Annotated in this window: 51 protein-coding genes, 1 tRNA gene and 2 pseudogenes (1 of these 54 running past the window's edge); 29 read left to right on the forward strand and 25 right to left on the reverse strand. The window is 63.8% G+C overall.

From position 1 onward, the window contains the following. Nucleotides 1-157: pseudogene (locus DH10_RS36705) on the forward strand (DUF459 domain-containing protein); the annotation flags it as partial. Here the strand turns inward: DH10_RS36705 and DH10_RS07105 are convergent. Together DH10_RS07105 and gltB are read right to left on the reverse strand one after the other, a co-directional pair. After that, the gene (locus tag DH10_RS07105) at nucleotides 154-1608 is read right to left on the reverse strand and encodes a glutamate synthase subunit beta (RefSeq protein WP_192384560.1); all 1455 of its coding nucleotides are present in this window, start codon (nucleotides 1606-1608) and stop codon (nucleotides 154-156) included. The pseudogene DH10_RS36705 and the gene DH10_RS07105 overlap by 4 nt on opposite strands. 156 nt (nucleotides 1609-1764) lie before the next feature. Beyond that, nucleotides 1765-6498 carry a glutamate synthase large subunit gene (gene gltB, locus DH10_RS07110; protein ID WP_192384561.1) on the reverse strand — a complete coding sequence of 1578 codons (4734 nt, stop codon included), beginning with the start codon at nucleotides 6496-6498 and terminating at the stop codon, nucleotides 1765-1767. Between the two features lie 496 nt (nucleotides 6499-6994). On the opposite strand from gltB, the gene DH10_RS07115 reads away from it, so the two are divergent. After that, nucleotides 6995-8047, forward strand: coding sequence for a threonine aldolase family protein (locus tag DH10_RS07115; protein WP_192252371.1), 1053 nt, complete (start codon nucleotides 6995-6997; stop codon nucleotides 8045-8047). Here DH10_RS07115 and DH10_RS07120 read toward each other — a convergent pair whose 3' ends face one another. Together DH10_RS07120 and DH10_RS07125 are read right to left on the reverse strand one after the other, a co-directional pair. Further along, a complete protein-coding gene (locus DH10_RS07120) occupies nucleotides 8048-8800 on the reverse strand; it encodes a sulfite exporter TauE/SafE family protein (protein ID WP_192384562.1) in 753 nt (250 codons plus the stop codon). Between the two features lie 133 nt (nucleotides 8801-8933). Then, the gene (locus DH10_RS07125) at nucleotides 8934-9401 is read right to left on the reverse strand and encodes an Hsp20 family protein (RefSeq protein WP_192252367.1); all 468 of its coding nucleotides are present in this window, start codon (nucleotides 9399-9401) and stop codon (nucleotides 8934-8936) included. Between the two features lie 480 nt (nucleotides 9402-9881). On the opposite strand from DH10_RS07125, the gene DH10_RS07130 reads away from it, so the two are divergent. After that, nucleotides 9882-10838: an alpha/beta fold hydrolase gene (locus DH10_RS07130; protein WP_192252364.1), complete on the forward strand. Its 957-nt coding sequence runs from the start codon at nucleotides 9882-9884 to the stop codon at nucleotides 10836-10838. 160 nt (nucleotides 10839-10998) lie between these two features. Next, on the forward strand, nucleotides 10999-11457 hold the full coding sequence (locus tag DH10_RS07135; RefSeq protein ID WP_192252361.1) for a hypothetical protein: 459 nt from the start codon (nucleotides 10999-11001) through the stop codon (nucleotides 11455-11457). A gap of 109 nt (nucleotides 11458-11566) precedes the next feature. Here DH10_RS07135 and hisN read toward each other — a convergent pair whose 3' ends face one another. Both hisN and DH10_RS07145 read right to left on the reverse strand, forming a co-directional pair. After that, on the reverse strand, nucleotides 11567-12340 hold the full coding sequence (hisN, locus tag DH10_RS07140; RefSeq protein WP_192252358.1) for a histidinol-phosphatase: 774 nt from the start codon (nucleotides 12338-12340) through the stop codon (nucleotides 11567-11569). A gap of 304 nt (nucleotides 12341-12644) precedes the next feature. Then, nucleotides 12645-13586, reverse strand: coding sequence for an N-formylglutamate amidohydrolase (locus tag DH10_RS07145; RefSeq protein ID WP_192252355.1), 942 nt, complete (start codon nucleotides 13584-13586; stop codon nucleotides 12645-12647). A 164-nt stretch (nucleotides 13587-13750) separates the two neighbouring features. Here DH10_RS07145 and cpdR point away from each other — a divergent pair, with 164 nt between their 5' ends. The 4 genes from cpdR to DH10_RS07165 all read left to right on the forward strand — a co-directional run bounded on the left by cpdR (nucleotide 13751) and on the right by DH10_RS07165 (nucleotide 15852). Beyond that, nucleotides 13751-14113, forward strand: a complete 363-nt coding sequence (gene cpdR, locus DH10_RS07150) for a cell cycle two-component system response regulator CpdR (RefSeq protein ID WP_006199474.1) — start codon at nucleotides 13751-13753, stop codon at nucleotides 14111-14113. A 111-nt stretch (nucleotides 14114-14224) separates the two neighbouring features. Beyond that, a tRNA-Val gene (locus DH10_RS07155) sits at nucleotides 14225-14299 on the forward strand. Between the two features lie 401 nt (nucleotides 14300-14700). After that, on the forward strand, nucleotides 14701-15492 hold the full coding sequence (locus DH10_RS07160; protein WP_343221487.1) for a cysteine hydrolase family protein: 792 nt from the start codon (nucleotides 14701-14703) through the stop codon (nucleotides 15490-15492). A 222-nt stretch (nucleotides 15493-15714) separates the two neighbouring features. Further along, on the forward strand, nucleotides 15715-15852 hold the full coding sequence (locus DH10_RS07165; RefSeq protein ID WP_192384563.1) for a hypothetical protein: 138 nt from the start codon (nucleotides 15715-15717) through the stop codon (nucleotides 15850-15852). Here DH10_RS07165 and DH10_RS37815 read toward each other — a convergent pair. Further along, nucleotides 15846-15932 (reverse strand): annotated as a pseudogene (locus tag DH10_RS37815) (GDP-mannose 4,6-dehydratase); the annotation flags it as partial. The gene DH10_RS07165 and the pseudogene DH10_RS37815 sit on opposite strands and share 7 nt — an antisense overlap. Nucleotides 15933-16033: 101 nt before the next feature. Further along, the gene (locus DH10_RS07170) at nucleotides 16034-17188 is read right to left on the reverse strand and encodes a dihydrodipicolinate synthase family protein (RefSeq protein WP_192384564.1); all 1155 of its coding nucleotides are present in this window, start codon (nucleotides 17186-17188) and stop codon (nucleotides 16034-16036) included. Nucleotides 17189-17419: 231 nt separating this feature from the next. Between DH10_RS07170 and DH10_RS07175 the strand changes: the two genes are divergently transcribed. The 14 genes from DH10_RS07175 (at nucleotide 17420) to DH10_RS07240 (ending at nucleotide 33412) form a co-directional block, all read left to right on the forward strand. Then, nucleotides 17420-18472 carry a LacI family DNA-binding transcriptional regulator gene (locus DH10_RS07175; RefSeq protein WP_192255431.1) on the forward strand — a complete coding sequence of 351 codons (1053 nt, stop codon included), beginning with the start codon at nucleotides 17420-17422 and terminating at the stop codon, nucleotides 18470-18472. Next, nucleotides 18469-19485 carry a Gfo/Idh/MocA family protein gene (locus DH10_RS07180; RefSeq protein ID WP_192384565.1) on the forward strand — a complete coding sequence of 339 codons (1017 nt, stop codon included), beginning with the start codon at nucleotides 18469-18471 and terminating at the stop codon, nucleotides 19483-19485. Before DH10_RS07175 ends, DH10_RS07180 begins: the two co-directional genes overlap by 4 nt. Further along, nucleotides 19482-21083, forward strand: a complete 1602-nt coding sequence (locus tag DH10_RS07185; RefSeq protein WP_192384566.1) for a malonate decarboxylase subunit alpha — start codon at nucleotides 19482-19484, stop codon at nucleotides 21081-21083. The genes DH10_RS07180 and DH10_RS07185 overlap by 4 nt, the downstream gene beginning before the upstream one ends. Next, on the forward strand, nucleotides 21076-21852 hold the full coding sequence (locus DH10_RS07190; RefSeq protein ID WP_192255436.1) for an enoyl-CoA hydratase/isomerase family protein: 777 nt from the start codon (nucleotides 21076-21078) through the stop codon (nucleotides 21850-21852). Before DH10_RS07185 ends, DH10_RS07190 begins: the two co-directional genes overlap by 8 nt. 10 nt (nucleotides 21853-21862) lie before the next feature. Beyond that, nucleotides 21863-23374, forward strand: a complete 1512-nt coding sequence (locus DH10_RS07195) for an aldehyde dehydrogenase family protein (protein WP_192255438.1) — start codon at nucleotides 21863-21865, stop codon at nucleotides 23372-23374. 57 nt (nucleotides 23375-23431) lie between these two features. Then, a complete protein-coding gene (locus DH10_RS07200; RefSeq protein ID WP_192255440.1) occupies nucleotides 23432-24685 on the forward strand; it encodes an ABC transporter substrate-binding protein in 1254 nt (417 codons plus the stop codon). Nucleotides 24686-24813: 128 nt separating this feature from the next. Beyond that, on the forward strand, nucleotides 24814-25773 hold the full coding sequence (locus DH10_RS07205) for a carbohydrate ABC transporter permease (RefSeq protein WP_192255442.1): 960 nt from the start codon (nucleotides 24814-24816) through the stop codon (nucleotides 25771-25773). Beyond that, nucleotides 25770-26714 carry a carbohydrate ABC transporter permease gene (locus DH10_RS07210; RefSeq protein ID WP_192255444.1) on the forward strand — a complete coding sequence of 315 codons (945 nt, stop codon included), beginning with the start codon at nucleotides 25770-25772 and terminating at the stop codon, nucleotides 26712-26714. Before DH10_RS07205 ends, DH10_RS07210 begins: the two co-directional genes overlap by 4 nt. Before the next feature lie 22 nt (nucleotides 26715-26736). Further along, complete coding sequence (locus DH10_RS07215) at nucleotides 26737-27852, forward strand: ABC transporter ATP-binding protein (RefSeq protein WP_192255446.1); 1116 nt, start codon at nucleotides 26737-26739, stop codon at nucleotides 27850-27852. A gap of 5 nt (nucleotides 27853-27857) precedes the next feature. After that, entirely contained in the window at nucleotides 27858-29375 is a 1518-nt protein-coding gene (locus DH10_RS07220) for a GMC oxidoreductase (protein ID WP_192255448.1), read from the forward strand. Next, nucleotides 29372-30133, forward strand: coding sequence for a 3-ketoacyl-ACP reductase (locus DH10_RS07225; protein ID WP_192255450.1), 762 nt, complete (start codon nucleotides 29372-29374; stop codon nucleotides 30131-30133). Before DH10_RS07220 ends, DH10_RS07225 begins: the two co-directional genes overlap by 4 nt. A gap of 12 nt (nucleotides 30134-30145) precedes the next feature. Further along, nucleotides 30146-31774: a GMC family oxidoreductase gene (locus tag DH10_RS07230; protein WP_192255452.1), complete on the forward strand. Its 1629-nt coding sequence runs from the start codon at nucleotides 30146-30148 to the stop codon at nucleotides 31772-31774. Nucleotides 31775-31784: 10 nt separating this feature from the next. Then, nucleotides 31785-32102, forward strand: coding sequence for a Dabb family protein (locus DH10_RS07235; protein ID WP_192255454.1), 318 nt, complete (start codon nucleotides 31785-31787; stop codon nucleotides 32100-32102). 92 nt (nucleotides 32103-32194) lie between these two features. Beyond that, a complete protein-coding gene (locus tag DH10_RS07240) occupies nucleotides 32195-33412 on the forward strand; it encodes an MFS transporter (RefSeq protein WP_192255456.1) in 1218 nt (405 codons plus the stop codon). 55 nt (nucleotides 33413-33467) lie between these two features. On the opposite strand, the gene DH10_RS07245 is transcribed toward DH10_RS07240, so the two are convergent. The 12 genes from DH10_RS07245 to DH10_RS07300 form a co-directional block, all read right to left on the reverse strand. Next, nucleotides 33468-34313 carry an EamA family transporter gene (locus tag DH10_RS07245; protein WP_192255458.1) on the reverse strand — a complete coding sequence of 282 codons (846 nt, stop codon included), beginning with the start codon at nucleotides 34311-34313 and terminating at the stop codon, nucleotides 33468-33470. A gap of 7 nt (nucleotides 34314-34320) precedes the next feature. Continuing rightward, nucleotides 34321-35238, reverse strand: a complete 918-nt coding sequence (locus DH10_RS07250; protein ID WP_192255460.1) for an endonuclease/exonuclease/phosphatase family protein — start codon at nucleotides 35236-35238, stop codon at nucleotides 34321-34323. Between the two features lie 245 nt (nucleotides 35239-35483). Further along, a complete protein-coding gene (locus DH10_RS07255) occupies nucleotides 35484-37034 on the reverse strand; it encodes a cation:proton antiporter (RefSeq protein WP_192255462.1) in 1551 nt (516 codons plus the stop codon). A gap of 399 nt (nucleotides 37035-37433) precedes the next feature. Continuing rightward, a complete protein-coding gene (locus DH10_RS07260) occupies nucleotides 37434-38498 on the reverse strand; it encodes an ABC transporter ATP-binding protein (RefSeq protein ID WP_192255464.1) in 1065 nt (354 codons plus the stop codon). A gap of 14 nt (nucleotides 38499-38512) precedes the next feature. Further along, nucleotides 38513-39304 (reverse strand): ABC transporter permease, encoded by a 792-nt coding sequence (locus tag DH10_RS07265; protein ID WP_192255466.1) that lies wholly within the window; start codon nucleotides 39302-39304, stop codon nucleotides 38513-38515. Next, entirely contained in the window at nucleotides 39301-40215 is a 915-nt protein-coding gene (locus DH10_RS07270) for an ABC transporter permease (RefSeq protein ID WP_192255468.1), read from the reverse strand. The genes DH10_RS07265 and DH10_RS07270 overlap by 4 nt, the downstream gene beginning before the upstream one ends. Nucleotides 40216-40276: 61 nt before the next feature. After that, nucleotides 40277-41383, reverse strand: coding sequence for an ABC transporter substrate-binding protein (locus tag DH10_RS07275; RefSeq protein WP_192255470.1), 1107 nt, complete (start codon nucleotides 41381-41383; stop codon nucleotides 40277-40279). A gap of 244 nt (nucleotides 41384-41627) precedes the next feature. After that, complete coding sequence (locus tag DH10_RS07280) at nucleotides 41628-42800, reverse strand: iron-containing alcohol dehydrogenase (RefSeq protein ID WP_192255472.1); 1173 nt, start codon at nucleotides 42798-42800, stop codon at nucleotides 41628-41630. A gap of 18 nt (nucleotides 42801-42818) precedes the next feature. Beyond that, entirely contained in the window at nucleotides 42819-44207 is a 1389-nt protein-coding gene (locus DH10_RS07285; RefSeq protein WP_192255474.1) for an aldehyde dehydrogenase family protein, read from the reverse strand. A gap of 156 nt (nucleotides 44208-44363) precedes the next feature. Beyond that, nucleotides 44364-45764, reverse strand: a complete 1401-nt coding sequence (locus tag DH10_RS07290) for a glutamine synthetase family protein (RefSeq protein ID WP_192384567.1) — start codon at nucleotides 45762-45764, stop codon at nucleotides 44364-44366. Nucleotides 45765-45851: 87 nt separating this feature from the next. Beyond that, entirely contained in the window at nucleotides 45852-47414 is a 1563-nt protein-coding gene (locus DH10_RS07295; RefSeq protein ID WP_192255478.1) for an amino acid permease, read from the reverse strand. 19 nt (nucleotides 47415-47433) lie between these two features. Continuing rightward, complete coding sequence (locus DH10_RS07300; RefSeq protein ID WP_192255480.1) at nucleotides 47434-48252, reverse strand: N-formylglutamate amidohydrolase; 819 nt, start codon at nucleotides 48250-48252, stop codon at nucleotides 47434-47436. Nucleotides 48253-48398: 146 nt separating this feature from the next. Between DH10_RS07300 and DH10_RS07305 the strand changes: the two genes are divergently transcribed. Continuing rightward, the gene (locus DH10_RS07305) at nucleotides 48399-49229 is read left to right on the forward strand and encodes a MurR/RpiR family transcriptional regulator (RefSeq protein ID WP_192255482.1); all 831 of its coding nucleotides are present in this window, start codon (nucleotides 48399-48401) and stop codon (nucleotides 49227-49229) included. 23 nt (nucleotides 49230-49252) lie between these two features. Here DH10_RS07305 and DH10_RS07310 read toward each other — a convergent pair whose 3' ends face one another. Both DH10_RS07310 and DH10_RS07315 read right to left on the reverse strand, forming a co-directional pair. Further along, nucleotides 49253-50290: a zinc-binding dehydrogenase gene (locus DH10_RS07310; RefSeq protein ID WP_192255484.1), complete on the reverse strand. Its 1038-nt coding sequence runs from the start codon at nucleotides 50288-50290 to the stop codon at nucleotides 49253-49255. A gap of 5 nt (nucleotides 50291-50295) precedes the next feature. Then, nucleotides 50296-51537 carry an acyl-CoA dehydrogenase family protein gene (locus DH10_RS07315; protein ID WP_192255486.1) on the reverse strand — a complete coding sequence of 414 codons (1242 nt, stop codon included), beginning with the start codon at nucleotides 51535-51537 and terminating at the stop codon, nucleotides 50296-50298. A gap of 120 nt (nucleotides 51538-51657) precedes the next feature. On the opposite strand from DH10_RS07315, the gene DH10_RS07320 reads away from it, so the two are divergent. The 6 genes from DH10_RS07320 (at nucleotide 51658) to DH10_RS07345 (ending at nucleotide 56007) form a co-directional block, all read left to right on the forward strand. Next, on the forward strand, nucleotides 51658-52473 hold the full coding sequence (locus DH10_RS07320) for an SDR family oxidoreductase (protein WP_192255488.1): 816 nt from the start codon (nucleotides 51658-51660) through the stop codon (nucleotides 52471-52473). Between the two features lie 34 nt (nucleotides 52474-52507). Next, on the forward strand, nucleotides 52508-52993 hold the full coding sequence (locus tag DH10_RS07325; protein ID WP_312891328.1) for a MaoC family dehydratase: 486 nt from the start codon (nucleotides 52508-52510) through the stop codon (nucleotides 52991-52993). Further along, on the forward strand, nucleotides 52990-54027 hold the full coding sequence (locus tag DH10_RS07330; RefSeq protein WP_192255491.1) for a phosphotransferase family protein: 1038 nt from the start codon (nucleotides 52990-52992) through the stop codon (nucleotides 54025-54027). Before DH10_RS07325 ends, DH10_RS07330 begins: the two co-directional genes overlap by 4 nt. Before the next feature lie 17 nt (nucleotides 54028-54044). After that, nucleotides 54045-54821, forward strand: a complete 777-nt coding sequence (locus DH10_RS07335; protein WP_192255493.1) for an SDR family NAD(P)-dependent oxidoreductase — start codon at nucleotides 54045-54047, stop codon at nucleotides 54819-54821. 135 nt (nucleotides 54822-54956) lie between these two features. Then, nucleotides 54957-55601 (forward strand): TetR/AcrR family transcriptional regulator, encoded by a 645-nt coding sequence (locus DH10_RS07340; protein ID WP_192255495.1) that lies wholly within the window; start codon nucleotides 54957-54959, stop codon nucleotides 55599-55601. Between the two features lie 169 nt (nucleotides 55602-55770). Beyond that, entirely contained in the window at nucleotides 55771-56007 is a 237-nt protein-coding gene (locus DH10_RS07345) for a DUF680 domain-containing protein (protein WP_192255497.1), read from the forward strand. Nucleotides 56008-56111: 104 nt separating this feature from the next. Here the strand turns inward: DH10_RS07345 and DH10_RS07350 are convergent, their stop codons facing one another. The 3 genes from DH10_RS07350 to DH10_RS07360 all read right to left on the reverse strand — a co-directional run. Beyond that, nucleotides 56112-56336, reverse strand: coding sequence for a hypothetical protein (locus tag DH10_RS07350; protein WP_192255499.1), 225 nt, complete (start codon nucleotides 56334-56336; stop codon nucleotides 56112-56114). 84 nt (nucleotides 56337-56420) lie between these two features. Continuing rightward, nucleotides 56421-56999: a sarcosine oxidase subunit gamma gene (locus tag DH10_RS07355; protein WP_192255501.1), complete on the reverse strand. Its 579-nt coding sequence runs from the start codon at nucleotides 56997-56999 to the stop codon at nucleotides 56421-56423. Beyond that, nucleotides 56992-57527, reverse strand: the final stretch of a protein-coding gene (locus DH10_RS07360; RefSeq protein WP_192384568.1) for a sarcosine oxidase subunit alpha. Its footprint extends 2458 nt past the window's final position; only the last 536 of its 2994 coding nucleotides appear in the window; its start codon lies beyond the right edge, outside the window; it ends in the stop codon at nucleotides 56992-56994. The genes DH10_RS07355 and DH10_RS07360 overlap by 8 nt, the downstream gene beginning before the upstream one ends.

The following is a 57527-nucleotide window of genomic DNA, read 5'->3' on the forward strand; positions in this document are numbered from 1 at the left end:
CGCGCCGCCCGCCAAGGCCGATCCGAACCTGCCGGGTGAAAAGCTGACCGTCGAAGGCAAGGCGCCCGCCGCCTCGCCCGGCCGCGCCGACGATTTCTCCTGGCCGCCGAAGACGCCCACCGCATCGTCGGACACGACCACGGCAATCAATCGCTAACGAGGCAGTACCGTCGACCCCATCAGCGCTTCGTCGATCGCGCGCGCCGCCTGGCGGCCTTCGCGGATCGCCCACACCACCAGCGACTGGCCGCGGCGCACGTCGCCCGCCGTGTAGAGCTTGTCGACGCTGGTCTTGTAGTCGCGGTCGTTGGCCTCGACGTTCCTCGAGCGGCGACTGTCGGTGACGACCTTTATCTGCCCGTCGAGTTCCTTCATCACGCTGTCGTTCACCGGACCGGCAAAGCCGATGGCGATGAAGGCGAGATCGGCACGTATGACGAATTCGGTGCCGGGAACAGGCTTGCGCTTCTCGTCGACCTCGCAGCAGCGGACGCCGGTCAGCTGGCCGTCCTCGCCGATGAATTCGAGCGTCGCCACCTGGAATTCGCGCTCGGCGCCTTCGGCCTGCGAGGAGGATGTGCGCATCTTGGTCGCCCAGTAAGGCCAGACAGCGAGCTTGTCTTCCTTCTCCGGCGGCTGCGGACGGATGTCGAGTTGTGTCACGCGGACCGCGCCTTGCCGGAAGGCGGTGCCGATGCAGTCGGACGCGGTGTCGCCGCCGCCGACGACCACCACATGCTGCCCGCCGGCGATGATTGGATGCGAGGGCCAGGCCACCGACTGGATCGGCTCGCCGCCGACGCGGCGGTTCTGCTGGACCAGATAGGGCATCGCATCGTAGACGCCGCTGAGATCGTCGCCCGGAATGTTGGCGGGGCGCGGCGTTTCCGAGCCGCCGCAATAGAGCACGGCGTCGTACTCGGCGAGGAGCTCCGCAACAGGCTTGTCGACACCGACATTGACGCCGCAATGGAAAGTCACGCCCTCGCCCTGCATCTGCTCGATGCGGCGGTCGATGTAATGCTTCTCGATCTTGAAGTCGGGAATGCCGTAGCGCATCAGTCCGCCCGGCCGGCTCTCGCGCTCATAGACATGCACGTCGTGACCGGCGCGGCCGAGCTGCTGGGCGGCGGCCATTCCTGCCGGCCCGGAGCCGATGACGGCGACGCGCTTGCCGGTCTTCTTCTCCGGCGGATAGGGCCGGATGTGGCCGGTCTCGTAAGCCTTGTCGGCGATCGCCTGCTCGATCGTCTTGATGGCGACCGGAATGTCCTCGAGGTTCAGCGTGCAGGCTTCCTCGCACGGCGCCGGGCAGATGCGGCCGGTGAACTCCGGGAAATTGTTGGTCGAATGCAGGTTGCGGATCGCGCTGTCCCAGTCGCCGTTGTAGACGAGGTCGTTCCAGTCCGGGATCTGGTTGTGGATCGGGCAGCCGGTCGGCCCATGGCAGTACGGAATGCCGCAATCCATGCAGCGCGCCGCCTGTTTCTCGACCTCCTTGTCCGACATCGGCAGCGTGAATTCACGGAAGTGCCGGATGCGATCCGAGGCAGGCTGGTACTTGTGCACCTGCCGGTCGATTTCGAGAAACCCTGTTACCTTGCCCATAGTCCAGTCCCTGCTGTCCGAAGGCACGCTCGAATGCCTAGCTTGTCGGCGCACCCGTTAACCTCATAAGGCCGCCGTGGCAACCTTGGTTCCGAGGTCAGGATTGTTGGTGAGGATGCCGGCCGGGGCATTATCTCCCCCGGCCATGCCCGAAGCCTATTCCGCCGCCACGCTCATGCGCATGCGTTCCATCTCGATCAGCGCGCGGCGATACTCGACCGGCATGATTTTCCGGAATTTCGGCCGGAAGCTTGCCCAGTTGTCGAGGATCTCGCGGCCGCGCACCGAGCCCGTGTAATGGACGTGGTTCGAGATCAGCTGATAGAGCCGCTCCTCGTCGTGGCTGGTCATGTCGCCGGAGACGTCGACGCGTCCCTTGTGGTCGAGGTCGCCGCCGTGATGGAGCAGCTTCTCCATCAGGTCGTCCTCTTCCGGAACCGGCTCCAGCTCGACCATCGCCATGTTGCAGCGCTCGGCGAAATCGCCCCTCTCGTCCAGCACATAGGCGACGCCGCCCGACATGCCGGCGGCGAAGTTGCGCCCCGTTTTGCCGATGACGACGACGATGCCGCCGGTCATGTATTCGCAGCCATGGTCGCCGACGCCTTCGACGACGGTGACGACGCCGGAATTTCGCACCGCGAAGCGCTCGCCGGCGACACCGGCGAAATAGGCCTCGCCCTCGGTCGCGCCGTAGAGCACCGTGTTGCCGACGATGATAGATTCGGCAGCTATGATCTTGGCCTCTTCCGGCGGCCGGATGACGATGCGGCCGCCCGACAGGCCCTTGCCGACATAGTCGTTGCCGGCGCCGACCAGTTCGAAGGAAACGCCGCGCGCGAGAAACGCGCCGAAGGACTGGCCAGCCGTGCCGGTGAGCTTGACGCTGATCGTGTCCTCGCGCAGCCCCTTGTGCTTGAAGCGCTTGGCCACTTCGCCCGACAGCATCGCGCCGGCGGAGCGGTCGACATTGCGGATCGGCAGCTCGATGGTCACCGGCTGCTTGGCTTCGAGCGCCGGCTTCGCCAGCTCGATCAGCTTGCGGTCGAGCACGTCGTCGATCGGATGCTTCTGCCGTTCGGTCCAGTGCAGCGCCTCGTGCGGCGCATCGGGCTTGAAGAACATCTTCGAGAAGTCGAGTCCGCGCGCCTTCCAATGCTGGATCACGTCGCGCTTCTCCAGAAGGTCGGTGTCGCCGATGATCTGGTCGAGATGGGTGAAGCCCATTTCGGCGAGCAGCGCACGCACCTCTTCCGCAACGTAGAAGAAGAAGTTGATGACGTGTTCCGGCGTGCCCTTGAAGCGCTTGCGCAGCACCGGGTCCTGCGTCGCCACGCCCACCGGGCAGGTGTTCAGGTGGCACTTGCGCATCATGATGCAGCCGGCCGCGATCAGCGGCGCGGTCGAGAAGCCGAACTCGTCGGCGCCGAGCAGCGCACCGATGATGACGTCGCGGCCGGTGCGCAGGCCGCCGTCGACCTGCAGCGCCACGCGGGAGCGCAAGCCGTTGAGCACCAGCGTCTGATGCGTTTCGGCAAGGCCCATTTCCCACGGGCTGCCGGCATGCTTGAGCGAGGTCAGCGGCGAAGCGCCGGTGCCGCCGTCATAGCCGGAGATGGTGATGTGGTCGGCGCGCGCCTTGGCGACGCCCGCCGCGACCGTGCCGACGCCGACCTCCGACACCAGCTTGACCGAGACGTCGGCCGCCGGATTGACGTTCTTCAGGTCATAAATCAGCTGCGCCAGATCCTCGATCGAATAGATGTCGTGATGCGGCGGCGGCGAGATCAGGCCGACGCCGGGCGTCGAATGCCTGACCTTGGCGATGGTGGCGTCGACCTTGTGGCCGGGCAACTGGCCACCCTCGCCGGGCTTGGCGCCTTGGGCCACCTTGATCTGCATGACGTCGGAATTGACCAGATACTCCGCCGTCACGCCGAACCGCCCCGACGCCACCTGCTTGATCGCCGAGCGTTCCGGGTTCTTGCCGCCGCCGGGCAGCGGCAGATAGCGGTCGGCCTCCTCGCCGCCCTCGCCGGTGTTCGACTTGCCGCCGATGGTGTTCATGGCGCGCGCCAGCGTGGTGTGCGCTTCCCTGGAGATCGAGCCGAAGGACATCGCTCCGGTCGAGAAGCGCTTGACGATCTCGGCCGCCGGCATGACGTCGTCGAGCGCGACCGTCTTGCGGCCGGTCTCTTCCGCCAACTTGATCTTGAACAGGCCGCGTATGGTCTGCGCGCGCGCGGTCGCGCTGTCGATCTGCGCCGAATATTCCTTGAACGTGTCCCAGGAGCCCTGGCGCACGGCATGCTGCAAGGTCGCAACCGCGTCCGGCGACCACATATGCGCCTCGCCACGCATGCGGAACATGTACTCGCCGCCGACCTCGAGATTGTTGCGCAGCACAGGGTCGTTGCCGAAGGCGTCTGTGTGACGGCTGAGCGTCTCGGTCGCGATCTCGTCCAGCCCGACGCCTTCGATCAGCGTCGCGGTGCCGGTGAAGTATTTCTCGACGAAATCCGACTTGAGCCCGATGGCGTCGAAGATCTGCGCGCCGCAATAGGACTGATAGGTCGAGATGCCCATCTTGGACATCACCTTGAGGATGCCCTTGCCGATCGACTTGATGTAGCGGGAGACGACTTCATATTCGTCGACCTCTTCCGGCAGCTCGCCGCGCTTGTGCATGTCGAGCAGCGTGTCGAAGGCGAGATAAGGGTTGATCGCCTCGGCGCCGTAGCCGGCCAGGCAGCAGAAATGATGCACTTCCCGCGGCTCGCCGGATTCCACGACCAGCCCGACCGCAGTGCGCAGGCCCTTGCGGATCAGGTGGTGGTGCACCGCCGCGGTGGCGAGAAGCACGGGAATGGCGATCCGGTCCGGCCCGACCTGGCGGTCGGACAGGATGATGATGTTGTAGCCGCCGGCGACCGCCGCCTCGGCCCGCTCGCAGAGCCGGTCGATGGCGCCCTGCATGCCGGCCGCGCCCTCGTTCGAGCCATAGGTGATATCGATCGTCTTGGTGTCGAAACGGTCCTCGGTGTGGCCGATGGAGCGGATCTTTTCGAGATCGCCATTGGTCAGGATCGGCTGGCGCACTTCCAGCCGCTTGCGGCGCGACGTGCCGACCAGATCGAAGATGTTCGGCCGCGGCCCGATGAAGGACACCAGGCTCATCACCAGCTCCTCGCGGATCGGGTCGATCGGCGGGGTGGGGACCTGGGCGAAGTTCTGCTTGAAATAGGTGTAGAGCAGCTTCGACTTGTCCGACATCGCCGAGATCGGCGTGTCGGTGCCCATCGAGCCGACCGCTTCCTGGCCGGTGGTGGCCATCGGCGCCATCAGAAGCTTGGTGTCTTCCTGCGTGTAGCCGAAGGCCTGCTGGCGATCGAGCAGGCTGACGTCCTTGCGCAGCGCCCGCGGCTCGACCGGCTTCAGGTCTTCGAGGATGAGCTGCGTGTTGGCGAGCCAGGTCTTGTAGGGGTGCCTGGTCGCGATCTCCGACTTGATCTCCTCGTCGGAAATGATGCGGCCCTTGGCAAGATCGATCAGCAGCATGCGGCCGGGCTGCAGTCGCCACTTCTGCACGATCTTTTCCTCCGGCACTGGCAGCACGCCGGCTTCCGAAGCCATGATGACGCGGTCGTCGTCGGTGACGATGTAGCGCGCCGGCCGCAGACCGTTGCGGTCGAGCGTCGCGCCGATCTGGCGTCCGTCGGTGAAGACGACTGCCGCCGGCCCGTCCCACGGCTCCATCAGAGCTGCATGGTATTCGTAGAAGGCCTTGCGGTCCTGATCCATGAGCTTGTTGCCGGCCCAGGCTTCCGGGATCAGCATCATCATGGCGTGGCTTAAGCTGTAGCCACCCTGGAACAGGAACTCGAGCGCATTGTCGAAGCACGCCGTGTCCGACTGGCCTTCATAGGAGATCGGCCACAGCTTCGAGATATTGTTGCCGAACAGCTCGGAATCGACCGAGGCCTGGCGCGCCGCCATCCAGTTGTTGTTGCCGCGCACCGTGTTGATCTCGCCGTTATGCGCGACCATGCGGTAGGGATGCGCCAGCTTCCATGACGGGAACGTGTTGGTCGAAAAGCGCTGGTGGACGAGGATCAGCGCCGTCTCGAAACGCGGGTCGTTGAGGTCCTTGTAATAGGCCCCGACCTGGTAGGCGAGGAACATACCCTTGTAGACGATGGTGCGCGCCGACAGCGACACGCAGTAGGAACCGATGTCCTTGTTGTCATTCTCGGCATAGATGCGGCCCGAGATAACCTTGCGCAGGAGATAGAGCCTCGCTTCATACTCCTCGTCGTCCGGAATGTCGGCAGTACGGCCGATGAACACCTGACGATGGAACGGCTCGGACGCGACGATCTCCGGCGCCTTCGACAATGACGAATTGTCGACCGGCACGTCGCGGAAGCCGATGAGCGGCAGCCCTTCCGACTGCGCCGATTCGGCTATGATGTCCTCGATATGGGCGCGAAGGGCCGCGTCCTGCGGCATGAACCAGTGGCCGACGCCGTACTGGCCGGCGGGGGGCAGTTCGACGCCCTTGGCCGCCATCTCCTCACGGAAGAAGTGGTCCGGAATCTGCACCAACACGCCGGCGCCGTCGCCGACCAGCGGATCGGCACCGACGGCGCCGCGATGGGTGAGGTTTTCCAGCATCGCCAGGCCGTCCTCGACGATCTGGTGCGACTTCACGCCCTTCATGTTGGCGATGAAGCCGACGCCGCAGGCGTCATGCTCGTTGCGCGGATCATAGAGCCCTTGCGCGGTCAAGCCGGTAGTCGGGCCGTTGGTCGCGCGAGTCGGATTTTTGACAACTGCCGCTTTCGTCTGCGCGGCCTGGCCGTTGATCGCAGATCGCGTCAGTTCCGTCATCGTCCTGTCCTCCGTTCCGCACCCTTTGGCGGTGATTTCCCTTAGGGCGCTGGTTTGCCTTGGGAAGCACAATGCTTCCCCTTCATCCTTGCTGCACGTCTCGCGAAATTCTTGCCGAACCATGCGGCCATACGCCCGGTTCGCATCCGGTATCGTACAGGCCAGAGCGGAGCCGTCTACCCGCCGCTCGCGACAATGGCCGGAATGGCATCGATGATACGCCAGTCCAGCCTGTTTTGTGCGACAAAATAAGACAGCACTACTGTCCTAAATTTTTTATGGCAGAATTCGGGGGCCTGCACAAGACCGATTCACAAAAATCTTGGCCTCGCCGCGACACAAAATTTCGTGACGGGATCGAGAAATGTAAGCTTTGGTCGCAACCATGTGCGGCCGCCGGCTGGCTTCACAGCTTTGCCAATGATTGGCTCTTGCGCATCGGACGCCAAAGCAGTCAAGTCGCGCCGCTTTTGCCAATCACGATACGGACCTCTCGATGTTCTTTGCATCCGACAACTGGGCGGGCGTCCATCCCGACATTTCGGCCAATCTTTCCCGCCACGCGGCCGGCATCGCGAGCGCCTATGGTGACGGCGAGTTGGACCGCGCCGTCTATCGTCGCTTCAGCGAGGTCTTCGAGCGTGAAGTTCAGGTGTTCTTCGTCGCCACCGGCACCGCGGCCAACGCGCTGTCGATGGCGGCGTTGAACCGTATCGGGGGCATCGCCCTTTGCCATTCCGAAGCGCATATGAATGTCGACGAATTCGGCGCGATGGGCTTCTACACCGGCGGCGCGCGCATGGCGCCGGTCCCGGGACCTCTGGGACGCATGAACCCGGAGGCTCTCGATCGGGCTATAAAGCGCTATTCGCAGGATCTTGCGCCCGCCGGCCAGCCAATGGCGGTGACGATCACCCAGGCGACCGAGGTCGGCACAGTCTATACCGTCGACGACGTCAACGCGATCGCCGAGGTCAGCCGCAGGCATAAGCTGCCACTGCATATGGACGGCGCGCGCTTTGCAAATGCGATCGCGGCGACTGGCGTGACTCCTGCTGAAATGACCTGGAAAAGCGGCGTCGATCTCATCTCCTTCGGCGCCACCAAGAACGGCTGCTGGATGGCCGATGCCGTGGTGATTCTGAACCCCGATGTCGGCGGCGACCTGCGCCTGCTGCGCCAGCGCGCCGGTCAGACTTTTTCCAAGGCGCGCTTCATCTCGGCCCAGTTCGAAGCCTATCTCAGCGACGACCTGTGGCTGAGGATGGCGCACCACGCCAATGCGATGGCCGCACATCTGGCCGAGACCATCGAGGACTCGCCGGCAGGCAAGCTCGCCTGGCTGCCGCAGGCCAACGAAGTGTTCGCCATCCTTGACCGCGCGGTTGCCGAAAAGCTGCAGGCCGCCGGCGCCAAATTCTATGAATGGGGCGTGCCGCAGGGTTTTGACGGCCATCTCGGCGACGGTGAAGCGATCTACCGCTTCGTCGCAAGCTTCGCGACCACGACGCGAGAGATCGATCGTCTCGGTCAACTGCTCTCCGAATGATCAGGCGAGGCAGGGCCTCAGCAACAGTTCGGAGCCAAGCAGGATCAGAAAAATCAGGAACCAGCGGCGGAATGCCGCCGGGCTGATCCGCTGCCGCAGGACCTGCCCGAGCCACATGCCAAGCAAGGCCGGCAGCACGACAAGCGAGGACATCGCCAGATGTCCAGGCTCGAAGGCGCCATGCGATGCGAGCCCTATCGCCAGCGCGATGGTAGAGACGGTGAAGGAAAGGCCGAGCGCCTGGATGAGATCGTCCCGGCTCAATCCGAGCGCCTGGATATAGGGCACGGCGGGCACCACGAAGACGCCCGTGCCCCCGGTGACCAGCCCCGTGAGGAAGCCCACGACCGGCGAAGACCAGCGCTCGGCTCCCGCCGGAACTGCGGGCTGTCGTGCCAGCAGGCTGTAGGCGGCATAGGCGATCAATGCCGCGCCGAGGCCGGCGGTCGTCCATTTGACATTGTCGCTGGCCAGCAGCCGCGAGCCTATAACGGTGCCGATCACGATGCCCGCCATCATCAGCCAGAGTCGCCGCAGGATCGATGCAAAGCTCGGGCCGGCGAAGAGCTGCCAGACATTGGTGACGAAAGACGGCACGATGAGCAGCGACGCGGCAGCGACCGGCGGCATTACCGTGCCCAGCAATCCCATCGCCAGCGTCGGCAGGCCCATGCCGGTCACGCCCTTGACGATCCCCGCCAGCAGGAAGGTGATTGCAACCGTGCAGGTGAGGGCCAGGGAAAAATCAGACATTGCCCTTCATGGAAGGACAATACTGGCTCCAAAAGAGCCAGAACGATCCGTTGCCCATGGCACAAAAAAGCGGCGCCTTTCGACGCCGCTTTCGTCTCGGGAGGGAGACGTATTTCCAGATGGAGCTCGCGGGTTACGCGGCAGCCTTGGCCTCGATCTGCTTGGCCTTGTCCGAAGACGAGGTGATCGCAATCTTGCGCGGCTTGAGCTCGTCGGGGATGTTGCGCTTGAGGTCGACGAAGAGCAGGCCGTTCTTCAGCGTGGCGCCCTCGACCTCGACGTGGTCGGCGAGCTGGAAGCGGCGCTCGAAGGCCCTCGAGGCAATGCCGCGATAGAGCAACTCGGAACCCTCGCCGTTGTTCTCTTCCTTGCGCTCGCCCTTGACGGTCAGCACATTGCGGTGCGCCTCGATCGAGATCTCGTCTTCCGAGAAGCCGGCAACCGCCATCGAGATACGATAGGCGTTCTCGCCGGTGCGCTCGATGTTATAGGGCGGATAGGTCTGCGCGCTCTCGGGCTGGCCGAGCGTATCGAGCATGGTGAACAGCCGGTCGAAGCCGACGGTCGAACGATAAAGCGGGGAAAAATCAACGTGACGCATGGTGTGTTCTCCTGTTGAGCAACATGGTTTGCGTATGACCCGGTGCGAAACCCTCGAAAGGCGTTCCGGATAGGCCAGCGGCCCCGACATCGGCGGCCACAATCTCCATTTGGGAAGCGCAAAAGCCCATTTCAAGAACTTCGCGCGATCAACTTCCCTTCGATCTTTCCGCCCGATGAACGCCAGATGAACCGCGGCTTCGGCATCCGTTCAGCCTGGCCTGGCTAGGCTGCGCCCAAGAATACGGACATGCGGCGCCTCGATCGGGGCGCCGCGACGAGGCCGAACCGGGTGCAACGTCCCTTCCTCCCGGATCGACAGAGGCCGGAAGCGCGCCGCAGGCGCTTCCGGCCTTCCCCGTTTCGAGCTCGGTGAAAGCCGCGCGCAAATCCCGCAACGCCTTTGCTTTTGGCGCATGGCCGTCTATCACCATGGCAACGCCTGGCCCGTTCGGGCAAAGAACAATCTACGAAGCGCCGAATGACGGACCTTTTCCACCACACCGAGGGCAATCCGCCGCCTGAGCATGCCGCCGGTGGCTTTTTCCCAACCCGCGACGGCAGGAAGATCCGCTATGGCGTCTTCGCTGCGGTCGCCCGCCCGCTGCAGGGCACGGTGGTGGTGCTTACCGGCCGCAACGAGTGCATCGAGAAATATTTCGAAACCATCCGCGACCTCGCCGGCCGCGGCTTCGGCGTTGCCATCCTCGACTGGCGCGGCCAGGGCGATTCCAGCCGCCTGCTGCGCGACCGGCAGCGCGGCTATGTCCGCAGCTTCTGCGACTACACCGGCGACCTTGAGCAGTTCTTCGAGGAGATCGTGCTGCCGGATTGCCGCGGCCCCTATTACATTCTCGCCCATTCGACCGGAGCGGTGATTGCGCTGCTTGCCTCGCCGTCGATGGTCAACCGGGTGCGGCGCATGGTGCTGATCGCGCCCTTCCTGGCCGTGCCCGACTTGCAAGTTTCGATAACCACCATACGGCGCGTCTGCGCGGTGTTCTGCGCGCTGGGCCTCGGCCGCCTCTATGCCGCCTTGGGGCCGCGTCCGAAATTGCCGACGCCCTTCGAAATCAACAAGGTAACCTCCGATCCGGAGCGCTACCGGCGCAACACGGACATCTACAGGGCTTGGCCGCAGTTGGGTCTCGGTGGTCCGACCATCCGCTGGCTGAAGGCCGCCGCCGAAGCCGCGGAAGCCGTCAGCGATCCCGATTTCATGGCAAGGATCCGGGTGCCGATGCTGATCGTCGCCGCCGGCGCCGACCAGGTCGTGTCGACCAAGGCGGTGGAGGCCTATGCCAGGCGGCTGCGCGTCGGCTCGCTGTTGATGATCGACGGCGCCCATCACGAGATCCTGCAGGAGAAGGATCTTTTCCGCGAGCAGTTGCTCGCGGCCTTCGATGCGTTCATTCCGGGCACCGGCGACGTCCCCTGACCGGCTCGGCAGCACGCCCGTCCTGAGAGCCAGTCCGCAGCGTGGCTCCCCGACCGATGGGCGAACTTCGCCGCCTCGGCTTATTCCCGTTCGGGCGCCGAGCGCTAGGTTGCTGTCCAGGAGGTCATACGCCAGTCGACAGGGACCGGGAGGAGAGAACATGAACGCATCGAGCCCGCTATCGCGTCAGGGCCATCGCCTGCTGCAGATCGGCGTCGCCCTCCTGCTGTTTTCGTCCTTCGAAGGGTTTGCGATCCCGTACCTCGCCGCGCCGCGGCTCGGACTGTCCGCGCACACGCTCAGCGGCCTGCAGGGCGTTCTCCTGCTGGCGCTGGGTCTCATGTGGCCCAGGCTCAATCTCGGCGCCGCGATGTCACGGGTTGCATTCTGGTTCCTGATCTATTCGGCCTTGGCCATCCTGGCCGCCTATGTAATGGCCAGCATCTGGGGGGCCGGCAACGAGACAATGCCGCTGGCGGCCGGAGCCTTCCATTGGAGTGCCTTCCAGGAAGGCGTGATCAAAGGGATAGGGTATTCGTCCGCGCCGACCGGCCTGATCTCTTTCGCCCTCATCCTATGGGGCCTGCGTCTCGCGGGCGCTTCGTCCACCAACGCCTGATGCACGTCGCCCAGAAGTGCGTAGCGGTTCTGGGATAACGACATGCATCAAAACAAAGGCTTAAAGCGCGTCGCTGAATCCATTTCAGCGCGACGCGCTTTAGAGATGCTCAGCCGCGCAACGCTGCCATCGCCGCGGCGTGCAATTCCGGCGTCGCCGCCGCCAGTATGTCGCCGCCCTTTTCCGCCGGCCCGCCCTCGAATGTGGTGACCACGCCGCCCGCCTTCTCGATGATCGGGATCAGCGCCACGATGTCGTAGGGTTTCAAGCCTGGATCGGCGACAATGTCGACGCTTCCCGCCGCTATCATCGCGAAGGCGTAGCAGTCCGTGCCGTAGCGGGCGAGTTGCACCTGCTTCTCGAACTGGTCGTAGCGGCTGCGCGCCTCGCCCTTGAACAGCGCCGGCGTGGTGGTGAACAGCGTCGCCTGCGAAAGCTCCGTCGTCTTGCGCGTCGCGAGCTTGCGCGGGCCGCCCGGGCCTTCGTAGTGCGAGCCGGACGCATTGGCATAGAACAGCTCGCCGGTGAAGGGTTGCGACATCAGGCCCGCGACGGCATCGCCGTCGACCGTCAGTCCGACTAGCGTTCCCCAGACCGGCAGGCCGGAAATGAAGGCGCGCGTGCCGTCGATCGGGTCGATGACCCAGACATGCCGGCTCGAAATATTCTCGCTGCCATGCTCCTCGCCGAGGATGCCGTGATCGGGGTATTCCGCTGAGATAAGCGCCCGGATCGCCCGCTCGGCCTCGCGGTCGGCCTCCGTCACCGGATCGAAGCTTTCGGCTTGTTTGTTGGTGACCTCGCCCTGGCTGCGGAAGCGCGGCAAGGTCTCGGCCGCGGCGGCACGCGCGATGCGCCGCATGAAATCAATACTGATATCCAACTCGCTCTCCCCATTGCGGCAGCCGTCGGCAGCCGCCGTTTCTGCCCGGAGCAAAGACGCAAAGGCCGATCAGGCGCCGCGCATTTGTTGCCCGAATGTCACACCTCAGCCGCCGAAACGGAATTTGCACATCATATTGAATTAAAAAAGCCCGAAGTCGATTGACATTTGTGCATCGCACAATAGTTTTGTTCTCGGACAGCTTATCCTGTCCATGCCCTCCTTGGGCGTTTCCTCCCTAGACTTCGACCGTGTCGTGAAAACGACGCGGTCTTTTTTTAAGCCGCGAATCGTCGGGTTGCGATCATTCCGCGGCGAGCGGCAGGTCGACGAAATTATGGTCGGGCATCGACATCAGCTCGGCCGAAAACCGCGCCAGGTCGTCGGCAAGCGCGTCGAAGCCGGCCGACTTCTGGAACGTCCGCTCGTTCATGTAAAGTCCGCGATTGACCTCTATCTGCAGCGCGTGGAGATGACGCGCCGGCCGCCCGTAATGCTCGGTGATGAAGCCGCCGGCATAAGGCTTGTTGTGCGCGACCGCGTAGCCCATGCCCGTCAGCAGGCCGATCGCCGTCTCGGTCAGAGCCGCGGTCGCGGAAATGCCGAAACGGTCGCCGATGATGAAATCCGGCCGCGCCCCGTTGTCGCCGACGCGGATGCTGGCCGGCATTGAATGGCAATCGATCAGCACGGCATAGCCGAAGCGGGCATGGGTTCTGGTCAGCAGCCGCTTCAGCGTCTCGTGATACGGCTTGTAGACGGCCTCTATGCGCCCCACGGCCTCGGCCAGAGGCAGGCGCCCGGGATAGATGTCGAGCCCCTCTCCTACCAGCTTCGGCACCGTGCCCAGCCCGCCCGCGACGCGGGCAGAACGGATGTTGCAGAAGGACGGCACCGGCTCCGCGAACATGCGCGGATCGAGTTCCCACGGCTCGCGGTTGACGTCCAGATAGGCGCGCGGGAAATTCGCCGCCAGCATCGGCGCGCCGAGCGCGACGGCGCCGCCGAACAATTCATCGACATAGCAATCCTCCGACCGGCGTATGGCGTTGCGGTCGAGCCGCGCCATGGCCAGGAAGCGCTCGGGATAGTGGCGGCCGCTATGCGGCGAATTGAACAGGAAAGGTACGCGTTGCTCGGCGCCCAATCGGATTTCGAAGGGTGGTACGACCGAAAAATCCTCGGCTGCCGTCTTCAATTTGAACGAACCAGGAAACAGCACTGCATCATGACGCAAAACTGCCATCTTGCGCCCGTCATGTCCAGCATCTCAGCCCACGAAACGGACAGTCGAAGCGGGCGGGACAAGGCCAATGTTCACTTGATGTTTACCGTCTCCTCCTCATATACAGGATGGTTAACGGGCTTGCCCGGCGGCAGGCTTGGGGCGGGTGATTCGGACGGGATATGATGGCACGCATTCTGCTGGCGGAAGACGACGACGATATGCGCCGGTTCCTCGTCAAGGCGCTGGAGCGTGCCGGTTACCAGGTAAGCGATTTCGACAATGGCGCCAGCGCCTATGAGCGGCTGCGCGAGGAGCCTTTCTCGCTGCTTCTGACCGACATCGTCATGCCGGAGATGGACGGCATCGAGCTTGCCCGCCGCGCCACCGAGATCGATCCGGACCTCAAGGTCATGTTCATCACCGGTTTTGCCGCCGTCGCGCTCAATCCGGATTCCAAGGCGCCCAAGGACGCCAAGGTGCTGTCGAAGCCATTCCATCTGCGCGACCTCGTCAACGAGGTCGAGAAGATGCTTCAGGCGGCCTGAGATATTTTCCGCACAGGCGGCGCTTCCGCCGGTGCGGCAAAACGGAGCTTCTTTTCACAATTCCTGCTATTGACGCGCCGGACCAAAAATGGTGTATGCGCGGCTTCGGATGGGCGTGTAGCTCAGCGGGAGAGCACTGCATTGACATTGCAGGGGTCACAAGTTCAATCCTTGTCACGCCCACCATCCAGTTTTTGATAGCTTTTCAATAGCTTAGCTATCAAAACAAATCCCATCGAATGACCCTTGATTTGGCTGCTGGTCACAAACTGGTCACAGCAAAGGGTTCGTCATGGCCAGAATTCGGAAGCACTGCGACAAGTATCAGGTGCAGGTTCGCAGGAAGGGCGTTGCCCCTTTAACCAGAACATTCACAGTCCTTGCTGACGCTAAGGAATGGGCGAGGCATCAAGCTAGCTTCCTGTTGGATGCATTCGGCAATCTGCGGCGTTCCGGGTTGAAACCCATAAGCTCGACATCGTGGTTCGAAGTATGTGGCAATAGTCGCCGGGAAAGCTGTTTTGAACGTAACCGCTGCTCTAGTCCGCCAAGCAGGGATGTAGCTCCCCTTTGTTGACGCGATGTAGGTGGCGGATCATGATGACAAGGGCGCAAAGAGCGACCCCTCATGCTGGGGGAGGATAAAAATGCATCCACTTGTCATCGACGCGAAGCCTCAACCTATTTTAATTGATACTGCTAACGCTGCAGTTCTCGTCGTGGACATGCAGAATGACTTCGGCTCCAAAGGTGGAATGTTCGACAGAGCTGGAATCGATATCTCCGGGATTCAACGGGCTGTCGGCCCTACTGCCAGCGTAATAGCGGCCGCTCGCGATTTGAGAGTGCCCGTCGTCTATCTGAAAATGGGGTATTATTCCGACCTCTCGGACCTTGGGAAATCGGACGCCCCCAACCGTATCCGACATCTCCAGATCTTTGGGGTCGGTGAGAGCATGACAGCCCCGGATGGCAGCGAGAGCCGGATTCTGATCCGCGACACCTGGGGAACAGATATCGTTGACGACCTCAAGCCAGAGCCGGGGGATGTCGTCCTCTACAAAACGCGATTCAGCGGTTTCTACGAGACCGAACTCGATTCTGTTCTGAAGACCGCAGGCATCAAACACCTCATCGTGACAGGATGCACGACCAGCGTGTGTGTGGAATCGACAATTCGGGATGCCTTCTTCAGGGACTATCACTGCATACTGCTGACGGATTGCACCAGCGAGCCCATCGCTTGGGACGCCTCAAGGAGCAATCATGACGCCTCGATCACGCTCGTGCAGATACTCTTTGGATGGACATCGACGTCCGACCAGTTCCTGAAGGCGATCGAGGAGCGAGTTCAGGGGCGTTTTGAACTAGCCGAATGAGCTGGCGAGGCCGCATATCACCCGAACTCAGATCGCGACCACGGAGCGCATCAGCCACACTGCAGCGGCCGTGTCGGAAGGACCGTACCGCGACAGACACGGACGGTCCCGGTGTCCGGCGGCAACGCAGGACAGGCGCGAGACCGAGCTGCCGCGCTCAGTCGGCGATCAAGGTCAGGATATTCTCAACCGGCCCGGATTCTCAGCCGCCTGAGCCGCCACATGGCCATCGCCAGGCCCGTTTTCGGCTTCTGGCCCATCGCCACGCGCCGCCTGATTCTTCGGAAGATCGCGTTTTCAGGCTCCGTCTTCACCACCCGCGTCGGGCCGACGCTCGCTCATTCAGACGCGCCGATGTAGCCCTTCTCAAGCAGCAATTGTGCCAGATAGGCCCCGTCCTGCCCGGTTACGCCGGTAGTCAGAGCTACTTTGTCCGTCATTGCCGCATTCATCCACATGAATTGGCAAGCGATTGCAGATTTGCCGGCGGAAGGCAAATCCCGATGCGGGGAAAGACTTAACCCATAGAAGTCAATCTGGCTCAGACGCCTGAGACGGCGCAGAGGGCTTTCATCCTGGCGACGGCGAGGTCAGGGTTGGCCAGCAATCCCGCCTGGTCGGCGAGGCGAAAGATGTCGGCGTAGTGGCATATGCCGCGCGCCGACTGCATGCCGCCGACCATGGCGAAATGATCCTGGTGCCCGTTCAGCCAGGCCATGAAGACGATACCCGCCTTGTAATATTCGGTCGGCGCCTCGAAGATCTTGCGCGACAGCGGCACGGTCGGCGCCATCAGCGCGTCATAGCCGGCCCGGTTGCCCTCGCCGAGCTTCACCAGCGCGGCGTTGGCCACCGGCGCGATGGCGTCGAAGATGCCGAGCAGCGCATGCGAGTGCCTCTTGCCGTCGCCGGCGATCAATTCCGGGTAGTTGAAATCGTCACCCGTGAACATCACCACGCCTTCAGGGAGGCGGTCGCGCAGCAACACCTCCTTGCCGGCATCGAGCAGCGATATCTTTATGCCTTCGACCTTGTCGGCATGCCGCTCGATGATGGCAACGACCGTCTCCAGCGCAGGCTCGAAATCCCGACTGCCCCAATAGCCCTTGAGCGCCGGGTCGAACATGTCGCCCAGCCAGTGCAAGATCACCTTGCCGGAGGCCTGTGAGAGAATGCGGTCGTAGACGCGCGCGTAGTCGTCCGGTCCCTTGGCCACCGCCGCCAGCGCGCGGCTCGCCATCATGATCGCCTTGCCGCCCTCGCCTTCGATGAAGGCGAACTGCTCCTCATAGGCACGGATCACGTCGTCCAGGGTCCTTGCCGCCGCCGGCGCCAGTTGGTCGGTGCCGGCGCCCGAAGCGAGATCGGCGCCCTTGATCGTACGTGCCTCGGCGATCGAGCGGCGGATCAGTTCCTTCGCGCTTGCCCAGTCGAAACCCATGCCGCGCTGGGAAGTGTCCATCGCCTCGGCGATGCAGAAGCCGAGCCGCCACAAATGATGGCGAAAGGCCATGGTCTTGTCCCAGTCGACCGCCGGCCGCGACCAGGGATCGGTCATGGCGAAGGGGTTGGCGACGACATGGGCGGCGGCATAGGCGACGCGCGGGAAATCCGCGCCGATGATCGGCTCCGCCGGTTGGCCAACCAGCCGGTAGGCGACACGGTCGCCATTCTCCGCAGGCAGGATGATGTCCATCGAAATCTCCCTTTGCGGCAGCCTATAAATGGAACGTTCCAATAAATCAAGAACCTTTACAACTCTTGTGACTGAAGCGATTCAATGCTGCATCATGCTCCATCGACCTAGCATTTGCCGGGTCATTCATCAATTTTTTGAATTTCACAAGAATCCCAATTGACTCCGGTTTGGCGCAATGTTTAGAACGTTCCAATAGATTTGACGCCGAACGCGGAGGAAAGCACGGACATGGCCAGCCGGGCCAAGGCGACGATCCTGGATATCGCCCGCGAGGCTGGCGTGTCCAAATCGACGGTATCGCTCGTGCTGCAAGGCAGCGGGCTGATCCGGCCTGAGACAGCGGTCAAGGTGCGCAAGGCGATCGAGGATGTCGGCTATGTCTACAACCGTGGCGCCGCCAATCTGCGCAAGGCGCATTCCAACGTCATCGGCATGGTGATCAACGACCTCACCAATCCCTTCTTCGCCGAGCTGGCGGTCGGCATGGAGCGTGTCTTCCAGGCCGCCGGTATCGTGCCCTTCATCGCCAACACGGCGGAAAACCCTGTGCGTCAGGAAGAAGTGCTGAAGTCGCTGATGGAGCAGGGCGTCGCCGGCTTGATCGTCTCGCCGGCGCGCGGCACCACGCCCGGCGCCTTCCGCCGCATCGAGGCGGCCGGCGTACCGATCGTCTTTGCCATGCGCCGTCTGCCCGAGAGCCGCATCCCGGCAATCGCGCCCGACAACCATCGCGGCGCCTATCTCGCCACCCAGCATCTGATCGGCAAAGGCCATCGCCGATTAGCCTTCTTCGGTGGCTCCTCGGACCTGGTGGTTTATCACGACCGGCTGGGCGGCTTCCTCGAAGCCTGCGAGGCCCTTGGCATTCCTGCCGCTGACAGGACCATCGTCGAGGGCGAGACCAGCCGCAGAGGCGGCATGGCTTGCCTTGAGACCGCCCTTGCGGCACCTGAGCCGCCGACGGCCGCCCTTTGCTTCAACGATGCCGTCGCTTTCGGCGTCATGTTGGCGCTGCGCAAGCGCGGCCTGGAGGCAGGAACGGATTTTGCCGTGGTCGGCTTCGACGACGTGGCCGAAGCGGAACACTACATGCCGGCGCTGACCAGCGTTGCAGTCGATACCGCCGGCCTCGGCGAGCGCGCCGCCCACGTCATGCTGAAGATGATCCAGTCGCGCACGACGCGCGCCGAGGATCATATCGGCGCGGTCAGCCTGGCCATCAGGGAGAGTTGCGGCCCGGATCGCAATGCGCGCGGCGTTGGAATGGGAGATGCGGCATGAGCGTGAGATGGGGCCTGATCGGCGCAAGCACGATCGCCAGACAGTTCATGATCAACGCCATTCGCGCGCAGGCCGATGGCGAGGTCGCCGCCGTGATGAGCTCCAGTCCCGAGCGCGCAGAAGCCTATGCCAGGGAAAACGGCATTCCTACAGCCGTCTCGGCGCTCGATGCGTTGCTCGCGGCCGATATCGACGCCGTCTACATCTCCACCACCAACGAGTTGCACCTCGAACAGGGGCTTGCCGCGATCGAGGCCGGCAAGCATGTGCTGTGCGAAAAGCCGCTGGCGCTGACCAGCGCCGATGCGCGCAAGATGGTCGCGGCTGCCAGGAAAGCCGGCATCGTGTTCGGCACCAACCATCATCTGCGCAATGCCGGCGCGCACCGTGCGATGCGCGAGGCGATTGCGGCGGGGCGCATCGGCAAGCCGATCGCCGCGCGTGTCTTCCATTCCGTCTACCTGCCTGAGAGCCTGCAGGGCTGGCGCATCACCAGGCCCGAAGCCGGTGGCGGCGTCGTGCTCGACATTACCGTCCACGATGCCGACACACTACGCTTCGTGCTCGGCGACGATCCGGTCGAGATATCGGCTTTCACGCAGTCGGCCGGCATGGCCGGCGGCGGGCTGGAGGACGGCGCCATGTGCATCTGGCGCTTCAAGTCCGGCGTCATTGCGCAATCGCATGAGGGCTTCACGACGAAATTCGCCGGCACCGGCTTCGAGGTGCATGGATCGGAAGGCTCGCTGATCGCCACCAATGTGATGACGCAGAAGCCGGTCGGCTCCGTGCTGCTGCGCACCGCCTCGGGTGAAGAAGAGCTGAGCTTCGACCGCGAGGACCTCTACACGCGCTCGCTGCGCCAGTTCCACGCCGCGATCAGCGGCGAAGGCCAGCCTTCCGCCACCGGCGAGGACGGCATCTGGTCGCTGGCGTCGGCCGAAGCCGCGCTGCAATCCTCGAAAACCGGCAAGGCTGTGACCATCGATCCGCAACTCGGGAGCCTCGCGTGAGCAAGCTCGTCTCGGCGGCCCATGCCGCCAGCCTGATCAAGGACGGCATGGTCGTCTCGGTGTCGTCGTCGAGCGGCCTCGGCTGCCCCGATGCCGTGCTTGCCGCGATCGGCGAGCGCTTCGACACGGAAGGTCATCCGAAGGCGATCACCACGCTGCACCCGATCGCCGCCGGCGACATGTACGGCATCAAGGGCATCGACCATCTCGCCAAGCCCGGCTTGCTGAAGCGCACGCTTTGCGGCTCCTATCCTTCCGGCCCCTCCTCCGCAGAGCCGCCGCAGATCTGGAAGATGATCGGCGACAATTCCGTCGCCGCCTATAACGTCCCTTCCGGCATCCTGTTCGACATGCATCGCGAGGCCGCCGCCAAGCGGCCGGGCGTGCTGACCAAGGTCGGCCTCGACACTTTCGCCGACCCGCGCCACCAAGGCTGCGCCATGAATGAGGCAGCCGGCGAGCCGATCGTCTCGGTGCAGCAGTTCGACGGCGAGGAATGGCTCTATTTCCGCGCCATCGTTCCAAACGTCTCGATCATCCGTGCCACCTCCGCCGACGAGCGCGGCAACCTCACCTACGAGCATGAAGGCGCGTATCTCGGCGGTCTGGAACAAGCGCTCGCAGCCCGCAACAATGGTGGCATCGTCATTGCGCAGGTGAAGCGCGTCGTTGAGAACGGCACGCTGAAGCCGCATGACGTGCGCGTCCCCGGCGTGCTGGTCGACCATATCGTGGTGGCGCCCGACCAATTGCAGACGACGCAGACGCCTTACGACCCGGCGATCTCAGGCGAAATCTTCCGCCCGCTCTCGACCTTCCGCACGCCCGAGATGAACGTTCAGAAGGTGATCGCCCGCCGCGTCGCGATGGAATTGCGCGACGGCATGGCCGTCAACATCGGCTTCGGCATTTCCGCCAACGTGCCGCGCATCCTTCTGGAGGAAGGCCAGCACGGCAAGGTCACCTGGGTGATCGAGCAGGGCGCCGTCGGCGGCGTGCCGCTGCTCGACTTCAAGTTCGGCTGCGCCTCCAATGCCGAGGCGATCATGCCCTCGCCGCACCAGTTCATCTACTTCCAGGCCGGCGGCTTCGATGCCTCGCTGCTTTCCTTCCTGCAGATCGACCGTCACGGCTCCGTCAACGTTTCGAAGCTTTCGGCACGGCCGCATGTCACCGCCGGCGCCGGCGGCTTCGTCGACATCACGTCGCGGGCGAAGAAGATCGTCTTCTCCGGCTTCTTCAATGCCGGCGCCAAGCTCTCGCTGGCCGATGGCGGCATCCGCATCGACCAGGAAGGCAAGGTCAAGAAGGTGGTCGAGGAGGTCGAGCACATCTCCTTCTCCGGCAAGCGCGCGGTCGCGCAAGGCCAGGACATCACCTATGTCACCGAACGCTGCGTGATGAGGCTGACGCCGGACGGGTTGATGGTGACGGAGCTGGCACCCGGCATCGACCTCGAGCGCGATGTGCTGGCGCAGGCCGACATTCCGCTCGCCATCGCCAACGACCTCAAGGTGACGCCTGCGTCGCTTTACCAGGACCGGCCGATCGGCTTGTCGCTCAACGGCGGTGCCTCGCTCGGAGGTGCACATGGCTGAGCGCCTCGTCACCTTCGAAAAGGACGGCGCCATCGGCGTCGTCACGCTGCGGCGGCCGGAAAAATTCAACGCGCTCGACATTCCGATGCTGCGCGCGCTCGAAACCGCGCTCGACGAGGCCGAACTGGCCGAAGGCGTCCGAGTCGTGCTCATCCGCGGCGAAGGCAAGGGTTTTTGCGCCGGCGGCGACGTCGAGGCCTGGGGCGCGATGAGCGCCGCCGATTTCCAGGTGCAATGGGTCCGCTACGGTCACCGCGTCTTCGACCGGTTGGCTCGCTTGCGGCAGCCTACGATCGCCGTGCTGTCCGGTCACGCGCTGGGCGGAGGGCTTGAGCTGGCCGCGGCCTGCGACTTCCGCGTCGCCGAAAGCCGGGTGAAGCTTGGCTTCCCCGAAACCTCGATCGGCGTCGTGCCCGGCTGGTCCGGCACGCAACGCGCCGTGCGCCGCTTCGGCGCGCAAGCGGTGCGGCGCATGGCCCTCGGCGGTGAGATCCTGCAGGCAGCCGAAGCGCTTGCGCTCGGCGTCGTCGACCGCGTCGTCGACAGCGGCAAGGCGTTCGACGAAGCCAGGGCCTGGGGCGAAAAGATCGCCGAGCGCGGGCCGCTCGCAACCGAGGCCGCCAAGCTGATGATCGCCGTTGCCGAAGGCGAGGAGAATGCCGCCGCGACCGAGGTGCTGGCGAGCGGCTTCATTGCGTTGACCGGCGACCTCAAGGCCGGCGTCGGCGCCTTCAAGGCCAAGCAGAAGCCGGCCTTTTCGAGATCCTAGAGAAAGCACGATGAACGCACCCCTCAACATTGCCATGCCGGCCGAGGCGTCCCAGGCGCCGAAGACTTACAAGCTTCTCATAGACGGCAAGCATGTCGACGCCCGTGACGGCCGCACCATCGAGCGCAGCAGCGCTGGCCACGGCTTTACCGTTTCGCGTTACGCCCAGGCCGGCGTCGCGGAAGTGGAAGCCGCGGTCCAGGCCGCGCACAGGGCCTTCGAGAAAGGTCCCTGGCCGCGCATGAACGCGTCGGAACGCGCCGCTGTGCTGCTCAAGGCGGCCGACCTGATCGAGACCCGACTGGAACAGATTGCCAGGCTCGACGCGCTGGAATCCGGCAAGCCGATCGCCCAGGCGCGCGGCGAGATCGGCGGCGCCGTCGACATCTGGCGCTATGCCGCCTCGCTTGCCCGCACGCTGCATGGCGAAAGCTATGCCAATCTTGGCGACTCCATGCTGGGCGTGGTGCTGCGCGAGCCGATCGGCGTCGTCTCGATCATCACGCCGTGGAATTTCCCGTTCCTGATCATCAGCCAGAAACTGCCCTTCGCGCTCGCCGCCGGCTGCACTGCGGTGGTGAAGCCGAGCGAGATGACGTCGGCCTCAACCTTCGTGCTCGGCGACATCCTGCTGGAAGCGGGCCTGCCGGCCGGCGTCGTCAACATCCTCGCCGGCTTCGGCGCCGATGTCGGCGCGCCGATGGTCAGCCATCCGCTGGTCGAGATGGTCTCCTTCACCGGCTCGACCCGCGTCGGCAAGATGACCATGGCCGCCGCCTCGAATTCCTTGAAGAAGGTTTCGATGGAGCTCGGCGGCAAGAACGGCCAGATCGTCTTCCCCGACGCCGACCTCGAAGCGGCGGCGGACGCCGCCGTGTTCGGCGGCTTCTTCAACGCCGGTGAATGCTGCAATGCCGGCAGCCGGCTGATCGTGCATGCGGCGATCGCCGACGACTTCCTCGGCGCGGTCAAGGCGCTGGCCGAGAAGGTTCGCGTTGGCGACCCACTTGACGACCGCACCAAGGTCGGCGCCATGATCTCGGCCGACCACATGGAAAAGGTAGCCGGCTATGTGACGGCGGCCAGGACCGACGGCGGCGACGTCTACAGCGGCGGTGGGCAACTCGCCTCCAACGCCGGCCAGTATCTCGACCCGACCATCGTGCGGGGCGTCACCGAGGACATGGCCATCGCCCGCGAGGAAGTGTTCGGGCCGGTGCTGTCCGTGCTCACTTTTGAAACGATTGAAAAGGCATTGCACATCGCCAACAACACGCCCTATGGTCTGTCTGCGGGTGTGTGGAGCGCCAGCATCGACACGTGCATGTCGGTGGCGCGCGGTGTGCGTTCGGGGACGGTTTGGGTGAACACGTTCATGGAAGGTTATCCCGAACTGCCCTTCGGCGGCTACAAGCAGTCCGGTCTTGGACGCGAACTCGGCAAACGCGCCGTCGAGGACTATACCGAGGAAAAGACTATCCAGTTTCATCGCGGCCAGCGCACCGGATGGTGGGTCGGCTGAGTTGGGAACCCCGGCGGACATCCGCCGGTGATGTGCATGCAACAAGGGAGGTAGTACATGTTGCGCAAACTGCTTATCGGAACGGCTCTTGCGACGAGCTTTGCGTTCTCGGCGCATGCCGCGGACGTCAAGGAAGTGCAGATGCTGCATTGGTGGACGTCGGGCGGCGAAGCGGCCGCTCTGAACGTGCTGAAGCAGGATCTGGCCAAGGAAGGCTACGCCTGGAAGGACGTGCCGGTGGCCGGCGGCGGCGGCGACGCCGCCATGACCGCGCTGAAGGCGATGGTCGCGGCCGGCAACTATCCGACCGCCTCGCAGATGCTCGGCTACACCGTGCTCGACTATGCCGCCGCCGGCGTCATGGGCGACTTGACCGAGACCGCGAAGAAGGAAGGCTGGGACAAGTCGGTTCCGGCCGCCCTGCAGAAGTTCTCCGTCTATGACGGCAAGTGGGTCGCGGCTCCCGTCAACGTCCACTCCGTCAACTGGCTGTGGATCAACAAGGCGGTGATGGACAAGATCGGCGGCACCGAGCCGAAGACCTTCGACGACTTCATTGCCCTTCTCGACAAGGCCAAGGCCGCGGGCGTCATCCCGCTGGCGCTCGGCGGCCAGAACTGGCAGGAAGCCACCATGTTCGACTCCGTCGTGCTGTCGACCGGCGGGCCGGAGTTCTACAAGAAGGCGATGAACGACCTCGATGAGGAATCGCTCAAGTCCGACACGATGAAGAAGTCGTTCGACAACCTTGCCAAGCTCGTCACCTATGTCGACCCGAACTTCTCGGGCCGCGACTGGAACCTCGCCACCGCCATGGTCATCAAGGGCGACGCGCTGGTTCAGGTCATGGGCGACTGGGCCAAGGGCGAGTTCCACGCCGCCAAGAAGGAGCCGGGCACGGACTTCCTGTGCTATCGCTTCCCCGGCACCGACGGCAGCGTGATCTACAACTCCGACATGTTCGGCATGTTCAACGTTCCGGACGACCGCAAGGCCGCCCAGGTCGCTCTGGCCACCGCCACTTTGTCGAAGAGCTTCCAGTCGGCCTTCAACGTTGTGAAGGGTTCGGTCCCGGCCCGCACCGACGTGCCTGACACCGACTTCGACGCTTGCGGCAAGAAGGGCATCGCCGACCTGAAGAAGGCCAATGAAGGAGGCACGCTGTTCGGCTCGCTGGCCCAGGGCTATGGCGCGCCTCCGGCTGTTGCCAACGCTTACAAGGACGTCATCTCGAAGTTCGTCCACGGTCAGATCAAGACCTCGGACGAGGCCGTGACCGAGCTGGTCAAGGCGATCGACGACGCCAAGTAAGGCGTTTTGCCGTAAACTCGAGTCTCCCCCGCTTCGGCGGGGGAGGTCTCCTGTCGAGACGATATCCGGGATTTGCCTGGCGTGTCCGCGCGCCGGCCGGTCACCGCTAACCGGTACTGGATGAGCCAATGAGCACAGTTGCCGAAACCACTGCGAAGCTGACACCGGAACACGACGCCCGCCCCAGCGCGTCCGTCCGCACGCGATTGCAGGATCTGCTGCCGAAGATCGTTCTGGCGCCGAGCTTCGCGGCGACGATCGTCTTCGTCTATGGCTTCATCCTGTGGACGATCTATCTGTCATTCACCAACTCCAAGACCTTCCCGTCCTATGACATCACCGGCGCCCGCGCCTACCAGCGGCTATGGCGCTGGACCTTCGAGAGCGACCCGCCGTCGAGCTGGTACACCTCGATCACCAACATGGGCATTTTCGGTTTCCTCTATATCCTGATCTGCCTGGCGCTCGGCCTGTTCCTCGCCATCCTGCTCGACCAGAAAATCCGCGGCGAAGGCGTGTTGCGGCCGGTCTACCTCTATCCGATGGCGCTTTCCTTCATCGTCACTGGCGTCGCCTGGAAATGGTTCCTCGATCCCGGCCTCGGCCTCGAGCAGACGCTGCATCAATGGGGCTGGACGAGCTTCCATTTCGACTGGATCAAGAACAAGGATTTCGTCATCTACACTGTGGTGATCGCCGGCGTCTGGCAGGCTTCGGGATTCATCATGGCGATGTTCCTGGCCGGGCTTCGCGGCATCGACGGCGAGATCATGAAGGCGGCGCAGATCGACGGCGCCACAACCTTCCAGCTCTACCGCCGCATTGTCATTCCGCTGCTGCGGCCGGTGTTCCTGTCGGCCTTCATCGTGCTCGCCCACCTCGCCATCAAGTCCTACGACCTTGTCGTGGCGCTGACCAGCGGCGGCCCGGGCGGCTCGGCCTGGCTGCCGTCGAACTTCATGTATGAGTTCACCTTCAAGCGCAACGAGATGGCGGTCGGCTCCGCCAGCGCGGTGATCATGCTGATGACGCTGACCGCCATCATCGTGCCTTACCTCTATTCCGAGCTCAGGGAGAAGCCGCGATGAGCGCGATCACCTCACCGGCCCGCCAGGCCTCGAGCGGCGTCAGCGCCAGGACGATCAACCGCATCGTCATCTATGGTCTGCTCGCGCTGTTCGCGCTGTTCTACCTGATGCCGCTCTTCGTCATGCTGGTCACCTCGTTCAAGACCATGGACGAGATCCAGAACGGCAACATGCTGGCGCTGCCGCAGTCGCCGACCATCGCGCCCTGGTTCAAGGCTTGGGGCGAAACCTGCGTCGGCCTCACCTGCGCCGGCATCAAGGGCTACTTCTGGAACTCCATCAAGATGGTGGTTCCGGCGGTGCTGATCTCGACGCTGCTCGGCGCCCTCAACGGCTACGTGCTTACCAAATGGCGCTTCCGCGGCCACACGCTGGTCTTCGCGATGATGCTGTTCGCCTGCTTCATTCCGTTCCAGTCGGTGCTTTTGCCGATGGCGACGATCCTCGGCAGCATCGGCCGCTTCGGCGTCACCTTGCGGAACGCGACCGGGTTCAACTTCGGCCTCGGCAATTCGACGGTGAACCTGGTCTTCGTCCATGTCGTCTACGGCCTGGGCTTCACCACGCTGTTCTTCCGCAACTACTACGAGGCCTTCCCGACCGAGCTGGTGAAGGCGGCGCAGGTCGATGGCGCCTCTTTCTTCCAGATATTCCGCCGCATCATGCTGCCGAACTCGATGCCGATCTTCGTCGTCACCGTCATCTACCAGTTCACCAATATCTGGAACGACTTCCTGTTCGCCTCGGCCTATGCCGGCACCGGCGACGTGATGCCGATGACGGTGGCGCTGAACAATGTCGTCAACACCTCGACCGGCGTCGTCGAATACAACGTCAACATGGCCGCGGCGATGATCGCCGCGCTCCCCACCTTGCTCGTCTATGTCGTCGCCGGCCGCTACTTCGTGCGCGGGCTGATGGCAGGCGCGGTCAAGGGCTGACCTCTTTCTTGAAGGAACGACCATGGCTTTTCTGGAAATTGATGGGCTGAAGAAGCGTTTCGGGAATGTCGAGATCCTGAAGGGCATCGATGTCGAGCTCGAAAAGGGCGGCTTCCTCGTTCTGGTTGGCCCGTCCGGCTGCGGCAAGTCCACGCTGCTCAACACCATCGCCGGCCTGGAGCAGATCACCGAAGGCGAGATCCGCGTCGATGGCCGCGCGATCAACGATCTGCACCCGTCGAAGCGCGACATCGCCATGGTGTTCCAGAGCTACGCGCTCTATCCGAACATGACGGTCGCCGGAAACATCGCCTTCGGCATGGAGATGCGCGGCGTGCCGGTGGCGGAGCGGCAGAAGGCGATCGACAAAGTGGCCAAGATCCTGCAGATCGGCCACCTCCTGCAACGCAAGCCAAGCCAGCTTTCCGGCGGTCAGCGCCAACGCGTCGCCATGGGCCGGGCGCTGGTCCGCGACCCGAAGCTCTTCCTGTTCGACGAACCGCTCTCCAATCTCGACGCCAAGCTGCGCGTCGACATGCGCATCGAGATCAAGCGCCTGCATGCGACCACCGGCACCACGATCGTCTATGTCACGCACGACCAGATCGAGGCGATGACGCTGGCGACCAAGATCGCCGTGATGCGCGACGGCGAGGTGCAGCAGTTCGGCACGCCGGCCGAGATCTACAACAACCCTACCAACGTCTTCGTCGCCGACTTCATGGGCTCGCCCGCGATGAACCTCATCCCGGCCAAGATCGGCGCCAATGGCAGCGGGCTTTCCGTCGTGCTCGATCGCGAGGCGCGCCAGCCGATCACGCTGTCGCTGCCCGGCGCGCCGGCAGGCCTTGCTGCCTTCAAGGACAAGGCGGTTATCTTCGGCGTGCGTCCCGAAGCGCTGACCGATCCGGAAGGTGCGGAGCGCAACGGGTCCGAGATCGCCACCGCCGACTGCCACATCGAAGTGGTCGAGCCGGCTGGATCGGATACTTTCGCGGTCACCAACCTGGGCGGCAAGGGTGTGGTGGCGCGGCTGCGGGCGGACGCCAGGATTCAGCCCGGCACTAGCACGCCGCTGGCCTTCAACCTGAGCAAGGCGGTGTTCTTCGACCCGGCGACCGAGAAGCGTATCCTCTAACGATTATGACAAATCCGGATATCGTCATCATCGGCTCCGGCATTGGCGGCGCCACGATCGCCTCTGGCTTGGCCGGCAGCGGCGCCTCGATCTTGATCCTGGAGCGCGGTGAACCGCTACCCGCGACGCCGCATGCGCGCTCGACGCGATCGATCTTCGTCGACGAGCACTACCGGCCGAAGGAGATGTGGCGCGAGGCCGGCGGCGCGGCCTTCAACCCGGGCAACTACTACTATGTCGGCGGCAATTCCAAATTCTTCGGCGCGGTGCTGATCCGCTACCGCAAGGAGGACTTTTCCGAGCTCGAGCATTTCGGCGGTGTGTCACCCGCCTGGCCGTTTTCCTACGACGAGTTCGAACCCTGGTATTCGAAGGCCGAGCAGCTTTTTCGCGTGCGCGGAACGCTCGGCGAGGATCCGACCGAGCCGTTCCACTCGATCCCCTACGCCTTCAAGCCGGTGCCCGACGAGCCCTCGATCGCGCGCGCCCGCGCCGAACTCAAAGGTCTTGGCCTGCATCCGGCCTCGCTGCCGCTCGGCGTCGACATCGAAGCCTGGCTGAAAGAGGGCAAGACGGGTTGGGATGCTTTCCCGAACACCGGCCAGGGTAAGATCGACGCCCAGACTGGACCGCTGACGGCGGCGCTTTTGGACAAGAACATCAAGCTCGAAACTGGCGCCCATGTCGACTGGCTCGAGGCATCGCCGGACGGCAACTCGATAGCCGCCGTCCACTACACCCAGAATGGCTCGCAAAAGACGTTGTCGCCGAAACTGGTCATCCTCTCGGCCGGCGCGGTCAACTCCGCCGTCATCCTGCTGCGCTCGCCGTCGCCCAATACCGGTACGAAAGGGGGCAAGGGCCTGGCCAACAGCTCCGACCAGGTCGGCCGCAATTTCATGAACCACAATTCGAGCGCGATGCTGGCAATCGACCCGCGCCGCCGCAACGATGCCGTCTACCAGAAGACGCTGATGCTCAACGACTACTATCTGTCGGACGGCAAGGGCGGCAAACCGCTGGGCAATGTGCAGTTGCTCGGCAAGATCGACGGCAACATGCTGCGGGCCAATGTCAAGCTGGCGCCGAAATTCGCGCTCGATTTCATGGCCGGCCACGCCGTCGACTGGTATCTGATGTGCGAGGACCTGCCCGATCCCGAAAGCCGCATCATGGTCGACGGCAAGGAGATCGTCATGCAGTGGCAGCGCTCCAACATGCAGTCGCTAGAAGGCCTGACCAAGGTGATGCGCGAGAATTTTCGTGCCTGCGGCTATCCGATCGTGCTGTCGCGCCCCTTCGACAAGCGCACGCCCTCGCACCAGTGCGGCACGGTGAAGATGGGCAACGATCCGGCAACAGCGCCGCTCAATCCCTTCTGTCGTGCCTTCGACCACCGGAACCTGTTCGTCGTCGACGCCGGCTTCCTGCCGACCTCCGCCGCGGTCAATCCGGCGCTGTCGATCGCGGCGCAAGCGCTGCGGGTCGCTGATCACATCCGCAAGATGGACCTCGCCGCATGAGCCGCCCGGCAGCCATCGTCACCGGCGGCGCGCGCGGCATCGGCCTCGCCTGCGCCGAGGCGCTGGCCGATGCCGGCTTCGACATTCTTGTCGCCGACCTCGCGAACGACCCCACCAAACGGCTTATAGAGAACATCACGACGCGTGGTGCAGCGTTCGCCTACCATCGCTGCGATATTGCCAAACTTTCCGATCACGCAACGCTTGTCGGTGCCGCCATGCGCGCCTTCGGGCGCATCGATTGCCTCGTCAACAACGCCGGCGTCGGCGCCGTCGTGCGCGGCGATCTTCTTGAGCTGAAGCCGGAGAACTTCGATCGCGCACTTGCGATCAATCTGCGCGGCACGATGTTCCTGACCCAGGCTGTCGCCAAGGCCATGCTTTCGGCGCCCGTCGCATCGGCCAGATCGATCATCACCATCACTTCGGTCAGCGCCGCCATGGCCTCGCCTGAGCGTGCCGACTACTGCATTTCGAAGGCCGGCCTTTCCATGTGGGTGAAGAACCTGGCGCTGCGGCTCGCGGCGGAAAACATCGGCGTGTTCGAGGTGCGGCCGGGCATCATCCGCACCGACATGACAGCGGGCGTTTCCGCCAAATATGACGCGCTTATCGATGGCGGCCTGGTGCCGGCCAAACGCTGGGGCGAAGCCGCCGATATCGGCGCGGTGGTGGCAGCGTTGGCTTCCGGCAAGTTCGGCTTCTCGACCGGGTCGGTCATCGATGTCGACGGCGCGCTTTCCGTGCCTCGCTTGTAAGTGAGTGGAACAATGGCTGACTACATCATCGTTGGCGCCGGTCCGGCCGGCTGCGTTCTTGCCAACCGGCTGAGCGAAGATCCTTCTCATTCGGTCCTTCTCCTGGAAGCCGGCGGCAAGGACTGGCATCCGCTGATCCACATGCCGGCGGGCTTCGCCAAGATGACCAAGGGCATCGCCTCCTGGGGCTGGTCGACGGTGCCGCAGAAGAACATGAAGAACCGCGTCTTCTGGTACACGCAAGCCAAGGTGGTCGGCGGCGGCTCGTCGATCAACGCGCAGATCTACACGCGCGGCAACGCCCGCGACTACGATGCCTGGGAGAAGGAAGAGGGCCTCGCCGGCTGGGGTTATCGCGACGTGCTGCCCTATTTCAAGCGCGCCGAGAACAACCAGCGCTTCGCCAACGACTATCACGGCGACCAGGGGCCGCTCGGCGTCTCCAACCCGATCTCGCCGCTGCCGATCTGCGAGGCCTATTTCCGTGCCGGCCAGGAGATGGGCATCCCGTTCAATCCGGATTTCAACGGCGCCAGCCAGGAGGGCGTCGGCTACTATCAGCTTACCCAGAAGGACGCGCGGCGCTCCTCTGCGTCGGTCGCCTATCTGAAACCGATCCGCGACCGCAAGAATTTGACGGTCAGGACCGACGTGCTGGTCACCCGCGTCGTCGTCGAGACGGGCCGCGCCGTAGGCGTCGAGATCGTCGACCGGCCGGGTGGCGAGAAGACGATCCTGCGCTCGAACCGCGAGGTGGTAGTCTCCTCCGGCGCCATCGGCTCGCCGAAGCTTCTGATGCAGTCCGGCATCGGCCCGGCCGACCACCTGAAGTCGGTCGGCGTGACGCCCGTCCACGACCTGCCCGGCGTCGGCTCGAACATGCAGGACCATCTCGACCTGTTCGTCATTTCCGAATGCACCGGCGACCACACCTATGACAACTACGGCAAGCTGCACCGCACCATGTGGGCCGGTCTGCAATATCTGCTTTTGAAGAAGGGCCCGGTCGCCTCCAGCCTGTTCGAGACCGGCGGCTTCTGGTACGCCGACCCGACCGCCGCCTCACCCGATATCCAGTTCCATCTTGGCCTCGGCTCCGGCATCGAGGCCGGCGTCGAGAAGCTGAAGAACCCCGGCGTGACGCTCAACTCCGCCTTCCTGCGCCCGCGCTCGCGCGGCACGGTGCGGCTGAAGAGCGCCGACCCGGCCGATCATCCGCTGATCGATCCGAACTACTGGTCCGATCCGTATGATCGCGACATGTCGATCAAGGGGCTCAGGCTGGCGCGCGAGATCATGCGGCAGAAGGCGCTTCAGCCTTATGTGCTGCGCGAGGTGCTGCCCGGCCCTGCCCTGCAAAGCGACGCCGACCTCTTCGACTATGCCTGCCGCACCTCGAAGACCGACCACCACCCGGTCGGCACCTGCCGCATGGGCCATGACGCAATGAGCGTGGTGACGCCGGACCTCAGGCTGCGCGGCATAGAAGGCCTGCGCGTCTGCGATGCGTCGGTGATGCCGCGTGTTCCCTCCTCCAATACCAATGCGCCGACAATCATGGTCGGCGAAAAAGGCGCCGACCTGATCCTCGGCCGCGAGCCATTGCCGCCGGCCGTTTTCAAAGGCAACCAGGCGGCTTGAGGGAACATCGATGATCAGGCACTGCGTCTTCGTCCGCTTCCGCGACGATGTCTCCACCTCCGAGCGCGCGGCGATCCACGCCGACCTCGAGGCGCTGCGCTCCGTCATCGACGGCATGGGCAAGGTTCATTTCAGCGCCAATGTCAGCCCCGAGCCCTTCGCGCGCGGCCTCACGCATGGCTTCACCATCGACTTCCGCGATGCCGGCGCCCGCGACGCCTATCTAACGCATGAAGCCCATCAGCGCGCCGGCGCTCGCCTGGTTGCCGCGCTCGAAGGCGGCACCGACGGGCTGATGGTGTTCGACCTCGAATTTACGGAAATGTGACCGCCGGTTCACCGAAAACCGGCAAACCAGCCGTTCTCTTTTGCGCGCCGTGGAACATATCGCCCCCGGGGGATGCAAAGGAGAGAAACGCCTTGAACCTCACCACCGAGCAGAAGAAAACCGTAGTCGCATCATTCCTGGGCTGGACGCTCGATGCTTTTGATTTCTTCCTTCTGACATTCCTGCTTACCGATATTGCCAGTGAATTCCAGACCGACGTCCCGGCAGTCTCCAAAGCACTGTTCCTGACGCTCGCCACGCGCTTCATCGGCGCGTTCTTCTTCGGCATGCTAGCCGACAAATACGGCCGCAAGCCCATCCTGATGCTGAACATCGTCAGCTATTCGGTGATCGGGGCGCTGGCCGCTTTCTCGCCCAATCTCGGCATATTCCTGGCCCTGCGCGCGCTGTTCGGCATCGCCATGGGCGGCGAATGGGGCCTCGGCAGCTCGCTTGCCATGGAATCCATTCCGCCAAGCGCGCGCGGCATGGTCTCGGGCATCCTGCAATGCGGCTATCCCGCCGGCTATCCGCTCGCGGCGGTGGTCTACGGGCTGCTCTACGGGCAGACGATCGGCGACTTCACCATCGGCTGGCGCGCCATGTTCCTGCTGAGCTTCGTGCCGGCGCTGATCGTGCTCTTCATCCGCTCGCATGTCCCGGAATCGCCGGCATTCGTCGAAGGCCGAGCGCAGGCGCGGCCAGGCCTTCTCGAAACGCTGCGGCAGCACTGGGGCATCGCGGTCTATGCCGTCGTGCTGATGATGTTCTTCAACTTCTTCAGCCACGGCACGCAGGACCTCTACCCGACCTTCCTGAAGAAGCAACACGGTTTCGATCCGCACACGGTGAGCTGGATCACCATCGTCGCCAATATCGGCGCCATTATCGGCGGTCTGGCCTTCGGCGCGCTGTCGGAAAAGATCGGCCGCGTCAACGCCATCACGATTGCCTGCGTGATCGCCTTGCCGACCATTCCGCTGTGGGCTTATTCGACCACGCCCTTCATGCTGGCGCTCGGCGCGTTCGTCATGCAGGTAGCGGTGCAGGGCGCCTGGGGCGTGATCCCGGTGCATCTCAACGAGCTATCGCCGGGTACCGTGCGGGCGACCTTGCCGGGCTTCATCTACCAGGCCGGCAATCTCGCCGCTTCCTATGGCGGTCCCTACCAGGCGGGTATCGCCGAAGCTCCCGGAGGCAGCTACGGCTACGCGCTGGCGTTGTTTGCCGGCGTTGTCGCCGTCTGCATCATCGTCGTCATCCGCTTCAGTCCGGAGAAGCGCGGCCAGGTGATGACCGTGTTTGGCTGATTTTTGTTTCTACGCAATTGCAGGAAAACCGCTCCACATTGTTCCTAGAATTGCTCTAACCCAGCCTGAGCGCCACGACGCCCGCGACGATGCCCAGCGCGGCCGCGGCGCGCCAGGCGGTCATCTTCTCGCCCAGTGCCAGCACCGAGATCAGCATGGCGAACAGGATCGAGGTCTCGCGAAGCGACGCAACCGAGGCGATCGGCGCCTTGGTCATCGCCCACATCACGATCCAGTAGGCGGCGCCGCTGAGCACCCCGGTGAAAAGCCCCGCCTTCCAGTCGCGCGCCAGCACGGGCAGCGACTGCGGCCCGCGAAAAGCGACGCACAGCACCAGCGCCCATGCCGCATCGCAAACGAATAGCCAGGCAGCGTAGCTGGTTGCGGTGGCGGCCAATCGCGCGCCGCTGCCGTCGGACAGCGTGTAGCTGGCGATGAAGATCGATGTGCCTAGCGCGAAGCCGACCGCGCGAAGATTGAACCGTTCGAGATGCACGCCGCCGCGAAATGACATCACCAGCGTGCCGGCTGACAGAAGCATGATGCCGAAAATGGCGAGCGGTGCCGGCACCTCTCCAACCAGGACGATGCCGCCGATTGCGGCGAGCAGCGGCGCCGTGCCGCGCGCCAGCGGATAGGTCTGGGCGAAATCGCCAGCCTTGTAGGCGCCGATCAAAAAAGTCCGGTAGCCCATATGGAAGATCACCGAGGCGATGATGTAGGGCCACACTTCGGCCTTCGGCGCTTCGACGAAGGGAAGCGCGAACAGCGCCGCAAACCCCATGCCGAGCGTCATCAGCGTGATCGACAGGAAGCGGTCGAGATGCACCTTGACCAGCGCGTTCCAGATGGCATGCATGGCGGCCGCCGACAGCACCGCGAGGAAGACGAGAAGCGTCATGCCCGCCTCACCTGCCCGCGAAGCCTGAGGCTATGCCCGGCGTTTCCAGGTCAATGTCGACCCTGAGCGGGAAATGGTCGGAAGCCACCTCGCCGATGTCGGCGCTCACCCAACGCACCCGTGCGGCCAGCATGCCGCCGACGAAGCAATGGTCGAGCCGTCGTTTCGCCAGCCTGCCGTCGATGATCTTCTCGTGCGTATGGAAGTCCGGCCCGGGCTCGCTGGCGACTGAAGCGGCATCGACAAATCCGTCGATATAGGCGGCGCCGCGATGATAAGGCGCGCTGCCCACGATGCGCCGGTACTCCGCGCTTCCCGGCTCCATGTTGAAATCGCCGAGCCAAATCGCCGCCAGCGGGTTTTCCGGTTCGGGCTCGCCGTTGCTCCAGTTGTGCTGCGGCTCGTCGTCGGCACCGCTCCACGGGCCGCCCTCGGATGGCGCGCGACGATGCTCTGCAAGCAGATAGTCGATCTGTTCCAGCCGCTCCTCGGCCGCGATATGCGCAAGATGCAGCGAGAAGACCCGCACCGGCCCCGCCGGCGTGCGGATCATGCATTCGAGCGCCGCGTTGCGGGTGTTGAGCGGCTTGAGCGTGCGCCGCAGCGGCAGCGCATGCAGCCGCGACCAGACGATCGGCAGCCTCGACAGCACCATCGTGCCGAACTGCCGCCGGCGGTTCACGACGCGGCCGTCGCGCTTTTCGCTGGCGTCCATGTCGAAGGCCGGGCCATAGACCCAGTAATAGTCGGGCAGCAGCTGCGACAGCATTTCCGGCTGGTCGTCCTCGTTGGTGCGCTGCCATTGGCGCTCCACCTCCTGCAGGGCGATGATGTCGGCGCCGTCGACAAGGCGCGCCGCGCGCGCGAGGTCATAGCGGCCGTCGCTGCCGAACCCATACTGGATGTTGTAGCTGACCAGCTTCATCGATTAACCGGCTGAATATCTCGCCACGCCAGTACCGCCTCGGCTATCTCGTTGCAATGGACCGCGGCGGCGCGCGGAATAGGCCAACTAGTCCCGCGCCGTCCGGCTGTGTTGAGATTCAGGTCAGGCCGAGCCGAAAATGGTGGCTTCCGAGAACCGGAGCGGAGCGTACTGTAAGTACGTGAGCACCGGAAGCGCAGGATGCCGCTATTTGCAGGCCGGCCTCACCTGAATATCAGCACAGCCTAGGTGGTGAGCGATTGAAACCGCCCGGCCGGAGACGCGGCCAGTTCCGACCAGTCGATTTCCTCCTCCAGGCGGTGATAGGCCTCGTCGCCGATCGTGCCGTTGCGGCGCAGTTCCTCCAGCGTGTCTCGCTGGCGGTTGATGGCATAGAGGCGCAGCCGATCGTATTCGGTCGCCGCCTGCGCGTCCTCCGGATTCTCGGCGACCAGACGCTGGGCCTCGTATTGCTCGCGCACGACCGCGGCCGCGGCCGACGTCTTGCGGCTCAACACATCGAGCGCGGCCTGCATGACGGCGACGCGCGCCTGCGCCACCTCGCGGTCGATCGTCGTGTCCCGTTCGAAATTGAGCAGGCGCAGCAGCGGCTTCAGGCTCATGCCCTGCAGCACCAGCGTGCCGAGCACGACAGCGAAGGCCGCGAGCACGATCGGATCACGGCCGGGGAAGCCGGCCGGCAAGGCAACGGCCGCGACTAGCGTCACCAGCCCGCGCATGCCGCACCAGCCGACGAGCACGGCGCCGCGAAAGGTCGGCGCGTCCCGCCTTTGCTCTTCGCTGTCGAAGCGGGCGAGCCGTCGCATGATCGCAACATAACCCAACACCCAGACGAGACGCGCCACGATGACGACGGCCAGCACCGTCGCGGCGAAGAGAAATGCATTGCCATGCCCTTCGCCGGAGAGCCGGCCGACGATCGACCGTGCCTGCAGGCCCATCAGCACGAAAGCCAGCACGTTGAGCACGAACACCGCCGACTCCCAGACCGAATAGGTGCTGACGCGGCGCCTCGCCGACATGCGGCGCGGCGCGGTGCGCGCGATGGTGATGGCATAGACGACGATGGTGATGATGGCGGAAAGCCCGATCCTGTCGGCGATGATCCAGACGGCGAAGGTTCCGGCGAACTGCACCACCGTGCTGCTTGCGGCATCCTCGATGCGTGTGAGCGTCAGCAGCGAGATGCGGCCGAACAGATAGCCGGCGGCAACGCTGCCAATCGTCGACAAAAGAACCACGGGCACCGCGTCCTTCAGCATGACCGAGCCGATGGCGGCCGAAACCGCGATCCGGTAGATCAGCAGCGCCGTGGCGTCGTTGAGCAGGCTCTCGCCCTGCAGGATGGCGGTCAAGCGATGCGGCACCTTGAACTGGCCGAGCACGGCGCTCGCCGCCACCGCGTCCGGCGGCGCGACGATGGCGCCGAGCGCGATCGCCGCCGCGATCGGCAGGCCGGCCATCTTCCAGCCGACGAAGGCGACGACCACGGTGGTGAAGGCGACGGCGCCCAGCGCCAGCAGCGCCAGCGACAGCCGGTAGCGCTTCAGGTCGCGCAACGAGGTGTCATAGGCGGCATCGAGAAGCACCGGCGCAATGAACAGCGCCAGCGCCAGTTCCGGATCGATCTCGATCGTTGGAGCGCCAGGCAGAAAGGCAATCCCGGCGCCCGCCAGCGCCAGCAGCGAGGGATACGGAACCTCCAGCCAGCGCGACACTGCTGTCAGCGCGACGGCGATCAGAAGCAGGACAAGGGTGAGCTCGAAAAGCGCCATGGTTCATCGTAGCGGCGAAGCAAGGTTGTTGGCAGTACCTTGAGACAAGATGCTGTTAATTGTCGGCGCCTTGGCCTGCCTGGAAAGAGCGTAGGCGAACAGCTTCGACTGGGGATTTCAAAGCTACCGCTCAGGTCGGTGCCGCCCCTCATTGCCCTGCCGGGCATTTCTCCTCGTATAGTGACGGGGCGAAAGACGCCGTCACCGATGGTTTCGCCAATTGTCGCCGTTGCAGAATGAGGCGCCGGCGGTCGGCCCCCTTCTCCCCGTCACTATGCGGGGAGAAGGTGCCGGCAGGCGGAAGAGGGGCGGCGCCGACGTTTGATCGGCATCGAAGGGTCGACAACCGGGATTCACCGTTCAGCGCACCGGAGATCGCTGTGAAACGATGCTCGCTTCCTAGTGCAGGACCAACATATCGCCTGACGAGAACGAGATATCCGCCTTCTCGCCGACGGCGGGCGGCGGCGTCGCGGAGTTGTTGAAGGTGTCGAGCGACACCGTGTTGCCGCCGATGCCGACGCGTACCCGGATCACCGAGCCGAGGAAATGCACCTCGGCGATCTCGCCCGACAGGCTGGTGTCGTGGCCGGGCTGGCGCGCCAGCGAGATCGCTTCGGGCCTGAGCGCCAGCGACAGCGTGTCGCCGGACTTCGAGCCGTTGAGCTTGCCCTTGAGCGAAACTTCCTGGGCGTTGACCTGCACCTTGCCCGAGGCGGGGTCGGTGACCTTGCCCTCCAGCACGTTGAGCGTGCCGACGAAATTGGCGACGAACTTCGTCGCCGGCCGGTTGTAGATCTCGAACGGCGTGCCGACCTGCTCAGCCTTGCCGCCATACATCACCGCGATCCGGTCGGAGATCGACAGCGCCTCTTCCTGGTCGTGCGTGACGAAGATGGTGGTGATGCCGAGCTTCTTCTGTATCGAACGGATTTCCTCGCGCAGCGACACGCGCACTTTGGCATCGAGCGCCGACAGCGGCTCGTCGAGCAGCAAAAGCTTCGGCTTCGGCGCGATCGCGCGCGCCAGCGCGATACGCTGCTGCTGGCCGCCGGAGAGCTGGTAGGGGTAGCGATCGGCCATCTGCGGCAGCTTGATGATGTCGAGCATCTCCGCGACGCGGGAATCGATGGCCGCCTTGGCCATGCCCGCCACCTTCAGCCCGAACCCGATATTCTGCGCCACCGTCAGGTTGGGAAACAGCGCATACGCCTGGAACACCATGCCGACATTGCGCTGGTTCGGCTTCAGCCTGGTGATATCCTTGCCGCCGACGACGATCTTGCCGGCCGAGGGCTCCTCGAAGCCGGCCACCATGCGCAGCACCGTCGTCTTGCCGCAGCCGGACGGGCCGAGGAAGGAGACGAATTCGCCCGGCGCGACATCGAGGTTGAAATCCTCAACCACGGTGGTGGCTCCGAAGGACTTTCGCACATGCTGGATGGAGAGGAACGGCTCGGCCATGGCTTTTCTTTCGCTCAGTTCGGTCGGTTCGCCGATTTCGGCGCGAAGCGGGATAGGATCTGGATCAGGGACATGCAGCCCCAGGTAATGGCGAAGGCGATAATGGCCAGCGCCGCCGGCTCATAGGCACGGTTGGCGCCGATATTCTGCAGATACGGACCGAACGCCGGCCGGTTGAGCAGGCTGGCCATGGTGAACTCGCCGATGACGATAGCGAAGGTGAGGAAGGCGCCCGACAGCACCGCGATGAGAACATTGGGCAGGATGACGCGGGTGATGATCGTGGACCAGCCGGCACCCAGGATCTGCGCCGCTTCCGTCAGCGTCCGCACGTCGATGGTGCGAAGACCTGTATCCACTGCGCGATACATATAGGGCAGCGACAGCGTCGCGTAGCCGATCACCAGCAGAGCGTTGGTGGCCGTATCGTTTGCCAGGAACGGCAGCGGCGAATTCGACCCATACATCCTGATATAGCCGAAGACGATGACGATCGCCGGTATGACCAGCGGCAGCAGCGTGATGAACTCGACAAGCGGCCTGATTTGCGGCAGCCGCAGCCGAATCCAATAGGCCGCCGGCACCACCACCAGCACACCGAGGATGATGGTGAAAATTGCGGCAACCACCGAATACATGAAGGTCGCCTGGAAGCGCGGGTCTCCAAGCACGATCTGATAGGCGTCGAACGAATAGGCGCCGCGACGCATGCGCATGGAAAATTCCACTGTCGCGATCAGCGGGATGAAGAAATAGGCCGCGCCGAGGATGAAGACGACCCAGGCCCAGAATCTCCCGGTCTTCATTTCAGCCACCTCTCCGAGCGTGTTCGGAACCAGATGTAAAAGACATTGGCCAGGCCGGTGATAACGATCATGCCGAAGGCGATCGCATAGCCGAGATGGGCGTTGTGCAGCACGTCGCCGCGAATCTGCGCATAGAGCAGGATCGGCACGATGTTGAGCGAGGAGCCGGTCAGCGCATAGGCGGTGGCAATCGCCCCGAAGGCGTTGGCGAACAGGAGGATAACTGTGCCGAGAAAGCTCGGCCAAATCACCGGGATGACGACCATTCGCCAGTATTGCGCCGTGGTGGCGCCAAGCGTCGCGGCGGCCTCGCCCCATTCCTTCTTTAGCCCGTCGATCGCCGGCACGATGATGACCACCATCAACGGGATCTGGAAATAAACATAGGTCAGCGTGAGGCCCCAGAACGACAGGATGTTGAAGCCATGCGCGTAGATGTTGAGGCCAAACAGGGTGTTCAGGATCACCGTAGCGAGACCGAGTCGGCCAAGCGTGGCGAGGAAAGCAAAGGCCAGAGGGACGCCGGCAAAATTGGAGGCTACCCCGGAAAAAGTCAGCGTCGCCGAACGTATCCAATTGGGTAGGCCGCCACGCACGATCGCGATGGCGATGGCGAGGCCGGCAAATGCTCCGATGAGCGCCGATGCCAGGCTGACCTTGATCGAGATCCAGTAGGCGGCAACGATATTTGGCTCCGACAGAGCGATGAGATTTTCCAGCGTGAACTCACCAGCCTCGTTCTGGAACGCGCCCAGCATCAGGTAGAGCGTGGGCAGGATAAGAAACATGACTGCGAAGATGAAGAAGGGTGCAACGCCGATCCATTGCGTCGGCAGCCGCAACGCGCGCGCTTCGCTGGGCGGCGCGGTCTTTCCCGCAATGGCCTGGTTGGGGAACGAGACATCGGTCATGCGCCGGCTACCGTCCGTGAGAAGAGCCGGGCGGCCAGAGCCGCCCGGCCGTATCCTTCTGCTACTTCACGTTGGCGCCGACAGTGGCGTCCCAGTTCTTGGTGATCGCTTCCTTGGCCTTGCCCTGCTCATCGAGGGTCGGGAACACGGCCGATGCATAGGCTTCGGCCGGCGGCAGCTTGGCCATCACGTCGGCCGGGAGCTTGCCGTTCTTGGCGAGGTCGTTGAAGCGGATCGGATGGCAGTAACCCTTCAGCCAGCCGATCTGACCCTCGTCGGAGTAGAGATACTCGAGCCAGAGCTTGGCGGCATTCGGATGCGGCGCATAAGCGCTGATCGCCTGCACATAGACGCCGGCGACGACGCCGGTCTTCGGCACGACGACGTCGACCGGCGGGTTGCCCTTCAGCGTGTCGCGGCCAGCAAGCGCGTTGTAGTCCCAGGTGACCAGGATCGGGGTCTGACCTTGGGCCAGCGTGGCCGGCTTGCCGATGACCGGCACGAAATTGCCAGCGGCATTGAGCTTCTTGAAGAAGTCGAGACCTGCCGTGCCGGCTGCTTCACCAGCAGCGGCGCCACCGGACAGACCGGCGGCGTAGACCGCCTGGATCGCCTGGTTCGAGGCGCGCGGATCACCGGCGAGGGCGACGGTGTTGGCATAATCCGACTTCAAAAGGTCGGCCCAGTCGGCCGGCGCTTCCTTCACAAGATCCTTGTTCACCAGGAAGGACAGCACGCCGTAATAGTCGCCGGTCCAAAAACCATCGGCATCCTTAGCGCTGTCCGGGATCGAATCCCACGTCGATACTTTGTAAGCCTGGATCAGGCCGTCTTTCTTTGCGGTCGGGCCGAAGGAGAGGCCGACGTCGATCACGTCGGGCGCTTGCGGGCCCTTGTTGTCCTTGTTGGCCTTGATGGCCTCGACCTCATCGCCGGAGCCGGCATCGGGGTTGAGTTCGTTGATGGTGATGTCCGGATACTTAGCCTTGAAGGCGTCGATCACTGCCCCATAGCCGCACCAGTCATGCGGCAGCGCGATGACAGTCAGCTGGCCTTCGGCCTTCGCGGCCTTGGCGAGATCGTCCAGCGAATCCGCGGACGAAATCACCGTCGACGCGAAGAGCGCCGCGGCCGAGAGGGAAAGCACTTTCCCCGTGAACTTGAACATGTGTTCTCTCCGTTGAACTGGCGTCGTGGACGCCTGCGATGCGGGTATCGTTTTCGTGTGACAGCCAGATGAAGGCTTTTTGAAACCGGAGCCCCGCGGCACAAAAAGTTAACTCTTTTTAACGGACTGTAGCAATTAGCCCGCAGTTAATTTTCCGGCTAATGGTTAGTTGCCTTGCTTTTTGCCCCCTCTCCTTTTCATTGGGTGTCGTCTTCTTCAACTTTTCGGCATCCGAAGCCGGCTCTCATACGGAGCCGGCGATGGCGTCTTCCAGCAGCGTCAGCGCCGCCTTCTTGGTGAGCTTGACCGGGTTGCCGCCGGCGGTCGGATCGACCACCGCCATATCGGCGATCAGCGCCTTGCGCTTCTTGTCCATGTCGAGGCCCTTGATCAGGCCGGGCAGCGCGTGCGGCACCTTGAGTTCCTTGCGCAGCTTGACGATTGCCTTGGCGAAACCATCGAAGCCGCCCTTGATGCCGCAATAGGCGGCGAGCCGGGCGATGCGGTCCTCGATCGCCTCGCGGTTGAAGGCGAGCACATAGGGCATGAATACCGCATTGGTCATGCCGTGATGGGTGTCGTAGAGCGCGCCGATCGGATGCGACAGCGAGTGGATGGCCCCCAGCCCCTTCTGGAAGGCGGCGGCACCCATGGCGGCGGCGCTCATCATATGGGCGCGGGCAACCAGATCCTTGCCGTTGGCGAAGGCCTTGGGCAGGTTCTCGAACACCAGCCTGATGCCTTCCACCGCGATGCCGTCGGCCATCGGGTGATAGCCCGGCGCGCAATAGGCTTCGAGGCAGTGGGCGAGCGCATCCATGCCGGTGCCGGCAGTGATGAAGGGCGGCATGCCGGCCGACAGCTCCGGATCGGCAATGACGATCGCCGGCAGAAGCTTCGGGTGGAAGATGACCTTCTTGGTGTGGGTCGCCTCGTTGGTGATGACGCCGGCGCGGCCGACCTCGGACCCGGTGCCGGCCGTGGTCGGCACCGCGATGATCGGCGCGATCGCGTCCGAATTGGCTCTGGTCCACCAGTCGCCGATGTCCTCGAAATCCCATACGGGCCGAGTCTGCCCGGCCTGAAAGGCGATCAGCTTGCCGAGGTCGAGCGCCGAGCCGCCGCCGAAGGCGATGACGCCGTCATGCTTGCCCTTCTTGAACACCGCGATGCCGGCGGTGAGGTTGGACTCGACCGGGTTCGGCTTCACCTCGGAAAACACGCCATAGGGCACTTGTGCCGCGTCTAGGATTTTTAGCGTCGATGCGACGACCGGAAGCTTTGCCAGGCCCGGATCAGTGACGAACAGCGGGCGCTTGATGCCGGCGGCCGCCAGCGCGTCCGGCAGTTCCTTGATGCGGCCGGCGCCGAAACGGACGGTGGTGGGGTAGTTCCATTTGGAGATGAGCTTGGACATTTTCTGTCTTTCGAAAAATCAGATCGCTTCACGCAGGTGGTATGATTTCGGCCGGGTCAAATTGTCGTAGCCGATGGCCGAGAGCGCGGCGCCCTTGCCGGTGTCCTTGACGCCGGTCCAGACCAGCGCCGGGTCGAGGTAGTCGCAGCGGTTCATGAACACGGTGCCGGTCTCGACGCGGTCGCCGATCGCCACCGCGCGCTCGGTGTCGCGCGTCCAGATCGAGGCCGTCAGCCCATAGGGGCTGTCGTTCATCAGCGCGATCGCCTCTTCATCGTTGCGCACCTTCATGATGCCGACGATCGGTCCAAAACTTTCCTCGCGCATGACGCTCATCTGGTGGTCGACCTCGGTCAGCACTTCGGGCGCCAGATAGGGCGAGCCGGGCCGATCGTTCTCGACCTTCATGTCGATGTGCGCCCTGGCGCCCTTGCGCAGCGCCTCGGCCTTCTGCTCGCGGATCAGGTCGGCAAAGCGCGCCTGCGCCATCGGCCCCATGGTGGTCGCGTGCTCCAGCGGGTTGCCGACGACGTAGTTCTTGGTCTCGGCGACGAAACCCTCGACGAACTCGTCATAGACCTTCTCGTGCACATAGACGCGCTCGATGCCGCAGCAGCACTGGCCGGAATTGTAGAAGGCGCCGTCGACAAGATTGGCGACCGCGTGGTCCATCTTGGCGTCGGGCAGCACATAGGCCGGGTCCTTGCCGCCGAGCTCGAGGCCGAGCGTCATGAAGCTGCCTGCCGCCGCCTTCTCGATGGCACGGCCGCCAGCCACCGAGCCGGTGAAGTTGACATGGTCGATCTTGCCCGAGCCAAGCAGCTTCTCGGTCTGGGTGTGGTTCATGACCAGGTTCTGGAACAGGCCCTTGGGGAGACCTGCCTTGTCAAAAGCCTGTTGGAAGCGCTCGCCGACCAGCAGCGTCTGCGCGGCGTGCTTGAGGATGACGGCGCTTCCGGCCATCAGCGCCGGCACGATGGTGTTGACCGCGGTGAGATAGGGATAGTTCCAGGGAGCGATCACCAGGACGACGCCGAGCGGCACCTTCTTCACATAGCGGCGAAAGCCCTCCTTCGGATTGGAGGCCATGACCGGCTTCAGCGCGGCTTCAGCGATCTCGACCATGTAGCTGGTGCGTTCCTTGACGCCGCCGAACTCGCCGCCATAGCGCACCGGCCGACCCATCTGCCAGGCGATCTCGGGCACGATCTCATCGGTCATGGCGACCAGTGCTTCCAGCATCGCCAGCATGTATTTGCCGCGCTCGACGATGGGCGTTTCGGCCCATTTTTCCTGCGCCGCCTTGGCGCGCTCCACCGCCGCGTTGATCGCCTGGTCCGTCGCGACCGGCCGCTCGGCATAGATCGAGCCGTCGATGGGTGATTTGAGTTTGACCGTTTCGGTCATTTCTTCCTCGCAGTTTTACAACAATCGAAAATCATGTGGCCTTGGCTTCACGCTTCGCCCCTTCTTCCGCCCATCGCAGAGAAGAAAGAAAGTCCGGCCCCGGCGCTCCAGTCCCAGAGAGAGTAAAGGGCAGCGTCGGCGCCTTGGCGCTGGTACCTAGTACCGCTCAAACCCCCGGTGCAGTTCCCAATCCGTGATGCGGCGGTCGTACTCGAACTGCTCCCAGTGAGCCGTGTGCACATAGTGCTCGATGACGTCCTCACCGAAAGCCTGCTTCAGCATTTTCGACTTCGACAGCGTCTCGGTGGCGTCGCGCAGCGTCTTCGGGATCTCCGGCAGCTGCGACGCTTGATAAGCATCACCGAAGAAAGGCTTTTGCAGTTCCAACTTCTCGTCGATGCCGGCAAGGCCGGCGGCGATGAGCGCGGCGAAGGCGAGATACGGGTTCAAGTCGGCGCCGCCGATGCGGCACTCCATGCGGATGCCCTTGGTGCCTTCGCCGCAGAGCCGGAAGCCGGCGGTGCGGTTGTCCTCGCTCCACATGATCTTGGTCGGTGCGAAGGTGCCGGCCTGGAAGCGCTTGTAGGAGTTGATGTAGGGCGCCAGGAACCAGGTGAACTCCTTGGCGTATTTGAGCTGGCCGGCCGCCCATTGCTGGCCGAGGGTCGACAGCGTCCATTCGGCGTTTTTGTCGAAGAAAAGCGGCGTCTTGCCGTCGGCGCTCCACAGCGAATTGTGGATGTGGCTGGGGTTGCCGGCGAGCCCGTAATTGTACTTGGCCTTGCCGGCGAGCCCGTAATTGTACTTGGCCATGAAGGAGATCGCCTTGCCTTCGGAATCGGCGATCTCCTTGGCGCCGTTCTTCAGGATGACGTGGCGGTCGGCCATCTCGAGCGCTTCGGCATAGCGCACGTTGATCTCTTCCTGGCCGGGCCCCCACTCGCCCTTGGAATTCTCGATCGGAATGCCGGCGGCCTCCATCTCGTTGCGAAGCCGGCGCATGACGCCTTCTTCCTTGGTGGTGATGCCGATCTGGTAGTCGCCGATATAGGGCGAGGCCGAGTCGAGGCCCTGCCAGTGCTTCTTGCGGGCGGAATCGTAGGTTTCGCTGAACAGGTAGAATTCGAGTTCGGAAGCGAAATAGCCGATATAGCCGCGCTCGCTCAGCCGCTTGACCTGCCTCTTCAGGATCGCGCGCGGAGAATGCGCCAGGTCCTCATGGTCGTGGTGGTCGAGCACGTCGCAGATGACCAGCGCCGTCTTTTCGAGCCAGGGGATGCGCCGCAGCGTCGATAGGTCGGGCTTCATGACGAAGTCGCCATAGCCCTTCGACCAGCTCGCAGCCTTGTAGCCGGGGACCGGCTCCATATCGATGTCGGCCGCCAGCAGATAGTTGCAGCCATGCGTCTCGTCATGCGCCGAATCGACGAAATACTGGGCCAGGAAGCGCTTTCCCGCGAGCCGGCCCTGCATGTCGACGATGCAGGCCAGCACCGTGTCGATCTCACCGTTCGAGACCGCTTGCTTCAACTGTTCGAAAGAGAAATTCCCGGCCATTCCTTTGGCACTCCAGTGCTGGTCGATTGAAGGGTGGAAACGAAACCATGGCCGGCGCGGCGCCGGCCATGGCATTGAAGGGAGGTCTCAGTTGCCGGTTTCGCCCACCGCCTGTTCGGCCGCCTTGATCGCCGCCTGGCGCTTGGCGATCTCATCGCCGATCGGCGGACCCTGGAAGCGGCGGTTCTCGAAGCCGTACCAAAGCACCGCGGTCAGCAGGATGAAGCCGATGGTGATATAGAGCACCTTATCGTTCGGCGGCTGGATGGCGATGTAGAAGATGATCGCCATGCCTATGACTGACAGGATGCAAACCAGCTTGAACAGCCCGGCACCGAGATTCCATGGGCCCGGGCTCGGCCATTTTGCCGTTCCGAAAGCCATCATGCCGAGCACGATCGGGATGATGAAGGAGAGGAACAGGAAGACCAGCGTCGAGTTGACGACGATGGTGTAGATGTTCGTGCCACCAATCGAGATGAACTGGGCAAGAAAGACATAGATGATCTCGAGGACAGCAGCCGTCCAGATCGCGTGGACGGGCGTGCGCCAGGTCGGGCTGACCTTGGCAAGCGAGGCCGAGCCAACCGGCATGCCGCCGTCGCGCGAGAAGGCGAAAAGCATGCGCGACGCCGAGGTCACGGTGGCGAGGCCGCAGAGGAACTGCGAAATCAGGATGGCAAGGTAGAGCAGTTCCTTGAGCCAGACCGGCAGGATCGCGTCCATGGTCGAGAAGAAGACGCTCCAACCCTGCTTGGCACCTGCCGCGAGGTCCGGAATGGCCAGCACGATCGCGCAGACCATAGCCCAGCCGATAAGCGACGACCAGAGCACCGACGAAATGATCGCCCGCGGAACGGAATGCGCGGCCTTCAGCGTTTCTTCCGATGTATGCGCCGACGCGTCATAGCCGGTAATGGTGTAGACCGGCAGCAGCAGGCAGAGCAGGAACAGGTAGGTCATGGAATCCGACTGCGGGAAAACCCCGCCGCCTGCGTCGCCCGAATAATTGGTGAACGTCCACAGCCTGGTGATGTCGATTGCCGGAGCGAAAACCAGGCAAGCCACGATCAACACCGCCGTCGCGCCAAGGATCAGGAAGCCGGAAGCGTCGGTCAGCATGGCGGTGAGCTTGATGCCGAAATGATTGCAGAGCGCCTGGATCACCGTGATGACGGCGACAAATCCGACGATCTCTCCCGGTGTGCCGGTGATGCCGAACCAACTGCCGAACGTTCCGACGAAGAAGAATGCGGTGCCGATGTTGATGGCGCCCAGCACGGTGATCAGGCCAAGCAGGTTGAGCCATGCAGTCAGCCAGCCGGTGAATCGGTTGCCGAGGATCGACGCCCAATGATAAAGGCCGCCCGCTGTCGGGAATGCCGAGGCGATCTGCGCCATGGCGAGGGCGAAGAATCCGGATACGGCGCAACCGACGATCCAGCCGATGCCGGCGCCGGCGCCGCCGATCGAAGATATCGCCTGGGCGAAAGAGTTGATGCCGCCCGAAAGGATGCAGATGATCGAGAAGGAGATCGCGAAGTTCGAGAAGCGGCTCATGCTTCGCGACAATTCCTGGGCATAGCCCATTCCGTGGAGAACCTTTAGGTCCTCGTGCTTGTCGACTTCTGTGTAGTCTTGCGCTGACATGTTAGTCCCCTGTTGATTCTTAGCTGGCCGATTGAATTGACTTTCCCATTGCGCGTTGTCGGGAACCCCTGGCCTCCTCGGGCTCCAGATTCGAAAATATGCCTGTGAGCAGATCCGCCCATTTCCGCTGCCCGGTCTCGCCGGAGATTTCGTCGTTGCGGATTTCGATCATCGCGCAGGCAAGGCCGCGCGAGCGCGCATGCCGTTCCAGCGTGAAGTAGACGCGGTCGGCCGGCGAATAAGGCTCGTTGACGCCGACGGTGACGCCGGCAAGCCGCTGCAATGCCGATATCAGCGGCGCCGCCAGCCTGCGGTCGTCGTCATGGATGATGCCGATATGCCAGGGTCGGCTCCTGCCCCTGTAGACCGGCGTAAAGGAGTGCACCGACACCAGCCGCGTCTCCTGGCCACGCGCCAGCCGCTGTTCGATGATCTCGGCGATGGTGTCATGGAATGGACGCCAGGCCAGGTCGACGCGCGCCGCGCGCTGTTTGTCGGAAAGACCCGTATTGCCCGGGATGGCCGTCGTCTCGCTGACCGGCGGCACGAGGTCCGGCGCGTCGAGCGGCCGGTTGCAGTCGATCACCAGGCGCGAGACCCGGGTCTCGACCAGCGTGGCATCGAGCGCATCGGCCATGCGGCTGGCGACGGGCAACGCGCCCGGATCCCAGGCGATGTGGCGGGACAGATCCTCGATGGGCAGGCCCAGCGTGCCGAATTCGGCTGGCAGGAAGTTCGAGGCGTGGTCGCAGGTGAGGACGAAGGGGCTCGAGCCGCCGGGGTTGGTCACCCTTACGGTCTCCGACGGTGCAAGGCTGGCCGGCCGTGCTTTCTCCATACTGCCGTCCCCTGGGGAGCGCTGTATCGTATGTTACGTATTTTGCCTCATTGCGTCCCTGTGAATGATTTCATACACTTTACCCGGCTTTGTCAAACGCCGAATTCCGAAAACGGCGGCGACCGGGTCAAAGGGTGGGGAAAACCATGATCTCCAGCATCGCCGAACTGATCTCGGACCGCATCGGCACCATGCCGGCGGGCGAGCGCCGCGCCGCACAGACGCTGATTGCCAACTATCCGCTGACCGGGCTGAAGACGGTGGCCGAATTCTCGATCGCGGCGGGAGTTTCATCGCCGACGATCCTGCGTTTCGTCGCCAGGCTGGGTTTCCAGAACTATCCCGAATTCCAGTCGGCGTTGCAGGATGAACTGGCGGCGCAGTTACAGTCGCCGGCGTCGCGCACGCTCAACCCGGCATCGCCCGCCGGTGGCGGCGCGGTTTCGCCGATGCTGGAGGCGACGCTCGACAACATGCGCGAGACGTTCCGGCACCTCTCCGACAAGCAGCTGGCCGACATCGCCGCAAGACTTGCCGAGCGGCGCGGCAAGACCTTCCTGATCGGCGGCCGCTTCACCGACCCGCTGGCGCGCTACATGGCCGCCCATCTCGCCATCATCCAGCCGGATGTCTACCACCTCGCCGGCCAGGAGAGCATCTGGCGCGACCGGCTGATCGATATGGGCAAGCGCGACGTGCTGGTGATCTTCGACATCAGGCGCTACCAGGAAAGTCTGATCCGCTTCGCCGAGAAGGCGCACGAGCGCGGCGTGCAGATCGTGCTCTTCACCGACCAGTGGCTGTCACCCATCGCCCGCTTCGCCCGCCACGTGATCGCCGGCCGCACCGCAGTGCCTTCGGCCTGGGACTCATCCGCCGCCCTCTTCGTCGTTGCCGAAACGCTGATCGGCGCTGTCACCAGGCAACTCGAAGCTGCCGGCGCCAAGCGCATCCGCGACCTGGAGAGCCTGCGCTGAGTGGTCACCAATCTGAGTAGCCGCTACGGCTTGATGAACACCTTGCCATTCGGCTTGGCCAACTCGGCCGGCAGCCGCGCCATCGCCTCGTCCAGTGGCACCACCGCCGTCACATCGGTCGACCACCGCCCGTCGGAAAAGCGTTTTTGCGCTTCCAGCACCGCCGGGCCGAGCCGGTCGCGGAACCGCCGCATCCATTCGGCGAGCCAGAAGCCTTCGATGCGCTTGTGCTGGAAGATCAACTGGCCTGGCTCGCGTATCACCGTCGGCTCGGCATCGAGCCGGCCATAGACGATCCAGCGCGAACGCTTCGGCATGGCATTGAAGATAGCCGAGGCCAGCGGGCCGGTCACCGCGTCCAGGAAGATGCGCGGCTGCTCGGCTTTCATCACCTCGCGCAGCGCAGCCTCGAAATCCGCCGCCTTCTCGTTGAGCACATGAGCGGCGCCGATGCCTTTCAGCAACGGGATCTGCTCCTCGCGGCGCACGGTGACGATCGGCCGAAAACCTTCCTCCTTCGCGAGCCCGATGATCAGCTTGCAGAGCTGGCTGGCGCCGGCGGTCATGATGAACGCCTTCTCCCCTTCTCGGCTGACGATGTCGAACATGGCTAAAGCGGTCAGCGGATTGACGATCATCGCGGCGCCGTCCTCGTCGCGCACCGTGTCGAGCAGTGGGATGCAGGACGCCGCCTCCGCCACCGCATAGTCGGCCCACGAGCCCCAGTTCGACACCCCGGTGGCGAAAGCGACGCGCTTTCCCTCCAGGCTCCTTGCATAGGGATCGTTGCCCGTCGCGACGACGATGCCGACGCCTTCGAAACCTGCCGGCTGCCCCTTTACCCGCGGCTGGCCGTATTGGCCCTTGATGAAGGCGATATCGGAGGGGTTTATCGAGGCAAGGCTGACCTTAATCAGCGCCTGCGTCGGGCCGGGCGCGGGCACGGCGATATTGCCGGGCCGCAGATAAGGCTCCGTCGCCTCCAGCGCGCCGGCCGAAGGTGTTCTGGTGTAGCCGTCGCCGACAAGCAGCAAGGCCTTCATTTCCGATGGAAGCGCCATGGCGATCAGACCTTTTCCTGCGTGTATTTCCTGAGCTCGGTGCGGGCCACCTGCCGCCGATGCACGGCGTCCGGCCCGTCGGCCAGCCGCAGGGTTCTCAGATGCGTCCAAGAGCGGGCAAGCGGCGTGTCCTGGCTGATGCCCTGCGCGCCGAACATCTGCACCGCCTCATCGGTGACCTTGAGCGCGACGCGGGGTGCCACCACCTTGATCTGGCTGATCCAGGGCGCGGCGGCGCGCGCATCGCCCTGGTCGATCATCCATGCCGCCTTGAGGCACAAGAGCCTCGCCATCTCGATCTCCATCCGGCACTCGGCGATGATATCGAAATTGGCGCCGAGCTTGGCCAGCGACTGGCCGAAGGCCTCGCGCCGCACGGAACGCTGGCACAGCATCTCCAGCGCCATCTCGGCCTGGCCGATCGCGCGCATGCAGTGATGGATGCGACCCGGCCCCAGCCGCCCTTGCGCGATCTCGAACCCCCTGCCCTCGCCGAGGATCAGGTTCGCCGCCGGCACCCGCACATCCTCGAACCTCAGATGCATATGGCCGTGCGGCGCGTCGTCGTCGCCATAGACCTGCATTGGGCGCAACTTAGTGATGCCCTTGCTGTCGGAGGGCACCAGGATCATCGAATGCCGGCGATGCTGCGGCTCGTCGTCGGAGCCGGTCCTCACCATGACGATGTAGATCGCGCAGCGCGGATCGCCGGCGCCCGACGCCCACCATTTCTCGCCGTTGAGCACATAGTAGCCGCCGCGCCGCTCGCAGCGCATCGAAATATTGGTGGCGTCGGACGATGCGACGTCCGGCTCGGTCATCAGATAAGCCGAGCGAATCCTGCCGTCGAGCAACGGCTCCAGCCATTCTTGCTTATGGTCTTCCGAGCCGTAGCGCTCCAGCACTTCCATGTTGCCGGTGTCGGGCGCCGAGCAGTTGAAGGTCTCGGCGCCGAGATGCGCCTTGCCCATCTCCTCCGCCAGATAGGCGTATTCGACGGTCGACAAGCCATAGCCGCGCTTGGAATCGGTGAGCCAGAAATTCCACAACCCGCGTGCCCGCGCCGTCTTCTTCAACCCTTCGAGGATCTCGGTCTGCCTGGCCGTATAGGCCCAGCGGTCACCGTTCCGGCCAACCTCGGCCAGAAACTCCTCGCCGAGCGGCGCGATCTCGTCGCGCACCATCGCGGCCACGCGCTGATGGATCGGCTTCAGCCGCTCGGTCATGCCGAGATTCATGTCCGCCATCGGTTCTGGCCCTTTCACAGATGCATCTTTACCCGTGGCAAGGATGACCGTACTTCGGCTAGCCTTGTCAACGCGAGTCCTTCGGTTCCGGCCGGGACGAGGCACGTGGGAGGAATTGGGATGAGCTATTTGGACAGGCTGTTCTCGGTCGCCGGCAAGACCGCACTGGTGACCGGTGCCGCGACCGGCATCGGCCGCATGGTCGCGACCGGGCTGGTACGGGCCGGTGCCACCGTGATGATCGCCTCGCGCAAGGGCGAGGACTGCGTGCGCGTCGCCAGCGAGCTCAACGCGCTTGGCGGCTCAGGCCGCGCCGAGGGTTTTGACGGCGACGTGTCCAGCGAAGCGGGCATCGCTGGTTTGGTCGCCGAGGTGAAGGTGCGCACGGATCGGCTGCACATCCTGGTCAACAATGCCGGCATTTCCTGGGGCGCGCCGCTGGAGGAGTTTCCCTATCACGCCTGGGGCAAGGTGTTCGGCGTCAACGTCACCGCCGTCTTCCACCTGACGCGCGAGTTGCTGCCGCTGCTCGACGCCGCCGCAAGCGACGAGGACCCGGCCCGCGTGATCAATCTGGGCTCCGTGATGGGCACCCAGCCGCTGGCCGACGATGCCTATTCCTACACCGCCTCCAAAGCCGCGGTGCATCACCTGACGCGCACACTGGCGATCGAGTTCGCCGCCCGCCGCATTACCGTCAATGCCTTTGCCCCCGGCCCCTTCCAGAGCCGGATGACGGCCTTTGCCACCGCCACGGAGGAGCAGGCGAAACATGTCGGTAACCATGTTCCGCTCGGCCGCATCGGTGTGGCGGATGACATTGCCGGCGCAACGCTCTATTTGTGCAGCCGTGCCGGAAGCTATGTCACCGGCGCCATCCTGCCGATCGACGGCGGCCAGTCGGTGCAGCACGGGATGACATTGTTCAAGGAATAAAAGCGCTCGTTATCCGGGCGGGGGTGCGGAGGACATCAGCGTGGAACCGATCAGACTCGATACGCTTCTGGCCAGCGTCGGCAAGGAAGTCGGCGTGTCGCCCTGGCGCACGGTGACGCAGCGCATGATCGACCAGTTCGCCGACGCCACCGACGATCATCAGTTCATCCATTGCGATCCGGAGCGCGCCGCGCGTGAGACGCCGTTTGGCGGCACCATCGCGCATGGCTTCCTGTCGCTGTCGCTGCTGTCGGCCATGACCTTCGAGACCATGCCGCCGATCGAGAACACCAAGATGGGCGTCAACCATGGCTTCGACACGCTGCGCTTCCTGGCGCCGGTGAAGACGGGCTCGCGCATCCGCACGCACTTCGTGCTGGCCGACGTCAAGGTGCGGCCCTCAGGATGGGTGCAGACGGCGCATGACGTCACCATCGAGATCGAAGGATCGAAGAAGCCCGCGCTCACCGCGCGCTGGCTGACGCTGACGCTGATCGAGCGCCAGCCAGAGACCGCATGAGCGGCGACGCCAACGCTCTCAATCAAGCGGCGCTTGCGCCGTACCTCGAAGCGCATATCCCGGGCTTTGCCGGGCTTTCCGCGATCGAAAAATTCAAATCCGGACAGTCGAATCCGACCTATCTGCTCACCGCCGCCAGCGGCCGCTACGTGCTGCGCGCCAAGCCGCCTGGACAGCTGCTGAAATCGGCGCACCAGGTCGACCGTGAATTCCGGGTCATGCAGGCGCTTGCCGGCACCGCCGTGCCGGTGCCGCGCATGCTGCATCTCTCGGGCGAAGTAACGCCGATCGGCCGCATGTTCTATGTCATGGAGTTCCTCGACGGCCGCATCTTTTGGGACCCCTCATTGCCGGATGCATCCGGCAATGACGAGCGGGCCGCGATCTACGACGCCATGAACGCGACGCTCGCCGCCCTGCACGACGTCGATATCGAGGCCGTGGGCTTAAGCGATTTCGGCAAGCCGGGCAGCTATTTCGAGCGCCAGTTCGCCCGCTGGACCAGCCAGTATCGCGCCTCCGAAACCGAAAACATCGCCGACATGGACCGGCTGATTGCCTGGCTCGAGACCCATATGCCGGCCGCTGACGGCCGCGTCTCGCTGGTGCATGGCGATTACCGGCTGGACAACATGATCTTCGCCAAGGACGAGCCGAAGGTCATCGCCGTGCTCGACTGGGAGCTGTCGACGCTCGGCCATCCCTTTGCGGACCTCGCCTATCAATGCATGCAGTGGCGGCTGCCGCATGCTTCCGGCTTTCGCGGCCTCGGCGGCGTCGACCGCGCCACGCTCGGCCTGCCTTCCGAGGAGGCCTATGTCGCCGCCTATTGCCGCCGGCGCGGCATCGACGGCATCGGCGACTGGACCTTCTTCCTCGCCTTCTCCTTCTTCCGGCTGGCGGCGATCTGCCAGGGTGTCTACCGCCGCGCGCTGGACGGCAACGCCTCCAATCCGGAAAAGGCCAAGACCTATGGCGAGGCGGTGAAGCTGCTTGCCGCGCTGGCGGTCGACCTGATCGACAAGAAGATTTGACAACGGAGCGTTGAGCGATGGGCCGTTTCGATGGAGCGGCGGTGCTGATCACGGGGGCGACCGGCGGCCTCGGCAGCGGCACGGCCAAAGCCTTCGCCGCCGAGGGGGCGCGGCTGGTTCTTTCCGATCTCGACGAAGCAGCGCTCGGCGACTTCGCGGCGACACTCGACGCCGAGACCGGGCTCCTTGCCGGCAACATTGCCGACGAGAAGCTATCCGAGGATCTGGTGAAGCTTGCCGTCGAGAAGTTCGGACGGCTGGACATCGCCATCAACAATGCCGGGATCGTGCACGCCTTCGTGCGCCTGCCGCAAGTGACGTCGGAGGAAGCGCGCCGGGTGCTTGAGGTCGACCTGCTCGGCGTCTTCTACGCCATGAAGCACCAGATCCCGCAGATGGAGCGCCAGTTCAGGGAAACGGGCAGGGGCGGCGCCATCGTCAACATCGCCTCGGTCGCGGGTCTCTCCGGCGCGCCCAAGCTGTCGGTCTACGCCGCCGCCAAGCATGGCGTCGTCGGGCTGACGCGCTCGGCGGCGGTCGAATATGCAAGCAAGGGGATACGCATCAACGCGGTCTGCCCGGCTCATACGAGGACGGCGATGGTCGACGGCTTCGTGCGTTCCACCGGCGCGCCGGAAGCCGAAGCGCTTGCCGAGCTCACCCGCGGCGTGCCGATGAAACGGGTCGGAGAGGTCGACGAGATCGTGACCGGCGTCCTTTATCTCGCCGATCCCGCCAACTCCTTCATGACCGGCCATGCGCTCGCGCTCGATGGCGGCATCGGCGCCACCTGATTTCGGGAAAGGCGGTCTGGAATTGCGTTGGAACAAAGCGCTAGAGCGTACCTTGCCGAACCAGGCCGCTCCCTTGCCCGTTGCCGTACACTGTATATAATTTCGTCAGGCAACCAATCAAAAGGCAGGCGGACATTGGCGCTGAGCGTTCAGAAACGCCGCGAGAAACAGAAAGCCGAGCTTCGTTCCGAACTGGTCGATGCGGCCCACAAGCTCGTCCAAGAAGAGGGCTACGAAGGGCTTACCATCCGCAAGCTGGCCAAGCGGGTCGGCTACGCGCCGATGTCGGTCTATTCCTATTTCGCCGACAAGCAGGACATCCTGTTCGCGCTGGCTGAAGACGCCTTCGAGACGCTTGCCCGGCGCATCGAGGAGCATCCCGCCGATGACCCGATCGAAGCGCTGCGGGCGGTGATGACCGAATATGCCGCCTTCGGGCTCGGCAACCCCAATGAATATCGCACCGTGTTTATGACCGAGAAGACGCGGCTGCCGGAGGGCCGCAGCTACGAGGACATGGAAGAGGGCAACCCGGCGATGAAGGTGCTGATCAAAAGGGTCGAGGCCTGCGTGGCCGCCGGCAAGCTCAAGGGCGACCCGCGCGCCATCGCCACCATGCTGTGGACCGTCGGCCATGGCACGATCTCGTTGCTGATCACCTTCCCCTTCTATCCCTTCGGCGATCCCCAGGCTTATGTGAAGCGGATGTGCGACTTCATGCTGGTCTCCTTGTCGGCACAGGACATACCCCCTCTCACCGAAACACCCGTCAACTGCTGATCGGCCATCTTTGACCGTTTTGCCCATCCGATCGCTTGATCCGCGGCGGTGAATTCCTACGTTCAAGAAAATTTGTCGTACGCGTACAAATTCGCCCTTGCATTCACCTTCCGTTAACCGTATATGTACAGCATATCGTACATGTACGAAAATCGACTGGAGACGGAAGATGAAAAAGACAATCCTCGCACTCGCTGCCGTGCTGGCTTTCTCGGGCGCCGCTTTCGCTGGCGCGAGCCAGCCGGCCAAGCACGCCCCCGCGGCCTGCGCTCAGACCAACACCAATATGACGCTTGACTGCACTGCGACCGGTTCGGTCGAAAAGGCCGACGCCGTCAAGACCCAGACCACCAAGGGCCCGCGCCTCGGCATGGACGTCAACCCGTGGTTCGTGCCCGGTCTTTAAGCGCAGGCAGCTTCGCACAAAAACTAAACGAAAACGGGCGGCACTTGGCCGCCCTTTTTCGTTTCAGCTGTATTCGAAACGTCTGAAGCAATGTCGCAAGCCGCCTATTTCTTACGCGGCTTCTTTCCAGTCACGTTCTTCGCCCTCCCAGACTTTGCGGGAGCGCCAGAAATTGAGGTTCCGGTGATCGACACCGGATCGCTGGCCGGAAACGTGTCCTCGAGGCCTTCCTCGAGTTCCTCATCCTCGACCTCGTGATGCCGTTCCCGCTCCAGCGAACGGACAGCCGCGGTCTTCTTGGGCGACTTCGGCGCGGATCTGGACGGCATCGGCTTCTCCCTCGCTGGTCGCAAACAACGGGCCGGATTGGCGATGGTTCCCGCAGCGACCCTTAGGGCAATCGGCCGCAAGCATCAGTTCGCCGCGTCGCTCGCTGCTTCCGACAGCAAAGTAAAGACATAGTCCGAGAAGGAACGCCAGCACTCCACCCGGAACGTGTCTTTCGCGGTACGCAGCAGCACGATCTCGGCCTTGCCCAGGATGGTGCGCGACGCCGCCCCGACCGGGAATGCTTCGAGCGACAGGTCCTGCGGGCAACCGGAATTGACCGTCACCTCAGCCGCAAGGCCGGCGACCGAGATCGCGACGTTGCGATGCGAGATGCCAACCGCCGAATGCAGCGCCGAGACCTTGGCGCAATCGGCCAGCGGATCGTTGCTGGCCTCGTCGATGACCAGCCACTCGTCCGGCCCGAGCCACAGCGCCGTGCGCCCGCCCTTCGCCTCCGAGGTCTTCGGCTTTGCCGGCAGCGTCACGCCGAGCGCCTTCGACAACGCGGCGACCGAAGCCTCCGGCGCGCGCAGCGAAATGCGCTCGGCCGGCGGCAGGATCTCGACCTTGACGCCCGGCGCCGATACCGCGCGGCCGCCAAGCGCGGGACGCCGCTCGACCGAGGCTTCAGCGGCTTTTGTCTTGACGGCAGCCTTAGCCATTGAGGCGTTCTCCCTTCTCGTCGACGAACACCATGCCGGTGACCTCCACCTCGATCGTGCCGCTGGGCATCGGCACGTAGAGCGTCTGGCCCATGCGGTCGCGGCCGCCGGCGACCATCGCCAGCGCGATCGAGCGCCCGCAATTCTCCGACCAATAGCTGGATGTGACGTGGCCGATCATCTTCATCGGGATCGCCTGCTTCGGATCCTCGACGATCTGCGCGCCCTCTTCCAGCACCACCTTCGGGTCCTTGGTCTTCAGACCGACGAGCTGCTTGCGGCCCTTGGCGACCAGGTCAGACCGGGCCATGCCGCGTATGCCGACGAAGTCGGTCTTCTTCTTGCCCCCCGCCCAGTCGAGCCCGGCATCGTTCGGCGTGACCGTGCCGTCGGTGTCCTGGCCGACGATGATGTAGCCCTTCTCGGCGCGCAACACGTGCATGGACTCGGTGCCGTAAGCAGTGGCGCCATGCTTCTGGCCTTCGGCCCACAGCGCTTCCCAGACCGCTTCGCCATAATCGGCCGGCA

It is taken from the genome of Mesorhizobium silamurunense, assembly GCF_014843825.1.
GTDB lineage: Bacteria > Pseudomonadota > Alphaproteobacteria > Rhizobiales > Rhizobiaceae > Mesorhizobium > Mesorhizobium silamurunense.

Coding starts and splice junctions, on each gene's coding strand:
- DH10_RS07105 (WP_192384560.1), bottom strand. CDS start 1,608: ATGGGCAAGGTAACAGGGTTTCTCGAAATCGACCGGCAGGTGCACAAG.
- gltB (WP_192384561.1), bottom strand. CDS start 6,498: ATGACGGAACTGACGCGATCTGCGATCAACGGCCAGGCCGCGCAGACG.
- DH10_RS07115 (WP_192252371.1), top strand. CDS start 6,995: ATGTTCTTTGCATCCGACAACTGGGCGGGCGTCCATCCCGACATTTCG.
- DH10_RS07120 (WP_192384562.1), bottom strand. CDS start 8,800: ATGTCTGATTTTTCCCTGGCCCTCACCTGCACGGTTGCAATCACCTTC.
- DH10_RS07125 (WP_192252367.1), bottom strand. CDS start 9,401: ATGCGTCACGTTGATTTTTCCCCGCTTTATCGTTCGACCGTCGGCTTC.
- DH10_RS07130 (WP_192252364.1), top strand. CDS start 9,882: ATGACGGACCTTTTCCACCACACCGAGGGCAATCCGCCGCCTGAGCAT.
- DH10_RS07135 (WP_192252361.1), top strand. CDS start 10,999: ATGAACGCATCGAGCCCGCTATCGCGTCAGGGCCATCGCCTGCTGCAG.
- DH10_RS07145 (WP_192252355.1), bottom strand. CDS start 13,586: ATGGCAGTTTTGCGTCATGATGCAGTGCTGTTTCCTGGTTCGTTCAAA.
- cpdR (WP_006199474.1), top strand. CDS start 13,751: ATGGCACGCATTCTGCTGGCGGAAGACGACGACGATATGCGCCGGTTC.
- DH10_RS07165 (WP_192384563.1), top strand. CDS start 15,715: ATGGCCATCGCCAGGCCCGTTTTCGGCTTCTGGCCCATCGCCACGCGC.
- DH10_RS07170 (WP_192384564.1), bottom strand. CDS start 17,188: ATGGACATCATCCTGCCTGCGGAGAATGGCGACCGTGTCGCCTACCGG.
- DH10_RS07175 (WP_192255431.1), top strand. CDS start 17,420: ATGGCCAGCCGGGCCAAGGCGACGATCCTGGATATCGCCCGCGAGGCT.
- DH10_RS07180 (WP_192384565.1), top strand. CDS start 18,469: ATGAGCGTGAGATGGGGCCTGATCGGCGCAAGCACGATCGCCAGACAG.
- DH10_RS07190 (WP_192255436.1), top strand. CDS start 21,076: ATGGCTGAGCGCCTCGTCACCTTCGAAAAGGACGGCGCCATCGGCGTC.
- DH10_RS07195 (WP_192255438.1), top strand. CDS start 21,863: ATGAACGCACCCCTCAACATTGCCATGCCGGCCGAGGCGTCCCAGGCG.
- DH10_RS07200 (WP_192255440.1), top strand. CDS start 23,432: ATGTTGCGCAAACTGCTTATCGGAACGGCTCTTGCGACGAGCTTTGCG.
- DH10_RS07205 (WP_192255442.1), top strand. CDS start 24,814: ATGAGCACAGTTGCCGAAACCACTGCGAAGCTGACACCGGAACACGAC.
- DH10_RS07210 (WP_192255444.1), top strand. CDS start 25,770: ATGAGCGCGATCACCTCACCGGCCCGCCAGGCCTCGAGCGGCGTCAGC.
- DH10_RS07215 (WP_192255446.1), top strand. CDS start 26,737: ATGGCTTTTCTGGAAATTGATGGGCTGAAGAAGCGTTTCGGGAATGTC.
- DH10_RS07220 (WP_192255448.1), top strand. CDS start 27,858: ATGACAAATCCGGATATCGTCATCATCGGCTCCGGCATTGGCGGCGCC.
- DH10_RS07225 (WP_192255450.1), top strand. CDS start 29,372: ATGAGCCGCCCGGCAGCCATCGTCACCGGCGGCGCGCGCGGCATCGGC.
- DH10_RS07230 (WP_192255452.1), top strand. CDS start 30,146: ATGGCTGACTACATCATCGTTGGCGCCGGTCCGGCCGGCTGCGTTCTT.
- DH10_RS07235 (WP_192255454.1), top strand. CDS start 31,785: ATGATCAGGCACTGCGTCTTCGTCCGCTTCCGCGACGATGTCTCCACC.
- DH10_RS07245 (WP_192255458.1), bottom strand. CDS start 34,313: ATGACGCTTCTCGTCTTCCTCGCGGTGCTGTCGGCGGCCGCCATGCAT.
- DH10_RS07250 (WP_192255460.1), bottom strand. CDS start 35,238: ATGAAGCTGGTCAGCTACAACATCCAGTATGGGTTCGGCAGCGACGGC.
- DH10_RS07255 (WP_192255462.1), bottom strand. CDS start 37,034: ATGGCGCTTTTCGAGCTCACCCTTGTCCTGCTTCTGATCGCCGTCGCG.
- DH10_RS07260 (WP_192255464.1), bottom strand. CDS start 38,498: ATGGCCGAGCCGTTCCTCTCCATCCAGCATGTGCGAAAGTCCTTCGGA.
- DH10_RS07265 (WP_192255466.1), bottom strand. CDS start 39,304: ATGAAGACCGGGAGATTCTGGGCCTGGGTCGTCTTCATCCTCGGCGCG.
- DH10_RS07270 (WP_192255468.1), bottom strand. CDS start 40,215: ATGACCGATGTCTCGTTCCCCAACCAGGCCATTGCGGGAAAGACCGCG.
- DH10_RS07275 (WP_192255470.1), bottom strand. CDS start 41,383: ATGTTCAAGTTCACGGGGAAAGTGCTTTCCCTCTCGGCCGCGGCGCTC.
- DH10_RS07280 (WP_192255472.1), bottom strand. CDS start 42,800: ATGTCCAAGCTCATCTCCAAATGGAACTACCCCACCACCGTCCGTTTC.
- DH10_RS07285 (WP_192255474.1), bottom strand. CDS start 44,207: ATGACCGAAACGGTCAAACTCAAATCACCCATCGACGGCTCGATCTAT.
- DH10_RS07290 (WP_192384567.1), bottom strand. CDS start 45,764: ATGGCCGGGAATTTCTCTTTCGAACAGTTGAAGCAAGCGGTCTCGAAC.
- DH10_RS07295 (WP_192255478.1), bottom strand. CDS start 47,414: ATGTCAGCGCAAGACTACACAGAAGTCGACAAGCACGAGGACCTAAAG.
- DH10_RS07300 (WP_192255480.1), bottom strand. CDS start 48,252: ATGGAGAAAGCACGGCCGGCCAGCCTTGCACCGTCGGAGACCGTAAGG.
- DH10_RS07305 (WP_192255482.1), top strand. CDS start 48,399: ATGATCTCCAGCATCGCCGAACTGATCTCGGACCGCATCGGCACCATG.
- DH10_RS07310 (WP_192255484.1), bottom strand. CDS start 50,290: ATGGCGCTTCCATCGGAAATGAAGGCCTTGCTGCTTGTCGGCGACGGC.
- DH10_RS07315 (WP_192255486.1), bottom strand. CDS start 51,537: ATGGCGGACATGAATCTCGGCATGACCGAGCGGCTGAAGCCGATCCAT.
- DH10_RS07320 (WP_192255488.1), top strand. CDS start 51,658: ATGAGCTATTTGGACAGGCTGTTCTCGGTCGCCGGCAAGACCGCACTG.
- DH10_RS07330 (WP_192255491.1), top strand. CDS start 52,990: ATGAGCGGCGACGCCAACGCTCTCAATCAAGCGGCGCTTGCGCCGTAC.
- DH10_RS07335 (WP_192255493.1), top strand. CDS start 54,045: ATGGGCCGTTTCGATGGAGCGGCGGTGCTGATCACGGGGGCGACCGGC.
- DH10_RS07345 (WP_192255497.1), top strand. CDS start 55,771: ATGAAAAAGACAATCCTCGCACTCGCTGCCGTGCTGGCTTTCTCGGGC.
- DH10_RS07350 (WP_192255499.1), bottom strand. CDS start 56,336: ATGCCGTCCAGATCCGCGCCGAAGTCGCCCAAGAAGACCGCGGCTGTC.
- DH10_RS07355 (WP_192255501.1), bottom strand. CDS start 56,999: ATGGCTAAGGCTGCCGTCAAGACAAAAGCCGCTGAAGCCTCGGTCGAG.